Source organism: Corynebacterium sp. HMSC074E01 (assembly GCF_001808885.1).
In the GTDB taxonomy this organism is placed as follows: Bacteria; Actinomycetota; Actinomycetes; order Mycobacteriales; family Mycobacteriaceae; genus Corynebacterium.
In genome coordinates this window covers 56,713-112,015 of sequence record NZ_KV794821.1, presented here as the reverse complement: position 1 = coordinate 112,015, position 55,303 = coordinate 56,713, and the positions used below count along the sequence as shown (strand labels likewise).

Annotated in this window: 56 protein-coding genes, 4 tRNA genes and 1 pseudogene (2 of these 61 running past the window's edge); 37 read left to right on the top strand and 24 right to left on the bottom strand. The window is 60.8% G+C overall.

The annotated features are described in order from the left end of the window. Together HMPREF2537_RS01640 and bioB are read right to left on the bottom strand one after the other, a co-directional pair. Positions 1-136, bottom strand: the 5' portion of a protein-coding gene (locus HMPREF2537_RS01640) for a biotin synthase auxiliary protein BsaP (protein WP_070525011.1). The gene continues 119 nt to the left of window position 1, outside the view; 136 of the gene's 255 nt are visible here — the first part of the coding sequence; the start codon lies at positions 134-136; its stop codon lies beyond the left edge, outside the window. Next, positions 136-1,116 carry a biotin synthase BioB gene (bioB, locus tag HMPREF2537_RS01635; protein ID WP_070525009.1) on the bottom strand — a complete coding sequence of 327 codons (981 nt, stop codon included), beginning with the start codon at positions 1,114-1,116 and terminating at the stop codon, positions 136-138. Before bioB ends, HMPREF2537_RS01640 begins: the two co-directional genes overlap by 1 nt. Positions 1,117-1,194: 78 nt before the next feature. On the opposite strand from bioB, the gene HMPREF2537_RS01630 reads away from it, so the two are divergent. Both HMPREF2537_RS01630 and HMPREF2537_RS01625 read left to right on the top strand, forming a co-directional pair. Further along, a complete protein-coding gene (locus HMPREF2537_RS01630; protein WP_070525007.1) occupies positions 1,195-2,511 on the top strand; it encodes a M20/M25/M40 family metallo-hydrolase in 1,317 nt (438 codons plus the stop codon). A 41-nt stretch (positions 2,512-2,552) separates the two neighbouring features. Beyond that, a complete protein-coding gene (locus HMPREF2537_RS01625) occupies positions 2,553-3,065 on the top strand; it encodes a hypothetical protein (RefSeq protein ID WP_246817238.1) in 513 nt (170 codons plus the stop codon). 4 nt (positions 3,066-3,069) lie between these two features. Here HMPREF2537_RS01625 and HMPREF2537_RS01620 read toward each other — a convergent pair whose 3' ends face one another. Together HMPREF2537_RS01620 and HMPREF2537_RS01615 are read right to left on the bottom strand one after the other, a co-directional pair. Beyond that, the gene (locus tag HMPREF2537_RS01620) at positions 3,070-3,366 is read right to left on the bottom strand and encodes a CHY zinc finger protein (protein WP_070525004.1); all 297 of its coding nucleotides are present in this window, start codon (positions 3,364-3,366) and stop codon (positions 3,070-3,072) included. After that, the gene (locus HMPREF2537_RS01615; protein WP_070525003.1) at positions 3,366-4,193 is read right to left on the bottom strand and encodes an esterase/lipase family protein; all 828 of its coding nucleotides are present in this window, start codon (positions 4,191-4,193) and stop codon (positions 3,366-3,368) included. The genes HMPREF2537_RS01620 and HMPREF2537_RS01615 overlap by 1 nt, the downstream gene beginning before the upstream one ends. A 182-nt stretch (positions 4,194-4,375) precedes the next feature. Between HMPREF2537_RS01615 and HMPREF2537_RS01610 the strand changes: the two genes are divergently transcribed. Next, the gene (locus HMPREF2537_RS01610) at positions 4,376-4,822 is read left to right on the top strand and encodes a hypothetical protein (protein WP_246818765.1); all 447 of its coding nucleotides are present in this window, start codon (positions 4,376-4,378) and stop codon (positions 4,820-4,822) included. Between the two features lie 2 nt (positions 4,823-4,824). Here the strand turns inward: HMPREF2537_RS01610 and HMPREF2537_RS01605 are convergent, their stop codons facing one another. Then, entirely contained in the window at positions 4,825-5,238 is a 414-nt protein-coding gene (locus tag HMPREF2537_RS01605) for a hypothetical protein (RefSeq protein ID WP_070524999.1), read from the bottom strand. Between the two features lie 48 nt (positions 5,239-5,286). After that, positions 5,287-6,003: an ASCH domain-containing protein gene (locus HMPREF2537_RS01600; protein WP_070524997.1), complete on the bottom strand. Its 717-nt coding sequence runs from the start codon at positions 6,001-6,003 to the stop codon at positions 5,287-5,289. Between the two features lie 263 nt (positions 6,004-6,266). Between HMPREF2537_RS01600 and HMPREF2537_RS12955 the strand changes: the two genes are divergently transcribed. Further along, entirely contained in the window at positions 6,267-6,545 is a 279-nt protein-coding gene (locus HMPREF2537_RS12955) for a hypothetical protein (RefSeq protein WP_246818764.1), read from the top strand. A 245-nt stretch (positions 6,546-6,790) separates the two neighbouring features. Here the strand turns inward: HMPREF2537_RS12955 and HMPREF2537_RS01590 are convergent, their stop codons facing one another. Next, the gene (locus tag HMPREF2537_RS01590; protein WP_070524996.1) at positions 6,791-8,272 is read right to left on the bottom strand and encodes a multicopper oxidase family protein; all 1,482 of its coding nucleotides are present in this window, start codon (positions 8,270-8,272) and stop codon (positions 6,791-6,793) included. Positions 8,273-8,343: 71 nt separating this feature from the next. Further along, positions 8,344-8,919 carry a CueP family metal-binding protein gene (locus tag HMPREF2537_RS01585; RefSeq protein WP_070520399.1) on the bottom strand — a complete coding sequence of 192 codons (576 nt, stop codon included), beginning with the start codon at positions 8,917-8,919 and terminating at the stop codon, positions 8,344-8,346. A gap of 403 nt (positions 8,920-9,322) precedes the next feature. Between HMPREF2537_RS01585 and HMPREF2537_RS01580 the strand changes: the two genes are divergently transcribed. The 6 genes and pseudogenes from HMPREF2537_RS01580 to HMPREF2537_RS12600 form a co-directional block, all read left to right on the top strand. Then, entirely contained in the window at positions 9,323-10,045 is a 723-nt protein-coding gene (locus tag HMPREF2537_RS01580; protein WP_143342287.1) for a response regulator transcription factor, read from the top strand. Further along, the gene (locus HMPREF2537_RS01575; protein WP_070524994.1) at positions 10,042-11,169 is read left to right on the top strand and encodes a sensor histidine kinase; all 1,128 of its coding nucleotides are present in this window, start codon (positions 10,042-10,044) and stop codon (positions 11,167-11,169) included. The genes HMPREF2537_RS01580 and HMPREF2537_RS01575 overlap by 4 nt, the downstream gene beginning before the upstream one ends. A 144-nt stretch (positions 11,170-11,313) precedes the next feature. After that, complete coding sequence (locus tag HMPREF2537_RS01570; RefSeq protein WP_019193801.1) at positions 11,314-11,640, top strand: heavy-metal-associated domain-containing protein; 327 nt, start codon at positions 11,314-11,316, stop codon at positions 11,638-11,640. A gap of 51 nt (positions 11,641-11,691) precedes the next feature. Further along, positions 11,692-13,926: a copper-translocating P-type ATPase gene (locus HMPREF2537_RS01565; RefSeq protein ID WP_070524992.1), complete on the top strand. Its 2,235-nt coding sequence runs from the start codon at positions 11,692-11,694 to the stop codon at positions 13,924-13,926. A gap of 47 nt (positions 13,927-13,973) precedes the next feature. Then, positions 13,974-14,588: a YdhK family protein gene (locus HMPREF2537_RS01560; protein WP_049151221.1), complete on the top strand. Its 615-nt coding sequence runs from the start codon at positions 13,974-13,976 to the stop codon at positions 14,586-14,588. A 267-nt stretch (positions 14,589-14,855) separates the two neighbouring features. Further along, positions 14,856-15,144: pseudogene (locus tag HMPREF2537_RS12600) on the top strand (IS6 family transposase); the annotation flags it as partial. Positions 15,145-15,530: 386 nt separating this feature from the next. Here the strand turns inward: HMPREF2537_RS12600 and HMPREF2537_RS01555 are convergent. Then, entirely contained in the window at positions 15,531-16,541 is a 1,011-nt protein-coding gene (locus tag HMPREF2537_RS01555) for a helix-turn-helix transcriptional regulator (protein WP_210383605.1), read from the bottom strand. Between the two features lie 73 nt (positions 16,542-16,614). On the opposite strand from HMPREF2537_RS01555, the gene HMPREF2537_RS01550 reads away from it, so the two are divergent. Then, positions 16,615-16,980, top strand: coding sequence for a VOC family protein (locus tag HMPREF2537_RS01550; RefSeq protein ID WP_046648644.1), 366 nt, complete (start codon positions 16,615-16,617; stop codon positions 16,978-16,980). 524 nt (positions 16,981-17,504) lie between these two features. Here the strand turns inward: HMPREF2537_RS01550 and HMPREF2537_RS01545 are convergent. Further along, positions 17,505-17,589, bottom strand: a tRNA-Leu gene (locus tag HMPREF2537_RS01545). Between the two features lie 190 nt (positions 17,590-17,779). Between HMPREF2537_RS01545 and HMPREF2537_RS01540 the strand changes: the two genes are divergently transcribed. From HMPREF2537_RS01540 to HMPREF2537_RS01490, 11 genes are all read left to right on the top strand, one after another. Next, positions 17,780-18,604, top strand: a complete 825-nt coding sequence (locus HMPREF2537_RS01540; protein ID WP_070444456.1) for a DUF3662 and FHA domain-containing protein — start codon at positions 17,780-17,782, stop codon at positions 18,602-18,604. Positions 18,605-18,648: 44 nt separating this feature from the next. Next, entirely contained in the window at positions 18,649-19,101 is a 453-nt protein-coding gene (locus HMPREF2537_RS01535) for an FHA domain-containing protein FhaB/FipA (protein WP_010188187.1), read from the top strand. Then, positions 19,098-20,432 carry a PP2C family protein-serine/threonine phosphatase gene (locus tag HMPREF2537_RS01530; RefSeq protein WP_070524990.1) on the top strand — a complete coding sequence of 445 codons (1,335 nt, stop codon included), beginning with the start codon at positions 19,098-19,100 and terminating at the stop codon, positions 20,430-20,432. Before HMPREF2537_RS01535 ends, HMPREF2537_RS01530 begins: the two co-directional genes overlap by 4 nt. Beyond that, on the top strand, positions 20,433-21,785 hold the full coding sequence (locus HMPREF2537_RS01525) for an FtsW/RodA/SpoVE family cell cycle protein (RefSeq protein WP_070524988.1): 1,353 nt from the start codon (positions 20,433-20,435) through the stop codon (positions 21,783-21,785). Then, complete coding sequence (locus HMPREF2537_RS01520; protein WP_070524986.1) at positions 21,782-23,212, top strand: penicillin-binding transpeptidase domain-containing protein; 1,431 nt, start codon at positions 21,782-21,784, stop codon at positions 23,210-23,212. Before HMPREF2537_RS01525 ends, HMPREF2537_RS01520 begins: the two co-directional genes overlap by 4 nt. After that, the gene (locus HMPREF2537_RS01515) at positions 23,212-24,624 is read left to right on the top strand and encodes a serine/threonine-protein kinase (protein WP_070524984.1); all 1,413 of its coding nucleotides are present in this window, start codon (positions 23,212-23,214) and stop codon (positions 24,622-24,624) included. Before HMPREF2537_RS01520 ends, HMPREF2537_RS01515 begins: the two co-directional genes overlap by 1 nt. A gap of 6 nt (positions 24,625-24,630) precedes the next feature. Beyond that, positions 24,631-26,571, top strand: a complete 1,941-nt coding sequence (pknB, locus tag HMPREF2537_RS01510) for a Stk1 family PASTA domain-containing Ser/Thr kinase (protein WP_070524982.1) — start codon at positions 24,631-24,633, stop codon at positions 26,569-26,571. Between the two features lie 68 nt (positions 26,572-26,639). Further along, complete coding sequence (gene crgA / locus HMPREF2537_RS01505; RefSeq protein ID WP_010188168.1) at positions 26,640-26,915, top strand: cell division protein CrgA; 276 nt, start codon at positions 26,640-26,642, stop codon at positions 26,913-26,915. A 15-nt stretch (positions 26,916-26,930) separates the two neighbouring features. Then, positions 26,931-28,007, top strand: coding sequence for a sensor histidine kinase (locus HMPREF2537_RS01500; RefSeq protein ID WP_070524980.1), 1,077 nt, complete (start codon positions 26,931-26,933; stop codon positions 28,005-28,007). A gap of 51 nt (positions 28,008-28,058) precedes the next feature. Beyond that, positions 28,059-28,274: a hypothetical protein gene (locus tag HMPREF2537_RS01495; RefSeq protein WP_070524978.1), complete on the top strand. Its 216-nt coding sequence runs from the start codon at positions 28,059-28,061 to the stop codon at positions 28,272-28,274. A 9-nt stretch (positions 28,275-28,283) separates the two neighbouring features. After that, positions 28,284-28,937 carry a response regulator gene (locus HMPREF2537_RS01490; RefSeq protein WP_070524976.1) on the top strand — a complete coding sequence of 218 codons (654 nt, stop codon included), beginning with the start codon at positions 28,284-28,286 and terminating at the stop codon, positions 28,935-28,937. Between the two features lie 471 nt (positions 28,938-29,408). Here HMPREF2537_RS01490 and HMPREF2537_RS01485 read toward each other — a convergent pair whose 3' ends face one another. Beyond that, positions 29,409-30,053 carry a rhomboid family intramembrane serine protease gene (locus HMPREF2537_RS01485; protein WP_070524974.1) on the bottom strand — a complete coding sequence of 215 codons (645 nt, stop codon included), beginning with the start codon at positions 30,051-30,053 and terminating at the stop codon, positions 29,409-29,411. A gap of 70 nt (positions 30,054-30,123) precedes the next feature. Further along, positions 30,124-30,654 (bottom strand): peptidylprolyl isomerase, encoded by a 531-nt coding sequence (locus HMPREF2537_RS01480; RefSeq protein WP_070524972.1) that lies wholly within the window; start codon positions 30,652-30,654, stop codon positions 30,124-30,126. Between the two features lie 69 nt (positions 30,655-30,723). Between HMPREF2537_RS01480 and HMPREF2537_RS01475 the strand changes: the two genes are divergently transcribed. Next, the gene (locus tag HMPREF2537_RS01475) at positions 30,724-31,374 is read left to right on the top strand and encodes an HAD family hydrolase (protein ID WP_070524970.1); all 651 of its coding nucleotides are present in this window, start codon (positions 30,724-30,726) and stop codon (positions 31,372-31,374) included. 4 nt (positions 31,375-31,378) lie between these two features. On the opposite strand, the gene metE is transcribed toward HMPREF2537_RS01475, so the two are convergent. Both metE and HMPREF2537_RS01465 read right to left on the bottom strand, forming a co-directional pair. After that, complete coding sequence (gene metE, locus HMPREF2537_RS01470; protein WP_070524968.1) at positions 31,379-33,643, bottom strand: 5-methyltetrahydropteroyltriglutamate--homocysteine S-methyltransferase; 2,265 nt, start codon at positions 33,641-33,643, stop codon at positions 31,379-31,381. Continuing rightward, the gene (locus HMPREF2537_RS01465) at positions 33,640-34,563 is read right to left on the bottom strand and encodes a methylenetetrahydrofolate reductase (protein ID WP_070524966.1); all 924 of its coding nucleotides are present in this window, start codon (positions 34,561-34,563) and stop codon (positions 33,640-33,642) included. Before HMPREF2537_RS01465 ends, metE begins: the two co-directional genes overlap by 4 nt. Before the next feature lie 362 nt (positions 34,564-34,925). Here HMPREF2537_RS01465 and HMPREF2537_RS01460 point away from each other — a divergent pair, with 362 nt between their 5' ends. From HMPREF2537_RS01460 to HMPREF2537_RS01440, 5 genes are all read left to right on the top strand, one after another. Next, positions 34,926-35,801: a hypothetical protein gene (locus HMPREF2537_RS01460; RefSeq protein ID WP_070524964.1), complete on the top strand. Its 876-nt coding sequence runs from the start codon at positions 34,926-34,928 to the stop codon at positions 35,799-35,801. Between the two features lie 167 nt (positions 35,802-35,968). Then, positions 35,969-36,172 (top strand): hypothetical protein, encoded by a 204-nt coding sequence (locus HMPREF2537_RS01455; RefSeq protein WP_070523292.1) that lies wholly within the window; start codon positions 35,969-35,971, stop codon positions 36,170-36,172. A 72-nt stretch (positions 36,173-36,244) separates the two neighbouring features. Next, on the top strand, positions 36,245-37,819 hold the full coding sequence (locus HMPREF2537_RS01450) for an ABC transporter transmembrane domain-containing protein (protein ID WP_070524962.1): 1,575 nt from the start codon (positions 36,245-36,247) through the stop codon (positions 37,817-37,819). After that, positions 37,816-39,609: an ABC transporter ATP-binding protein gene (locus HMPREF2537_RS01445; RefSeq protein WP_070524960.1), complete on the top strand. Its 1,794-nt coding sequence runs from the start codon at positions 37,816-37,818 to the stop codon at positions 39,607-39,609. Before HMPREF2537_RS01450 ends, HMPREF2537_RS01445 begins: the two co-directional genes overlap by 4 nt. Positions 39,610-39,632: 23 nt before the next feature. Next, the gene (locus HMPREF2537_RS01440) at positions 39,633-40,124 is read left to right on the top strand and encodes a GNAT family N-acetyltransferase (RefSeq protein WP_070524958.1); all 492 of its coding nucleotides are present in this window, start codon (positions 39,633-39,635) and stop codon (positions 40,122-40,124) included. A 44-nt stretch (positions 40,125-40,168) separates the two neighbouring features. On the opposite strand, the gene HMPREF2537_RS01435 is transcribed toward HMPREF2537_RS01440, so the two are convergent. Beyond that, a tRNA-Ala gene (locus tag HMPREF2537_RS01435) sits at positions 40,169-40,241 on the bottom strand. A gap of 170 nt (positions 40,242-40,411) precedes the next feature. Between HMPREF2537_RS01435 and HMPREF2537_RS01430 the strand changes: the two genes are divergently transcribed. Then, a complete protein-coding gene (locus HMPREF2537_RS01430; protein ID WP_070524956.1) occupies positions 40,412-41,299 on the top strand; it encodes a polysaccharide deacetylase family protein in 888 nt (295 codons plus the stop codon). Positions 41,300-41,480: 181 nt separating this feature from the next. On the opposite strand, the gene HMPREF2537_RS01425 is transcribed toward HMPREF2537_RS01430, so the two are convergent. The 4 genes from HMPREF2537_RS01425 to gyrA form a co-directional block, all read right to left on the bottom strand. Beyond that, positions 41,481-41,553: transfer RNA gene (locus tag HMPREF2537_RS01425), tRNA-Ala, on the bottom strand. Positions 41,554-41,562: 9 nt separating this feature from the next. Then, positions 41,563-41,639: transfer RNA gene (locus HMPREF2537_RS01420), tRNA-Ile, on the bottom strand. A gap of 87 nt (positions 41,640-41,726) precedes the next feature. After that, entirely contained in the window at positions 41,727-42,074 is a 348-nt protein-coding gene (locus HMPREF2537_RS01415; protein ID WP_070524954.1) for a DUF3566 domain-containing protein, read from the bottom strand. Positions 42,075-42,077: 3 nt separating this feature from the next. After that, a complete protein-coding gene (gyrA, locus tag HMPREF2537_RS01410; protein WP_070524952.1) occupies positions 42,078-44,666 on the bottom strand; it encodes a DNA gyrase subunit A in 2,589 nt (862 codons plus the stop codon). A 79-nt stretch (positions 44,667-44,745) separates the two neighbouring features. On the opposite strand from gyrA, the gene HMPREF2537_RS01405 reads away from it, so the two are divergent. From HMPREF2537_RS01405 to HMPREF2537_RS01390, 4 genes are read left to right on the top strand one after another with little or no spacing between them, the layout of a single operon-like run. Continuing rightward, positions 44,746-44,967: a CopG family transcriptional regulator gene (locus HMPREF2537_RS01405; RefSeq protein WP_070525256.1), complete on the top strand. Its 222-nt coding sequence runs from the start codon at positions 44,746-44,748 to the stop codon at positions 44,965-44,967. Beyond that, complete coding sequence (locus tag HMPREF2537_RS01400) at positions 44,964-45,224, top strand: cell filamentation protein Fic (protein ID WP_070524950.1); 261 nt, start codon at positions 44,964-44,966, stop codon at positions 45,222-45,224. The genes HMPREF2537_RS01405 and HMPREF2537_RS01400 overlap by 4 nt, the downstream gene beginning before the upstream one ends. Before the next feature lie 50 nt (positions 45,225-45,274). Further along, a complete protein-coding gene (locus HMPREF2537_RS01395) occupies positions 45,275-45,721 on the top strand; it encodes a hypothetical protein (protein ID WP_070524948.1) in 447 nt (148 codons plus the stop codon). Between the two features lie 10 nt (positions 45,722-45,731). Further along, complete coding sequence (locus HMPREF2537_RS01390) at positions 45,732-46,178, top strand: DUF6918 family protein (protein WP_070524946.1); 447 nt, start codon at positions 45,732-45,734, stop codon at positions 46,176-46,178. A 73-nt stretch (positions 46,179-46,251) separates the two neighbouring features. Here HMPREF2537_RS01390 and gyrB read toward each other — a convergent pair whose 3' ends face one another. The 5 genes from gyrB to dnaA all read right to left on the bottom strand — a co-directional run bounded on the left by gyrB (position 46,252) and on the right by dnaA (position 53,538). Further along, on the bottom strand, positions 46,252-48,297 hold the full coding sequence (gene gyrB / locus HMPREF2537_RS01385; protein ID WP_070524944.1) for a DNA topoisomerase (ATP-hydrolyzing) subunit B: 2,046 nt from the start codon (positions 48,295-48,297) through the stop codon (positions 46,252-46,254). Between the two features lie 130 nt (positions 48,298-48,427). Continuing rightward, complete coding sequence (locus HMPREF2537_RS01380) at positions 48,428-48,976, bottom strand: DciA family protein (RefSeq protein WP_010188103.1); 549 nt, start codon at positions 48,974-48,976, stop codon at positions 48,428-48,430. Next, positions 48,963-50,141, bottom strand: coding sequence for a DNA replication/repair protein RecF (gene recF, locus HMPREF2537_RS01375; RefSeq protein WP_010188101.1), 1,179 nt, complete (start codon positions 50,139-50,141; stop codon positions 48,963-48,965). The genes HMPREF2537_RS01380 and recF overlap by 14 nt, the downstream gene beginning before the upstream one ends. A 5-nt stretch (positions 50,142-50,146) precedes the next feature. Then, positions 50,147-51,328: a DNA polymerase III subunit beta gene (gene dnaN / locus HMPREF2537_RS01370; protein WP_070524942.1), complete on the bottom strand. Its 1,182-nt coding sequence runs from the start codon at positions 51,326-51,328 to the stop codon at positions 50,147-50,149. 578 nt (positions 51,329-51,906) lie between these two features. After that, entirely contained in the window at positions 51,907-53,538 is a 1,632-nt protein-coding gene (dnaA, locus tag HMPREF2537_RS01365; protein ID WP_070444522.1) for a chromosomal replication initiator protein DnaA, read from the bottom strand. A 798-nt stretch (positions 53,539-54,336) separates the two neighbouring features. Here dnaA and rpmH point away from each other — a divergent pair. The 4 genes in view from rpmH to yidC are tightly spaced (at most 9 nt apart) and all read left to right on the top strand, a layout consistent with a single transcriptional unit that may run on beyond the window. Continuing rightward, positions 54,337-54,480, top strand: coding sequence for a 50S ribosomal protein L34 (gene rpmH, locus HMPREF2537_RS01360; RefSeq protein WP_003847033.1), 144 nt, complete (start codon positions 54,337-54,339; stop codon positions 54,478-54,480). 3 nt (positions 54,481-54,483) lie between these two features. Next, positions 54,484-54,852, top strand: a complete 369-nt coding sequence (gene rnpA / locus HMPREF2537_RS01355; RefSeq protein ID WP_070444524.1) for a ribonuclease P protein component — start codon at positions 54,484-54,486, stop codon at positions 54,850-54,852. Next, positions 54,840-55,118, top strand: a complete 279-nt coding sequence (gene yidD, locus HMPREF2537_RS01350; protein WP_070444526.1) for a membrane protein insertion efficiency factor YidD — start codon at positions 54,840-54,842, stop codon at positions 55,116-55,118. Before rnpA ends, yidD begins: the two co-directional genes overlap by 13 nt. A gap of 9 nt (positions 55,119-55,127) precedes the next feature. Continuing rightward, on the top strand, positions 55,128-55,303 hold the 5' portion of the coding sequence (gene yidC / locus HMPREF2537_RS01345; RefSeq protein ID WP_070524940.1) for a membrane protein insertase YidC. 811 nt of this gene lie beyond the right edge of the window; only the first 176 of its 987 coding nucleotides appear in the window; its start codon is at positions 55,128-55,130; the stop codon falls past the right edge of the window.

Below are 55,303 nucleotides of genomic sequence, written 5' to 3'. Positions count from 1 at the left end.
AGCGCGGGACGTCCAGGCCGGCCGCGGCCGCCGGGTGCAAGGTGAATTCCTCGCTCAGTGGTTTCCCAGTGTTGGGGTGGAACAGCGGCTCCTCGCCGGCGAGGACGGCAGCGGCCAGCTCCGTCGAATTGCTCATCAGAGCGCCTTGATGGGCAGGTCGATGCGGCCGAGCATGTCGACATCCTTCTCAATCTGCTTGCCCAGAGTGGTCAGGTAGTTGCCGGCGATGATGGCGTTGATGCCGCCGAGAAGGCCCTTTTCGGTACCGTCGTCACCCAGGGAGAGCTCGCGGCCGCCCGCAAAGCGGAGGGTTACAGACGGCATGGCCAGGCGGAAGGCAGCCACTGCGCGCAGTGCCTCACCGAGCGGGACCAGCGGGTAGTCCGCGAATGGTGTGCCCGGGCGCGGGTCAAGGAAGTTCATCGGCACCTCGCAGGGCTCGATCTGGGCCAGCTGGTAGGCGAACTCGGCGCGGTCTTCTAGTGATTCGCCCATTCCGATGATGCCGCCGGAGCAGACTTCCATGCCGACTGCACGGACGTTCTCGAGGGTCTCTTTGCGCTCCTCCCAGGTATGCGTGGTGACCACGTTGGGGAAAAAGGACTTGGAGGTCTCCAGGTTGTGGTTGTAGCGCTGGGCGCCCATGTCCTTGAGGCGCTGGGCTTGCTCGCGGGTGAGAGTACCGAGGGACAAGGAGATTTCGATATCGACTTCATCGAGGATGGCCGGGATGGCCTCGGCAACCTGGGACAGGAGGTTCCCATCTGGTGCTTTGACCGCAGCCACGATGCAGAACTCCGTGGCGCCGGTCTTGGCGGTCTTCTTGGCGGCCTCCACCAGCTCCGGGATGTTGAGGCGCGCGGCGCGTACTGGGGACTCGAAAAGCCCCGACTGCGAGCAGAAGTGGCAATCCTCCGGGCAGCCGCCGGTCTTAATGGAGATGATGCCTTCCACGGACACGTCCGGGCCGCACCACTTCAGGCGGGTCTTGTGGGCGATGTCCGCGATCTCTTCCAGCTGCTCATCCGGGATCTGGAGAACCTGCAAGAGTTCTTCTTCGTTGAGGCCGATGCCCTGCTCCAGGGCCTTCTCGCGTGCGATGTCTACGATGCTCATGCGGGAAACATTACTTGAACACCGTTCAAGTTGTGGTAAATCTGCCGGTTTCATGTAGTCCGGACTAACCTCTAGGCCATGGATTCCACGCTCTACGACGACACCCTTGCACTGCTTCAGGAGCTTATTCGCAATGCCTGCGTGAATGACCTCACTCCGGATTCCGGCCACGAGGTCCGCAATGCCGACACGTTGGAGCGGTTTTTCGCAGGCACCCCGGTGGAGGTTCAACGCTATGAATCGCACCCCGGCCGCGTGACCATCGTGGTGACCGTTCCGGGTGACCCGGACAAGGAGCCGCTCACGCTCATGGGCCACACGGACGTCGTGCCCGTCGACCAGCCCAAGTGGACCAAGCCACCCTTCGACGCCGTCATCGAGGATGGCAAGCTCTACGGCCGCGGCGCGGTGGACATGCTCTTTATTACGGCGACGATGGCGGCGGTGACTCGCGATGTGGCTCAGCGCGGCAACCCCGGCGGCACCCTGGCGTTTGTGGGTATGGCGGACGAGGAGGCCCGCGGCGGTTTGGGCTCCATCTGGATGGATAAGCACCACCCGGAGGCCTACTCGGTGCGCAACTGTCTCTCGGAGACCGGCGGCAGCCACCTGCCCGGCGCGCTCGGCTTCAACGTCGGTGAGAAGGGCGCGGGCCAGCGCCGCCTGCACGTGCACGGCGATGCCGGCCATGGCTCGACGCCGTTTGGGAAGGACTTTGCCATCGTCAAGATTGGTGAAGTTGCTCGCTGCATCGCCGTCGCCGAGCCACCAGTGGCCACGGATGAGGTGTGGCAGGGATTCGTCAAGACCTTCCGCTTCGATCCCGCAACGGAGGCAGCGCTTCTCGACGGCTCCGCTGACGCCGCCGACTACGAAAAGTTCGGTAATTTGTCTGCCTACGCCCACGCCTTCTCGCACACGACGATTGCTCAAACGGTCCTGCGCGCAGGTGGTGCCATCAACGTGCTGCCCTCCCACGCCTACCTAGAGATGGACATCCGCCCCTTCCCCGGCCAGACCCAGGAGGAGCTTGATGATTTCCTACGTGAAGCGCTCGGCGATATGGCCGAGGAGGTAGAAATCGAGCACCTTATTACTGAGGACGCCACACAGTCCTCGACTGATACTGAGCTGTGGCGCTGCATTGAAGAGACCGCCCACGAATTCTTCCCGGATAAGGAAGTGCTGCCAGTGCTGGCGACGGGTGGTTCCGACCTGCGCGTGGCTCGTCGCCGCGGCGGCAATGCCTACGGTTTTGCACTGCATGCGGAGGATCGGGACATGGCCAGCGCAAACTCGCAGCTGCACAGCCACGATGAGCACCTCTACCTGGAAGACTTGGATTTGACTGTGAAGGCGTATTTTTCGCTGGTAAATCGTTTCCTGGCGCGTTAGGACTTGCGCAAACGTGTAAAAGCTGTGGCACAATGTGGCGCATGAGAAATAAGCTTGTCCTCTGCTCCGTTGCTGCTGCCATCGGCCTGTCCGCCCCTACCGCATCCGCCGACATGGTGGATGACTACCTGGCCAAGGTCCCTGCCGGCCAGATTTCCTGTGAGCAGGCCACCAAGTACTACACCAATCCGTCTGACTACAACAGCAAGAAGTCCCAGGCGCTGGCTGCTGCTAACTTCCACCCGCGTGGCGGCGAGATCCGCGACGCCGTCGCCCGCGCCGACGAGGCCATCGCGCGCTGCGGCCTGAACGGTGGCGGCAACACTGCTAACAATGGTGGTGCCCCAGCTAATAACACCGCCCCAGCTAACAACAATGCCCCTGCTAACAACGGTGGTGGCGCCCCGGCCAATAACGGCAATAATGCCCCAGCAAACAACGCTTTTCCGACCTTCCCGGTGACCATCGGCAACTTCACCTTCAACGTCCCGGACATTCTGGCGTACCTTAAGACCCTCGTCGAGGGCACCCCGCTGGCCCAGCTTTTGCCGTAGGCAGCTAGCTGAAATACGTCCCCGCGTGCAGCGCACAGCCTGAATTGAAGGCGTGCCCGCACGCGGGGCATTTATATGCCGAGTATTCGGCGTAGGTCATTGTTCGGCCGCAGGCCCCGCACATGACGCACAGCTCGTCCTTCGGCATGGGCCCGAAGTCATGGTCTGTCAGCTCCGCATGACACAGCGAACACGCGAACCATCCGCCGCAGGTGTGGCACTTGTTCGCAATGACGTCGACAAGCGTGTGCCAGTGACGGCACCGACCCTCCGCGTCGATGGCGCCGTGAATCTGTGTCATTAGCGCGTCAGCCCCCATATGATCTGCTCGTGCACGCGCGGATCATGGGGCAGCTGCCCGTGCTCGACGGGGGCAGATTCCACGTTGACCACGTCCGCGCCCGGAACAGCGCTGAGCTCAGAGGTCTGATTCGGTGTCACCGTATTGTCCGCCGGCGAGTAGATGGACGTGTAGGTGACACCAGGCGCGGTATCCGGAAACTGGTTGAGATTCTCCATAAAATCCGAGCCCTCCAACTGCTCGATGCCAGCGCTGGTGCCGAGGAAATCAACCACATCGGGCGCGATTCTTGCGGCCGTCTTGAGGGGTGTTGCTCTGTCACCCCACGTCGTCCCGTGGAAGTTCGCACCAATAGTAACCACGCGATCTACTTCTTCCGCTGAACCGTAGAGCTGCGTGAAAGTCTTGGTGTGTAGGCCACCTTGGGAGAAACCAACGAGGTTTACTTTGTTTGCTCCGGTCACCTCACGGATGTGTTCGATATGCCCGGCGATCTCGCGCCCTGAAGAATCTAGATCCGCAATCCCCTTCATGTAGTCGTAGGCATTCTGGTACGCGATGTCCTCGGCGCCGTAATCGAAGGCCCACACGCACATGCCTTGGTCCTTGAGCTTCGGGATGAGATCGTTCCACTCAGCCGAGTTTGCCGAAGTACCGTGCAATAAAACAACGGGTTCAGTGACGGAACCCGTGGGCTTACAGTCAGGATCATTGATGCCGAGATCCTGCGCGGCGGAGGTCTCCATGGTCTGGGCATGAGCCGGGACAGGGGCGGCAGTGCCGAGGAGGATTGCAAGGAAAGCGCGCTGTAAAAAGCCGTTTTTCATGAGGCACTATCCTATCCCCCGAGCCTGGCCAGCTACTGTGTGATTCCTGTGCGCAACTAGGGTGCCCGTCACTACCATAGAGGTAGATAAACAAAGGACCTGAAATGAAGCGACTTCTCCCTCTTGCCGCTGCACTTTTTATACTCAGCGGCTGTTCCTCACTCGACGTTGAATCCACTCCTATGAGTGAGACGCCACCAAGCACAAGCACCAGCGTTACTGAAGACGCCCCACGCCCCACCCTCCCCGCAGCGGAGGACAGCGCCGAGGACGTCGACGTGGATCAGCCGCAAGAAGAAGTCATCGGCTTCACCGAGGCCCCCGATGCTGCGCAACCTACTCCGATGGAGAAAACCATCGAATCCTGCGGTGACGTCTCGCTACACGAAACCGGAACGACATTCTTCAGCGATGGAACCTCTGGCTGGACACAGCAGTGCGCCGACGAAATGATGGCTGCGAATCCCCCAGTGCAAGAAGCCGCCGCTGTGTATGAAGCACCCGCCGTTGAAGAGAACTACGTTCACCCCGGCGCGTATTGCAACGGCGGAAGCGGGGTATCAAAGAGAGGTGTCCCGATGACGTGCGCCCCGGCATCGGACGGCAGGATGCGCTGGCAAAGCGCGTAACCTCATTCCGGCAGTTGAGGGCCTTTACCCTTCTTCCACAACGCAAAGGCGATGCCTCTGCGGATCAGTGCTGAAAGCCCTACGGGCAGGCAGCACAGGAAGGGCAAAGCGATGAGCATCTGTCCGATCCAGCCGAAAAGACCAAGCACCCCGATAACGACGAAAACGGCATCCAGGCGGAAATCTGTAATTTCCTTCCGCTGCATGGGCAGGGAAATAAGGTAGGCAATTCCCAGAAACACGAGTGCGGGAAGAACCACAAAGACCGCAAGGAAGCCACTTTCAGCATCAGTTCCTTGCGTATCGACGAAAAAGACGGCCACCAGCAGCCCAACAAACACGAACTCCACAAACGGTAACCGCAGCACTGGGAAATCTATAAGCCGCGGTGGCTGGGCGGAAGCGGGGCCGAACATACCGACAGTCTAGGTAAAACCATGTCCACGTGGGCTTCGCCAAAGCTTTTAGGCCTTGCGGAGCGTGAACTCAACAACGTCGACTTCGTCATCCCCAGCTAATCCGGGATAGTGGGTATCAAGCGCTTCGTGGAGCTCAGCAAGAGAACCAAAGCCATCCCTTCGGGCTTGTTCCTCCGTCAAGGACCTCCGCTGGGTAGAGACGACAGATGTGACCTCTGCGGGAATGGTGACAACCTCTCCGGATTCTTTCTCGAAGACAATCTGGGCGCTTCCTTCGTGGAAGGGGTCATCCACCCGAATTGTTTGTTGCTTTTCTCCGCTTCGAATTGATTTCTCGTAGCCTTCCCACATATAGATGCGTTGCTCTTTGTCCATGTCACGCCAGTTATATGCGAATGGTAAGAGCTCTTCCACGGTGAGTGCTTCAAGCCCATTGCTTCCGCGCACGATGCACCGGATAGACGGATCAGTATCAAATAGCACTTGGCGGCACTTTCCACAGGGCGAAAGCACCTGGCCAGTCGGACCATGGACGGCGACTACCGCTCGGATAGGATCCTCGGGATGACTAGCAGCGTGGTTAGCTAAGGCAGAGATTTCACCACAGGGGCCACCGAGAAAATGGTATGCGTTCAAACCGAGCACGTGTTTGCCGGATTCAGTCAGGAGGGCTGCGGCTACGGTGTGATCTTCCTCGTCGTGGAAGCGCTGCGCATGGGTCGTGACTACGGTCAGTAATTCTCGGAGTTCATTAGTAATCATCCTTCAAAGGTAGCTGTTACTGCCACAACTCCTAAGCCCAAGGGATCACAAATCTGTCACTGTCATTCACGGTAAATAAGGGCGAAAAACTTCGAATTTCTGGCCGCTATAATTCCCCGAAGATATCAATAACCCCGGCGATTTACTCCTACTTTCGTAGTGCAGGGATCGTTCCGGGGTTTTCAAAGCGCACATTATCATATCCATATGGATATCCAAGCCCAGCCCAAGTACAGCTGTCCCAGTGGTTTTCATCTGCGCGAATGAGCAGGTACGCCGATCATCCATCACCAGAAACGCTCTACCTTTGGAATACTCACCTCACGAAAACCTATCTTGCTGACATCGAACACCTGGAAGTACTCCTCCGAAATAGCATTCACAATGCCCTAACCGGAAGGTACGGCGAGCGATGGTTTGACGACGATCGAATCCCTTTCAACGATGCAGCGAAGAAGAATATCCGCAAAGCAAAGAAACGGGCCGGGGAGAAGGATACACCACCAGGAAAAATCATCGCTGAACTCAGCTTCGACTTCTGACGCTTCCTCCTAAGTAGTCACTATCAGGCGAGTGTCTGGCCTCAGGTTAAAAAAGCGTTGAAGAGAACACCTGACAGTAGACAGCAGTTTGAAGATCTTGACTCCGTTGATAACGCCATCCAGATGGTGGCACGCTTTATTGATCCACATGCCGAAGCATGGATCAAGGACAATTCCCGAGCCCCCGATATACGGGCACAACGACCTTAGCTGTATACCGCAGGACAAAGCGGAAAAGAGCCGGGTTACTCGTAGCGAAGCGAGCTGAACATCCCGGTTTCCATGTGATAGGCGTTATGGCAGTGAAATGCCCACTCACCGGGGTTGTCAGCGATCAGGTCGGCGATCATGGTTTCACCGTGGCGGAGAAGGACGGTGTCCTTGCGTAGCCCGCCGCTGCCGGGCAGCGCCCACGTGTGGCCGTGGATGTGCATGGGATGGGGCATCATGGTCCTGTTGCGCATGACCATCCGCAGGCGCTGGCCCGCCTGCACGGTCGCGGAGGAGGATTGGCCGTCGGTGAGAATGCTCCATTCATACGGCATCATCTGCCCGCCCAGGTCGATGCTGACTTCTCGGTCTGGTGTGTCCTCGGGCAGGAGTGCACGGTCTGCTGGCTTCAGGGAGGACAGAAGCAGTCCGGTGGACGACAACTCGGGGAAGTCGACATCGGGGTGAGGGGCCTGGCCGCCGGCGGTACGGATGACGGCGAAGGCGCGGTCGTCTTTACCCACCGCCAAAGCCGTGAGCGGGAAGATGCCGTCGCCGAGGATGACCTCGACGTCGACACGCTCGCCCATCGACAGGTAGATCGATTCGGTCTCCCGGGGCTGGACGGGGAAGCCGTCGGTGTGGGTGACGGTCATGCGGTGACCACCGAGGGCCACCTTGAATATGGTGTCACCGCCGGAGTTGATAAACCGCAGGCGGGCCTTGTCACCCGGGCGAGCCTCGAAGGTCCGGTGAGCACGGGGGATACGTCCGTTGATGAGGTAGTGCGGATACATCACATCGCCGGCATCCCCGCCCAGTACCCGGTCCGGGGTGCCGTGCATCATATGGCCGTGGCCTCCCATCCCCTTCTTCCCGTTATGGTCGCCCGAGCCCATTCCGGTGAGCTTGTCGAGCTCATCGTCGGGAGTGCCCTGAATGCCATCGACCCAGTCGTCGAGCACGATGGTCCACTCGACGTCCTGGTCCTCAGCGTCTTGCGGGTCACGGACGATCAGTGGGGCGTGGAGGCCGCGATCAAGCTGCAGGCCGGAGTGGGAATGGTAGAAGTAGGTGCCACCGTGGGGGACTTCAAAAACATAGGAGAAAGACTCGCCAGGTTCAATGGGGTCCTGGGTCATGCCGGGCACACCGTCGGCTGCGTTGTGGAGTGCGATGCCATGCCAGTGGATGGAGGTGCTCTCAGGCAGTTCATTGGTGATATCGACCTGGAGGACGTCGCCGGCGGTGGCCTCAATGGCCGTATCCCCGGTCTCAGAGACGTATCCCCACGTCTTGGCTTCGATGCCGCCGATATCCAGAGAGAGGGGCCGGGCGGTCAGTGTCCGGCGCACCGTCGGCTCACCGAGCGCAGTGGGGGTGGGAGTGGGGCGAAGAGAGGAACCTGGTGCCGAGGCAGCGGGTCCAGGGTCGCTGGTGCAGGCGGCCACGGCCCCGGTGCCGGCGAGGACGAGCCCGCCGAGCAGAAACTGTCGTCGGGGAAACGCGTTCATCATGATTTAACCTTCCTTGGTGCTAGATTTCAGTGACACGGGAGACAGGTGCAGGTGAGGACCCTGCTGAGCCATCACGTCAGGCGCAGGTCTGTGACGCAGGTGGCACCGTCGTCGGCGGTGGAAAACTCCGTGGTGCCGGTACGCCCCTGGTAGCTGACCTCAATCAGGCCGGTGGCATCATCGGGAAGCCAGAAGCCAATAAACCCGTTGTCGAAGGTGGTTGTCGCCTCGTCCACCAGCACCTCACCGGTCGCCTCATCGGTGATCGTGACCTGGATATCCTCATTGTCGAGTTCCCCCAGGCAGGTCGTCAGGCTGTGGTAGAAGCAGTCGTGGGTGGAGGTGAGATAGGGTGCGATCGAGACATACGTCTGATTGTCGGGAAGATCGACCACGACTTCCTGGTCATCGCTCGAGAGCAGCAGTTCATCGGCACGCACTGAGGCGATCAGATCCGTGGGACGCTCCGTGACCTTCTGCCGGTCGAGGTGATCAATGATCTCCACCGCGTCCATGCCGGCCAGGCCATGGGTAGTCAGGAATGTATCCTGGGACACCGTCCCGTCGGCGGTGGGTTCCGGGTCGGCGGCCGAACACCCCGTGAGGGCGAGGGCAAGGGCGGCGGCTGCGATCGCTGCTCGTTTCACGTCAATCTCCTTGGATCGTGGTAAGACCGTGAGAAGACACCGCCTCAAGGTCGATGCCATACCTTTATCTAGCACGGGTGCCTGACGGACTAGAAATCAAAACCCCTGCTCACAGCCTTATAACAGGGCGAAAAGGGGGCGAATTCGGTGGGCTGGGTCACCACCGGGACACCACCCCACAGCCGTGGGCGATGTCCTTCTACCCGCCCCGGGTATGCGGTGCAGGCAGTGAAATCCCTGGTGGCGCCTGCTGAACCGACCAGGGGAGGCGATGCCGCCGGCCCGGGGTGGGGCGCAGGGGTGACGGCGGTCGAAGGGTGATGTTTGAAGATTTGATGAAGATTTCCCCGCTGGGCACTGAGCGAGGGTGATATTCCCCCTGGCCGGAGCGATACTGGGGTCCATGGCTAACCGCACACCGACCACCGCCACGCCCCCGGGGCGGGTGCTGGTCGTCGATGATGAACAACCCCTGGCTCAGATGGTGGCCTCCTACCTCATCCGGGCCGGCTTCGATACCCGCCAGGCGCACACCGGCACTCAGGCCGTGGACGAGACCCGTCGCTTTTCCCCCGATGTTGTGGTGCTGGATCTGGGGCTGCCCGAACTCGACGGCCTGGAGGTGTGCCGACGGATCCGCACCTTCTCGGACTGCTACATCCTCATGCTCACCGCGCGTGGCAGCGAGGACGACAAGATCAGCGGTTTGACCCTAGGGGCGGATGACTACATCACCAAACCTTTTAGCATCCGGGAACTGGTGACCCGGGTGCATGCGGTGCTACGCCGCCCGCGCACCAGCACCACCCCACCGCAGGTGACCACCCCCTTGATCGTTGGTGACCTCATCCTTGACCCCATCGCCCATCAGGTGCGGGTAGGGGAGACGACCGTGGAGCTCACCCGGACGGAGTTCGAGCTGCTGGTTGCCCTGGCCCTGCGCCCCGGCCAGGTGCTGACCCGCCACGACCTGGTCACCGAGGTCTGGGACACCACCTGGGTCGGTGATGAACGCATCGTCGATGTCCACATCGGCAACTTGCGTCGCAAGCTCGGCACCGACACCCAGGGCCGGGGGTTTATCGACACCGTGCGTGGCGTGGGCTACCGGGTGGGGCAACCATGAATCACGGACCCGGCCTGACCTTCCGCTTCCTGGCCGCCCAGGTGTTGGTCGTGGTGATTAGCCTACTGGTGGCCGCGGCCGTGGCCACGATGGTGGGTCCGACCCTGTTCCATGATCATATGTTGATGACCGGCCAGGAGGACCCCTCGCTGGAGCTGTTCCATGCCGAGCAGGCCTACCGGGGCGCCAACCTGATCACCCTGGCCGTCGCCCTGCCCACCGCCTTGATCAGCGCCCTGCTGGCCAGCCTGTGGTTATCGCGTCGTCTGCGCACCCCCCTGCAGGATCTCACCCGCGCCGCTACCAGCCTGACGGCCGGCAACTCCCGTATCCGCGTGCCCGCCGGAAAAGCAGGCCCCGAGGTCACCACCCTGGCGCATGCCTTCAACACCATGGCCGACCGGCTGGAACACACCGAACAGGTCCGCCGCCAGATGCTCTCTGATCTGGCCCACGAAATGGGCACCCCCTTATCGGTGCTCACGGTCTACCTCGATGGTCTCCAGGACGGGGTCGTGGACTGGAATAATGCCACCCACACGATCATGGCTGACCAACTCACCCGCCTGACCCGGTTGATGGAAGACATCGACGATGTCTCCCGGGCCCAGGAACACCGGATCGATTTGGACCTGGCGGAGGAAGGGCTCGGGGATCTGCTCCATACCGCCGCTGCCGCCGCGGGGGAAGCTTATGCTGACAAAGGCGTCGATTTACAGGTCGAGACCATTACGGACACCGCCCGGGTGCTCGTGGACCGGCAACGTTTCGGCCAGGTGATGAGCAATCTCCTGTCGAACGCGCTACGGCACACCCCGGCCGGCGGGCAGGTCCGGATCAGCGTCCACCGACAGAGGGCGTCCACCGCGCTCATCCACGTCGCCGATGACGGCGAGGGCATCCCACCTGACCAGCTCGGACACATCTTCGAACGCTTCTACCGGGGGGATGCCGCCCGTAGCCGGGACAACGGCGGGGCCGGTATCGGTCTGACCATCTCCAAGGCATTGATCGAGGCCCACGGCGGCACTCTCACCGCCACCTCCCCCGGACCCGGTCGCGGAGCGGTGTTTGCCCTCCGCCTCCCGCTGTCCCCTCCCGACAGTGAGGAGGCTGCTCGGTGACCACACCCTGCCCCGCGTGAGGGCCGTGCCCTTCACCCCTTTGAAAATATACCCCGGGGGGGTATACGCTAGGGAATATACCCCAGGGGGGTATCCGCTAGAGAGCGGCATCGCCGCACCCCACCGAACCGAAGGAGCTTTCCCATGATCACCTCCCCGCCCCGCCTCTTGCCGATGGCCTCCCACGGCTGCAGCTGTTGCGGACCTGCCTCACGTGCCGACACTGCCTCCATCCCTGCCGCCAGCGACTCGTCAGCAGGAGGGTCCTCCCCTAGCTACCAGGTCACCGGCCTGACCTGCGGGCACTGCGCGAAAAGCGTGACCCAGGCCCTTCAGGCCCTCCCCCAGGTCGACGACGTCCAGATTGATCTCGCTGCTGGTGGTGTTTCCACCGTCACGGTCACCGGTGCCGTACCTCCGGAGATGGTTCGCCGGGCCATCGAGGAGGCCGGCTACACCGTCTTATCCTGATCAGTTTTACCCATCATCTCGACCCCGACCGGGTTGAGCGAAAGGAACGTCATGAGCACTCCCCACCATTCGGGTGATCACCATGGTGATCACCCCGCTCCGGAAACAGACCACACCCACCACCCGGATCATGCCAGCCACGAACACCACGCACATGCCGACACCCACGGCCAGGCGATGCCCCACGATCACCCGCACTCCGCCCTGGACGAAGACCACCACGTTCATGGTCACGGCGAACACGCCGGACACAGCACCGCAATGTTTCGGGACCGCTTCTGGTGGTCGCTGATTCTGTCCATTCCCGTCGTTATTTTCAGCCCCATGGTCGCCCAGCTGCTCGGCTACCAACTCCCGGCATTCCCCGGATCCACCTGGATCCCCCCGGTGCTGGGCACGATCATCTTCGTCTACGGCGGAACGCCTTTCCTCAAGGGCGGATGGAGAGAATTGAAATCCCACCAACCCGGGATGATGCTCCTGATCGCCATGGCCATCACCGTGGCGTTTGTCGCCTCCTGGGTCACCACTCGGGGGCTGGGCGGTTTTGAGCTGGACTTCTGGTGGGAGCTGGCCCTGCTGGTGACCATCATGCTGCTGGGCCACTGGCTGGAGATGTCCGCTCTCGGGGCCGCGTCCTCCGCGCTTGACGCGCTGGCTGCCCTGCTGCCGGATGAGGCCGAGAAAGTCATCGACGGAACCACCCGCACCGTGGCCATCTCCGACCTGGTCGTCGACGACGTCGTGCTGGTGAGGGCCGGTGCCCGGGTGCCGGCCGACGGAACCATCCTCGACGGAGCCGCCGAATTCGATGAGGCGATGATCACCGGCGAATCCCGTCCCGTCTTCCGCGACACCGGTGACAAGGTGGTCGCCGGTACCGTGGCCACCGACAACACCGTCCGCATCCGGGTGGAGGCTACCGGCGGGGACACCGCCTTGGCTGGGATCCAACGCATGGTTGCCGACGCCCAGGAGTCCTCCTCCCGGGCCCAGGCCCTGGCGGATCGGGCGGCGGCGTTGTTGTTCTGGTTCGCGCTGATCTCCGCTCTGATCACCGCGGTGGTGTGGACCATCATCGGCAGCCCGGACGATGTCGTGGTGCGCACGGTCACGGTGCTGGTCATCGCCTGCCCGCATGCCCTGGGCCTGGCGATTCCGCTGGTCATTGCGATCTCCAGCGAGCGGGCCGCGAAATCCGGGGTGCTCATCAAGGACCGGATGGCGCTCGAGCGGATGCGCACCATCGACGTGGTGCTCTTCGACAAAACCGGCACCCTGACCGAGGGTGCGCACGCGGTAACCGGTGTCGCGGCAGCTGCCGGCGTCACCGAGGGCGAGCTGCTGGCCCTGGCCGCCGCCGCGGAGGCCGACAGCGAGCACCCCGTGGCCCGCGCCATCGTGGCGGCTGCGGCCGCCCATCCCGAGGCCTCCGGTCGGCAAATCCGTGCAACTGGTTTCAACGCCGCCTCCGGCCGGGGGGTCCGGGCCACTGTCGATGGCGCTGAGATCCTCGTGGGCGGGCCGAACATGCTGCGCGAGTTCAACCTCACCACCCCGGCCGAGCTCACCGACGCCACCAGTGCCTGGACCGAGCGTGGGGCCGGTGTGCTCCATATTGTCCGCGACGGTCAGATCATCGGTGCGGTGGCCGTCGAGGACAAGATCCGCCCCGAATCCCGCGCCGCCGTGAAAGCCCTCCAGGACCGCGGGGTGAAGGTCGCGATGATCACCGGCGACGCCCAGCAGGTGGCCCACGCCGTCGGTCAGGACTTAGGCATTGATGAGGTCTTCGCCGAGGTCCTGCCCCAGGACAAAGACACCAAGGTCACGCAGTTGCAGGACCGGGGTTTGAGCGTGGCCATGGTCGGTGACGGTGTCAATGACGCCCCCGCTCTGACCCGCGCGGAAGTCGGTATCGCCATCGGTGCCGGCACGGATGTGGCCATGGAATCTGCCGGGGTGGTCCTAGCCAGTGATGACCCGCGGGCAGTGCTGTCGATGATTGAGCTGTCCCAGGCCAGCTATCGCAAGATGATCCAGAACCTGATCTGGGCCTCTGGCTACAACATCCTCGCCGTGCCGTTGGCCGCCGGAGTGCTCGCCTCGATCGGGTTCGTGCTGTCCCCGGCCGTGGGCGCGATCTTGATGTCTGCCTCGACCATCGTGGTGGCCCTGAACGCCCAGCTGTTGCGCCGCATTGATCTGGATCCGGCTCACCTGGCTCCGACCGACGGGAAGGAGGAACACAGTGGGTCGATATCCCCCGTAACCGTTACTGACTGACCTTGTCTCTCGACCCCTAACTCACACCACCTTTGAAAGGAACGCTCATGAAACGCAGCATTACCCTCGCCGCCTTGGTACTGACCTCCACCCTGGCGCTGACCGCCTGCAGCGACGCCACCGACAACTCCGACGATGCCGACACCACCAGCACCACGACGGCAACCGCAGAGACCAACGAGACCCATCAGGAAGACACCACCACTGCCGACGAAGAGCACGGCGGGCACGACCACCCTGCCGACGGCGGGGCACCGCCGGCAGGCATTGAAGAGGCCGAGGATCCCACGTACCCGGTGGGCACCGAGGTCATCCTCACCGCTGACCACATGCCCGGCATGGACGGGGCCACAGCCACCATTTCCGGGGCGTTTGACACCACGACCTATTCGGTCAGCTACACCCCCACCGAGGGTGGGGCCCCGGTTACCGACCACCGCTGGGTCGTCCATGAGGAGCTCGTCGATCCGGGTCAGGCCCCCCTGCCCGACGGGGCAAGCGTTGTCCTGGATGCCGAGCACATGTCCGGCATGAAGGGTGCTGAGGCCACCATCGATTACTCCACCGAGGAGACGGTCTACATGGTTGATCTCACCGTCGACGGGATGACGATGACCAACCACAAGTGGGTCACCGAGAGCGAGATCCAACCCGCCGAATAGTCCACCTACCCTGAACCGCGAGACCAGACAAGGCACCCGCTCCAGAGTCGGTCATCAATCGCTGCCGACCATGCCGAAGCAAACCAGCCACACACGGAACCTGCACGCCCACAGGGCCCACGCTGAGGTAGGCCTTCTGTGTCACTGCTTCTCTTAGTCAGGGAAATATGCCCTGGAATGACCCTGGTGACAGGAGTTCATTCCAGGGCTTTCGGTGCTGTTGCAAAGTTGGGGCAGTAGGAAGAGCGACGTGAAAAAATCACAGCCATGGGTATCTTCTCCGGTCGTCATTTCCCCCGTGACATCATTCTGTGGGCAGTGCGGTGGTACTGCCGCTAGGGGTGAGCTACCGAGACTTGGAGGAAATGATGACTTCAGCGGGGTGTGCCGGTTGATCAACCACGATCTACCGCTGGGTCCAGAAATACGCCCCTGAGCTGGACAAGCAAACACGGTGGTACCGACAGGTACCTGACTGGCAGGCCAGTTCCTGGCGGGTGGTGAGACCTATATCCGGATCGGCGGCAGGTGGTGCTACCTCTATCGGGCGATCACTATGGCCGAAATATTTTGCGTACCTCAACCTCTAAGTCGTGCTCACCTGAATTCTCATGAGTGACATGTAAACCTGCTCTCACACCCTTGGTAGATCACACAGAATCGTCATGGTAAAGACCCTCAATGTGAAGTGGGAAGATTGTAGACCGGCTAAGATGCCCGCACTACGCTGCGGCTTCACCAGTGGTAAGAGGCCCTCGCCCGCCTTGAAGGCGCTCTGAACCTCCAAAGCCCTTACTCCACCACCCTGCGAGTGAAGCGAAAGCCATCGTTACTTACTTTTCTCCAATCATAAGATCCACGAGAGCTCCTAGATTGTTAGCGCACCTCTTACCGTTTTCAGCAGGCCTGTTACGACGGCATCCCAGTGCCCATCTTCGGTCTCTACGATTCAGGATTTGTGGTCCCACTATGTCGTTTCGCAAGTTCATTAGCTAGATCAGCAGTGATTTTTACTGCTTCCGGGGGATCAGTGACCCAGATGTGGTCCCCAAACTGAAGCAATTGCCTTACCCCCTGAATATCCGCATATCCCACCACGATACGGACAAAGTTTTCGTCCACGGGTTCATAATGGATAAGCCGTGATCCCAAAATACGAGATGCCATATCAAGCCGAGTCGCTCGAAGAAGTGCGGTGATTCGAACTGGCATGTCTTCTTCTAATTGCTCAACGAGCTGCGCCCACACCCTTGCCAAACTTTGCCCTGGACGAAGCTGAGCAGCTTGACCTAAAACTCGAAAGGTTTCTAAACGCGAGACTGCCAACATCCTTGGTTCCCCATCGATATCGACGACCAAGTACCAACTTCTACCCTTGTGTACAAGCCCATAAGGATCAGCCACAGCACGTTGTTGCTTCTTGTCCCCGCTTCGGCGATAGGACACCTCAATTCGAGCTTCTTTCCGTACAGCCTCTAGCAACTCTTCTAAGTCGTTTTGGGTTTCATTGCTAAACCAGCCACTGGAATCAAGTAGGACCTTTTCTTCCAAATTATGAGTATCGGACGCTTTAGAGAATGAGACTGCGTTCATTTTCTTCTGCAGCAGGGCGATGTCTTGGCCAAACCCCAAGTGTGCGAGTGAATCTGCCCCGACGCCAAGAATCCTCATCAGCTGAATCTCAGTCGGATCCAATCGAGAAGCGTTCAATCGAGCGCGCCTATCGAGCACAATCCCACCATGCATACCTTGCTCCGTATAAACAGGTATTCCTGCGGCCGAGAGTGCATCAACGTCACGCAGTATTGTGCGCTGGGAAACCTCGAAATGCGAAGCCAGCTCGGCAGACGTAGCACGGCCTCGGGTTTGCAATAGCAAGAGCATAGACAACAAGCGCGCCGATCTCATGCCGTAATTATCACTGGAACCACAATATTTTCCGGAATATGACACTCCTTGTCAGGTTTGTTTGCTCCAATGCACTGCGTCCACGTAAACAACACCACTCACCGAAAGGAGAATGGCGATGCCAACCCCCAATCTTTTCCTAACCTATGTCTCCGATACAGAGATCTCGACTGCCTTCTACAGCGACTTATTCGATATGCAGCCATCGTTCATCAGTCCTCGATATGTAGCATTCGAGATTTCAAAGGATGTCCTGTTTGCTGTGTGGACCGGCCATAACACCCACATGGAGAAACAGACACCGCGAACGAGCGAAATAGGTTTGATGCTGGATGGACCGGCAAGCCGCATCGATGAGACATACCGTCTATGGAAATCGAAAGGAATCCAAATTGTGCAGCCACCCTACGATGATGTCTTCGGCCGCACCTTCGTTGTTGCCGACCCTGATGGAAACCTTATCCGCGTCAGCCCAGTCGATTAACTCCTAGATCAGGATTCAACGACTAGGAAATCCTCCAACACCCGGGAAACACCTCAGTTGGAGGATTCCAAGTGACCCTAAGTAGGATCTCAAGTCAAGGATGGTTTAGGCACACCAGCTTTCCCGTACAACGAACCCCTAAAACTGCTTGGCCTATGGGCGCAGCAGAGATCCACCGAAAGTAATGGCCCGGTCCCAAATCGAACTACGAGATCGAGATCATGCAATAAAACTATTATCCTCTCGACCCTGCCAACCAAACCTAAGCAAACATCAAGCCTCGGACTGACTGCCTACACAATAAACCGAAACTCAAAAGAAGGGTGTCAGATCAAGATGACTTGTTGACACCATCGAAAACAAAATTCGAAAGACGTGTCGACCGGCTCGGGCGGGATTTAGGATGTAAATCCCCACACTTTTAATCCTCGACCGCCAAAATTCAGAAAAACAAAGAAACCGAAGGTCACGAACCCTTTCGAGTTTGTTACCTCCGGTGTCGCAGTTTGTTCAACTGCTCAGCGTGCCCGGGGCGGGACTTGAACCCGCACGTCCTATAAGGACACTGGCACCTGAAGCCAGCGCGTCTGCCAATTCCGCCACCCGGGCAGGGTATTGATGTCTTGGCGACTAGCTAACTCTAGCACGCAGCCCCAGCGAATCTACAAATCCGCTGGCAAACCTGAACTTTCCAGGGAACTTTGCCGCGCGCGTCTACGTTAAGTCAAGGAAAGCACCTTATACTGATCGCTGCTATATCTCTCCCTGAAAACATCCCGAAAGGAGGACGGCCCTTCCTATGGCATTGCTAGATAAGCTCGCCAAGCTGGATTCTTCCCTGCAACGCGGACTGGACAACGGCATGGCCTTTGTCTTCGGCGGAAAAGTCGTCCCCGCTGAGATTGAGGAGCTTCTCAAGCAGGAGGCGCAGGACAATTTGTCCCGCGGTGATGATGGCAAGCTGTATAGCCCCAACGTCATGACCGTCGGCGTATCCTCCAAAGATATCGAGAACCTCTCCCAAGACCGGGGTGTTCCCAAGGATCTAGCTGATCAGCTCACCCGCTTCATCCGTAACAGTGGCTGGTCCCTCGCCGGGCCGGTCATCGTACGCATCGCGGAGGAGTCGGGACTGCGGACTGGGCAGTTGCGCGTGTCCTCCTTTTTGGATCACGAGCCCACCGAAGAAACCGGATTTGATGCGATTTTCCACCACGACCATGGTCAGGAGGACTCTATGACCCAGCCGCACAACGCCGATGAGGCCGCAACCACCGCCTTCATGGCCCCCACCCCGAACCAGCCGGCACCGCAGGGCCCCGCGGTGACGCTCATGCTGCAGGACGGTTCCTCCCGCGTCTACCACGTGCAGGAGGGCTCCAACATCCTGGGCCGCAGCAACGACGCGGACCTGCGCCTGCCCGATACCGGTGTCTCCCGCCAGCACGCGGAGATCACCTGGAACGGCCAGGACGCCGTGCTGGTGGACCTGCAATCCACGAACGGCACCACCGTGAACGACACCCCTATTGAGAACTGGCTGCTTGCCGACGGCGACGTGATCACCCTCGGCCACTCCCACATCGAGGTACGCATCACCGGCCTCGAGAACCAAGGCTATTAAACCACCCCGGCAACGATTATAGATTTTTAGCGTAAGGATTTTCCATGGATTCGATCGTGCTGCTCTCGCTGCGCATCGGCCTGCTGGTGTTGTTGTGGCTGTTTATCTTGGTCGCGCTCAACGCCATGCGCCGCGACGCCAACAAGGCTGCCGGCGTCTACCAAGCATCGTCCCCAGTGAAGGGATCCCAGAAGCGTCGCGAAGCGCCGCGTGAGATCGCCATCGTGGACGGGCCGCTGCGCGGTTCCCACATGGAACTGGGCACGCTCGAAGACTGTACGATGGGCCGCGCACAGGACTGTGACTTTGTCACTGGTGATGATTTCTCCTCCGGCCACCACGCTCGCCTGTTCCGCAGGGGCAGCGAGTGGTTCGTGGAGGACCTCGAATCCCGCAACGGCACCTTTGTTGGTGGCGTTCGCATTGACCAGCCAGAACGAGTCGGAGTCGGCTCCGATATCAAACTTGGCCGAACGACCGTGAGGTTGATGGCATGACTTTAAGCCTGACTTTTACTGCAGTGACGGACCGCGGATTGGTCCGCGAAAACAACGAGGATTCCGCCCACGCGGGCCCGCACCTGCTGGTGCTTGCCGACGGCATGGGTGGACACGCCGCCGGCGAGGTCGCCTCCACCACGATGGTGGAGCACATGGCCTCCCTCGAGCGTGATCCGGGCGATAATGACATGCTGGCCCTGCTCGGCGCGGCGGCGGAAGATGCTAATGCGGCGATCCGCGAGCACGTGGACGAGCACCCGGAGACCGAGGGCATGGGCACCACGCTGACCGCCCTGCTCTTTAACGGCTCCGAGTTCGGCGTGTGCCACGCGGGTGATTCCCGCGGCTACCGGCTGCGTGAGGGCAAGCTGACCCAGATCACCAAGGATGACACCTATGTACAGTCCCTGGTGGACGAGGGCAAGCTCGACCCAGAAGATGTATCTTCCCACCCACAAAAGTCGTTGATCCTCAAGGCCTACACGGGCCGCCCGGTAGAGCCGACGCTCTTCATGCTCGATGCTAAACCGGGCGACCGCCTCCTGCTGTGTTCGGACGGCCTGTCGGATCCGGTGACGGCCTCTACCATCGAGCAGGCGCTGAAGCAGGGCACGGTCGAAGAGGCCGCCACCACCCTGCGGGATTTAGCACTGCGCTCCGGCGGCCCGGACAACGTCACCATCGTGGTGGCAGAGGTTGTGGACGGTAAAAGCGATGACGTAGCCCCAATCACCGTCGGTGCCGTCCAAGGCGTCGTCCCGGAACCAACGCACCCCGATTCTTCCGCGAGCCGCGCCGCGAAGCTTATCTCGCCCCCAAAAGCGCAAGCCGCTGAGGAGAAGCCCCAGGACGAACCACAGCGGCGGCCACAGCGAAGCCGGATTGGGTGGAAGGTCATTGCGTGCCTTGCCATCATCATCGTGCTGGTCATCAGCGGCGGCCTCTGGATGAAAAGCTACCTGGGCAGCAACTACTACGTGACCGCCGATGAAGAAGGCGTCCTCACCATCCAAGAAGGCGCGGACTATGAGATCTTCGGCCGCCCGTTGCACCACACGTATCAGAATGCGTGCCTAAGCAAGGACAATGCGCTCAAGCTGGGGCACGGCGCCTGCGACGGTGATTTCGCACCGTTCACGCTGAAGGATTTGCCCGAATCCGAACGTGCTGCCGTGGGCAATCTGCCCTCCGGCTCCTATGACGAGGTGCAAACGCAGCTTTCGCAGCTTTCGGACAAGGCGCTCAAGCCCTGCCCGAAGGCGTCGAAGGACGAGAAAAACAAAGATGCCAAGAGCGAATCCAAAGGAAACTGCCGGGAGGTGAAGTAGATGAGTAAGTTCTTTTCCCGCGGCACCGAGTTCGGCCTGCTCGTGCTCGCCACCGTGGTCTTCGCCATCACCCTGGTCAGCCTAGAGTTGTCGCAGGGCAACGTGCTGACCCTCGATGTGCTCTACCTGATCGGCGGATTCATCGGCGTCTTCGCCGTCGCTCACTTGGTGCTCTGCTTCCTCGCGCCCTACGCGGATCAGCTCATGCTTCCCATCGTCGCGGTGCTCAACGGCACCGGGCTCATTCTGTTGCAGCGCCTCGACCTGGCGAATGACGGCGGGCTGGCGGTGCGGCAGGTGATGTGGACCATCGTCGGCCTCATCCTCTTCGCGCTGGTGCTCATTCTCCTACGCGATCACCGCTCGCTGACCAGGTACTCCTATATCTTGGGTGCGCTCGGCCTGATCCTTCTCGCCTTGCCCCTCGTGTGGCCGCAACCGCCGGGCGTGGACGCTCGCATCTGGCTGTGGCTGGGGCCGTTTTCCATCCAGCCGGGCGAGTTCTCCAAGATCTTGCTGATCCTGTTCTTCGCCATGCTGCTTACCCAGAAGCGCTCGCTGTTCACGGTGGCCGGCTACAAGTTCCTCGGCATTTCTCTGCCACGCCTGCGAGATCTGGCTCCCATCCTGGTGATCTGGGGCATCGCGATTATCATCATGGGCATTTCCAATGACTTCGGTCCCGCCCTGCTGCTGTTTAGCACCGTGCTCGGCATGCTCTTTATGGCTACCAACCGCGTGAGCTGGTTGCTCATCGGCGTCATCCTCGTGGGTGTCGGCGGCTTCAGCATCTACCAGGTGTCGGACAAGATCCAGCAGCGCTTCTCCAACTTCTTGGATCCGCTGGGCAATTATGACTCCACCGGTTACCAGCTTTCTCAAGCACTGTTCGGTATGTCCTCCGGCGGCATTACCGGATCCGGCTTGGGCCAGGGCCACCCGGACATGGTGCCGGTGGCACATTCGGACTTCATCCTGGCTGGTATCGGCGAGGAATTCGGTTTGGTGGGCCTGGCTGCGGTACTCATCCTCTTCGCCATGCTCGTCTCCCGCGGTTTCCGCACTGCGCTGACCTGCCGCGATACCTATGGCAAGTTGGTGGCCTCGGGCCTGGCGCTTACGCTCGCAGTCCAGGTCTTCGTCGTCACCGGCGGCATTTCCGCCCTGCTGCCCATGACGGGTCTGACCACGCCGTTCATGTCCGCCGGCGGCTCCTCGCTCATGGCCAACTACATGTTGCTGGCCGTGCTGCTGCGTATTTCCAACGCGGCTCGTCGCCCAGCGCGCGAGCTCACCTCGAACGCGCCGAGTGATACGTCCATGTTCCCCGCCATCCAGGAGGCCACCCGATGAATAGATCGATTCGCCTCGTCTCCCTCTTTGCCCTCATCCTTACCGCCGTGCTCCTGGTGAACCTCACCGTGGTGCAGGCGTTTTCGACGGATAAGTACGCCCACAACCCCAAGAACGTTCGCGGCTACCTAGAAATGCGCACTACCCCGCGCGGCCAGATCTTCGCCGGCGATACGGTCTTGGCGCAGTCCACCGCGGATGAGAACGGCAATTACTCGCGTTCCTACCCCACTGATTCCCCAGCCTTTGCCGATGTCACCGGTTACCTCTCGGAGCGCTTCGGCGCCTCCCAGCTGGAGGCCTCGCAGAATGACATCCTCAACGGCAAGGACGACTCGCTGTTGGCACACAACTGGCTCGATATGCTCTCCGGCAAGCCGCAGAAGGGTGCCAACGTGGAGGTCACCATCGACCCAGCGCTGCAGCAGGCAACCTACGACCAGCTGGCCGGCCCAGGCTACAAAGGCGCGGCCGTAGCCATCCAGCCCTCAACGGGCAAGATATTGGCCATGGCCTCCACGCCCAGCTTCAACGTCTCCGACCTCGTCGGGGACAACGCGGCCGAAACGTGGGATCAGCTGCAGAATCAAGAGGGCAATCCGCTCATCAACCATGCCACGCAAGACACCCTGCCCCCCGGGTCCATTTTTAAGATCATCACCACGGCCGCTGGCCTCAACAACGGCTTTAACCCGGACTCTACGCTGACCGGCGCGGCGTCCATCACGCTGCCGGATACGGTCACGGAGCTGACCAACGACGGCAACCGAGCCTGCGGCGGCGCAGAGAGCGTCACCCTACATACGGCCTTCGCGCTGTCCTGCAACACGGCTTTTGCGCAGATGTCAGAGAGCATCGGCGCCGATGAGCTGCGCAAGTATGCGGAGGGCTTCGGCGTGGGCGAGCAGTATTCATTGGGCGTCGGCAGTTCGGCCGGCACGCTCGGCGAGCTTGGCGACGGCGCCCAAGTCGCCCAATCCGCCATCGGTCAGCGCGACGTCACCATGTCCGCGCTCCAGGCGGCTATCATGGCCGGCACCATTGCCAACAAGGGCAAGCGCATGGAGCCCTACTTGGTCAACCGCATCACCGATGCCCAGATGAAGGAACTGCGCACCACCAAACCGCATCAGGCCGCCGAGGCCGTCGACGAAGAAACAGCCAACACCATCAAGGACCTCATGTTCGCTTCCGAGCGCAGCACCTTCGGCTACGACGGAAACGGTTTTGCCTCGAAGACCGGCACCGCTGAGCACGGTGAGGGCCTCGCCCCGCACGCATGGTACGTGGCCTTCGACCCGGACAAGGACATCGCGGTGGGCGTCGTGGTCAAGGACGGCGGGCACCTTGGCCAGAATGCCTACGGCGGCCAGGTCTCCGCGCCCATCGGCCGCGCCATCCTGCGCGCATACGGAGGTGAGCAGTAGTGAACAGCGCTGATAATAAGGAACACCTACAAGCACTCATCGGTGAGGACTACCAGCTGCAGTGGATCGTCGGCCACGGCGGTATGTCCACCGTGTGGCTGGCGGATGACGTCCATAATGACCGCGAGGTAGCCATCAAGGTCCTGCGGCCGGAATTCTCCGATAACAACGAATTCCTCTCGCGCTTCCGCAACGAGGCCAAGGCCGCAGAGTCCATTGATTCCGAAAACGTCGTGGCCACCTACGACTACCGCGAGCTTGAGGACAACGGCCGCACCTTCTGTTTCATGGCCTTGGAGTACATCCGCGGCGAATCCTTGGCGGACCTGCTGGCACGCGAAGGCGCACTCCCGGAAACGCTGGCGCTCGACGTCATGGAACAGGCCTCCCACGGCCTGTCCGTCATCCACCACATGGGGCTCGTGCACCGCGATATTAAGCCGGGCAACCTCATGATTACCCAGAACGGCCAGGTCAAGATCACTGACTTTGGCATCGCCAAAGCCGCCGCAGCCGTGCCTCTCACGCGCACTGGCATGGTGGTCGGCACCGCCCAGTACGTCTCGCCGGAGCAGGCCCAAGGTTACGAAGTCGGCCCAGCTTCGGACGTGTACTCACTCGGTGTGGTGGGCTATGAGATGCTCGCCGGCAATCGCCCCTTCAGCGGTGATTCCTCGGTATCGGTAGCGCTGGCGCATATTAGTCAGGCACCGGAGCCCTTGTCGACGTCGATAAGCGCGCCCACGCGCGAACTGATCGGCATGGCCCTGCGCAAGGACCCGGGCACCCGCTTCGCCGACGGCAACGAGTTCACCAACGCGATTGCTGCCGTGCGCCAAGGCCAGCGCCCGCCGCAGCCGAAGTCCGCGGCACTCGCGCCTATCGCAGCCGAACCCTCGCCTTCCGCCTCCACGGAGATGCTGGCCAACATGGCGCACCCCACCACGGTGCGTCCGGCCGTTTCCACACCGCAGTCTGAAGAGCGCCCTGCCAAGCAGGGGGGCTTCGGCACTGGGCTGCTCATCGCCGTGGCCATCGCCGCCCTCGTGGCTATTGGCTTCATGGCCTATAGGCTGTGGGGGAACACGACACCGACCCCACCGCCCACACCAACGGAGGTCATTGTGACCGAAACGGTGGAGCCAGAGACGACGGTGGAAGAGGAACCGGAAAGCCCCGAGACCGTCGAGATCACCACCGTGGAAGAGGAACCTACTCAAGTCACCGTCACAACGACGCACTCTGTCATCCCCTCCCCTTCCATGACCACACACCACACGACCCATGAGGAACTGCCCACCCTCCCCGTGGAGGAGACGCAGCCACAGGTCAATGACAGCCCAACGCTCGAGCCCGAACTAGACTCACAGAACAACCCCACCGAAGATTCCGCACTACAGGGAGGCCAGTAACCCGCCATGGTCAGTGATCGGTACCACCTCCGCCAGTCCATCGGCTCCGGCGGCATGTCCGAGGTCTACGAGGCCGAAGACTCCGTCTTGGGGCGCACTGTTGCCATCAAGATGCTGCGCCCTGACATGGCGCGCGACGTTAACTTCCGTGAGCGTTTCCGCCGCGAGGCCCAAAACTCCGGCAAGCTCAACCACCCGAACATCGTTGCTGTCTTCGATACCGGTGAAAAGGACGTCGACGGCCTGATGGTGCCGTATATCGTCATGGAATACGTGCAGGGTCGTACCTTGCGCGACATTGTCCGAGAGGATGGCCCCATGTCGGTGGCGGAGGCCGCGCGCGTGCTCAAGCCAGTAGCGGAGGCCCTCCAATCCTCCCACGAGGCCGGGATCATCCACCGCGATATCAAGCCGGCCAACATCATGCTGACCAACACCGGCCAAGTGAAGGTCATGGACTTCGGCATCGCCCGCGCACTGGATGATTCCACGTCGGCGATGACGCAGACCTCTGCTGTCATCGGTACCGCGCAGTATCTTTCCCCGGAACAGGCCCGTGGCAAGCCTGCCGACGCACGCTCCGACGTCTACGCTCTGGGCTGCGTCATGTATGAAACGGTCACTGGACGCACCCCGTTTGAGGGCGAGACTCCCTTCGCTGTGGCCTACCAGCACGTGCAAGAGGATCCAACGCCCCCCTCAGAGCTCATTGACGAAAAGCTCACGGAGCGAGAGCGTCTTGGCGTCGACGCCGTCGTGCTCACGGCAATGGCCAAGCACCCGGCGGATCGCTATCAATCCGCCTGGGAGATGGGCGATGACCTTGATCGTTTAGCACAGGGCCAACTCCCGGAAGCGGCACGCTCCCACGTCAACGATGAGGATCATCCCACCACAATGGTGGCACCCGTGGCCGCACAACACCGTGCGCCGGTGGCCTCCACCCGCCCTTCGGAGGATGAGGAGTCAGGCTCCGGCTTGAAGTGGCTGGCGGCCTTGCTCGCCGCTTCTCTCGTCGCCATTATTGGCTACTTTGCCTGGGATTTCTGGGATAGCTCCCGTCAAGAAGCCCGTGAACGCGAACAGGAACAGCATGAAGCAGCTCAGCGCGCGAACATGGTCACTGTCCCGAAGGTGGCCAACCGCCCGCGCAATGAAGCGGTCGAGGAGCTGGAAAAGCTTGGCCTGCTGGTAACCGTCAACGAAGAACCCAGCCCCGATGTGCCGCGCGGCAAGGTGATCCGCGTCAACCCGGCGGAGGGCTCGGAGCTGCAGAAGAATTCTTCGGTCACGCTGACAGTATCTTCTGGCAAGGAGGTCACCGAGGTCCCGGATCTCACCGGCATGAAGCTGGATGAAGCTACCACTGCGCTGGAGGAAGCCGGCTTGGAGCTGAATACCGACGTGGAACAGGTGAATGATGAGGCCCCCGCGGGCGAGATCATTTCCCAGAACCCAGCGGGCGGCGCGCAGCTATCCAAGGGTTCGAAAGTACGCGTCACGGTGTCCAAGGGCCAGAAGGAAGTCAGCGTCCCCGACGTCAGCGGCATGGATCGTGACCGCGCGGTGGACATGCTGTCCTCCATGGACTTTGACGTCACCGTGAATTCGGTGGATTCGGAGCTGCCGGAGAACCAGGTGCTCAGGGTTGTCGAGCAGGGCCAGAAGCTACCCAAGGGCAGCCAGGTCACCCTGGAAGTCTCCAACGCGATGCTCATCCAGGCACCGGATATTACGCATTCCTCGCAGCAGGAAGCCGAATCCGCGCTGCGCGCCAAGGGCTGGTCCGGTTCCCTCGACGTGGGCGAACGCATCCCGACGTCTAATCCGATCGACAGCAACAAGATCGGATGGGCGTCGGCAAGCCGCGGCGATGTCATCCGTAAGGATGAAACCATCCACGTCCGGTTCTGGGAGTTTGACCCGGCAGCATTGCTACCGCAATAGCTCTCAAAGGCGCAGCTGCTAAGGTATCTCACAGATTAACCACCCCTATTCTTCGTGAAGGTGTAACAATGCCAAAGTCCAAGATCACGACGGAGGGCTCCGCACTCCCGCAGTCCTCCAGCTCTGCAACTAACCGCACCCCGGTCAAGATCAACTCTGAGGGAACTCCGAAGTGGTACATCGCCATCATGCTGGGCCTCATGCTCCTCGGCCTGCTCTGGCTGGTGGTCAACTACCTTGCAGGTGAGTCCATTCCGTTCATGCAAGAGCTGGGACCGTGGAATTACGGCATCGGCTTCGGTCTGGCCATCATCGGTCTGTTGATGACGATGGGCTGGCGTTAGTTTTCATCGCTGCCGATGAGCTCCTCGAGGTTCTATAGCATCGCTGGCGTTGGCTGCATCATTTTGGTGATGCTCACCGTCACGGTGGATAAAAACTTCCTCACTCCCGGCGCACTCGTGCTCGCCGGCCTCGGCGTAACCCTAACGCCACTGGCCATCCGCCGCCCACTTGCGTCGGCCTGCGGGTACGGTGCGCTTTTTGCGCTCGCTGTCTGGTTTTCCGACTGGCGGTCTTTCTTACTCCTGGCGTGGAGCCCCGTTATCGTCGGCATCGTGGCCTTTCGCACGCGCTGGCTGTGGGCGGTTCCCCCAGCGGTGGCCTACACCTACCTCATCACGACGGATCCATCGAAGAATTATCTTCCGGATTTCGATCCGCTGAACCTGTCGACACCGCTCATCTTGTATGCAGTGGCCATCGTCATTGGAGCCGCGCTGCGCAAAACCCGGGACCAGCGTCTTGCCGCTGAGCAACGCGCCGCCGAGCAACGCGAGGCGCTGATGACCGCACTGCACGATTCGGTAGCTGCGACGCTCACCTCCGTGGTCATGCGCTCTGAAACCTTGGCATTGACCCAAACGGATCCCTCTGCGGCTGACTCCGCGGAAGCGATTGCTAACGACGCCCGCCGGGCCATGGGCGAAGTCCGCGACCTGCTACGCGTGATGAAGAATGAGAGCTTGACTCAGGGAGTTAAGTCCTTGGAAGAAGACCTCGACACCATGGTTAGCTTCCTTAGCAGCCACGGCTTCCACTGCGAAGCACAGATCAATGTGGGCAAGAACGGTGAGCTTGCTCTGCCGGAAAAGCTATCGCTCGTGTTCTCTGAGCTCGCCATCAACATCCTCAAGTACGCTCGCCCTGAATCCCGTGTAAGCATCGAGGCCACTGGCAGCTCCAAGTCCATCGACCTCGTGATCACTTCCGAGATTGCGGCGCAACAATCACGCCAATACATGACGACGAGTCTGGGCGTGGGGGAAATCGCCCGCCGCGTTCGCCGCATGCACGGCGTCTTCGGCAGTGGAAAAGAAGGAGAGCTCTGGGTCACACGCCTTTCTCTTCCCGCTACCCACCTAAGAAAAATATAGTAAACTTGCCCGGTAACTCGCCGATTTTTAGATTCCACAAGGTTAGTAGACATGCGTTCTTCCCTCGCCGTTGCCGCTGCAGCTCTCGCGCTGTTTTCCGCACCACTCGCCAGCGCTGATGAGACTCCTGTTGAAGCTACCGCTAACACCACCGCTACTGAGAGCACTGAGTCCACGGGATTCACCTTCTACAAGTCTTTCGCGGGCGAATTCACCGACCACTTCCGATGCTCCAACAATCCCCAGCTCTGGTGGTGCCGCGGCTAAACTGTTCCCATGAGCATTCGGGTTTTCCTCGTTGACGATGATGAGCTCGTTCGCTCGACGCTCCGCGTCTATTTCCAGACCACCGAGGACATCATGGTGGTCGGTGAGGCAACCAACGGCGCGGATTGCTTAGCGCAGATTGAGGAAGTCAATCCGGACCTCGTCCTCGCCGATATTCACATGCCACACATGGACGGCATTACGCTGCTCAAGCACCTTAACTCCGGGCCGAATCCCCCAACGTTTTTGGCGGTGACCGCCTTCGACTCGGATGACACGATGCTGAAGATCCTGCGGGCGGGCGGCGCAGGCTATATCTTGAAGAACCAGCGCCCGCGCTCGATCATCGAGGCGGTTCGCGCCGCCGTGGAGGGCGGCACCGTCGTGGCGCCCGCCGCCATGCACCGTTTAGTCGACTACATCGGTGAGCCTGCCACCCCACGCGATCCCGTCGCCGCCGCCATTGAGAACCACGAGCTTCACGACGCCGAAATAGCCGTCCTCAAACTCCTCCTCGCCGGCAACTCCAATTCAGAGATCGCTGCCGCCACCGGCTATTCCGAGTCCGCCGTGAAGAAGCACGTCTCGCGCCTCATCACCATCTTCGGCGCCAGCACGCGCCTGAACTTGGTGACCAAGATTCTGGGTGGCGCTGGCTCCTAAGCCCGACTTCACCCTGGCGACAGGACTCCTTTTCTTAAAACGCTTACGGCTATGAACCCTTGCAAAAGGCATCTGGCAAAAGGCATCCTTGGATCTAAAAACGCCATCCGCCCTGCGTAAATGGCGTTTTCAGCCGTGAAAACGCCTTATGACTGATGCCTTTTGCTAGACGTCTTTTGCCAAACTCCACACAACCTGAGCGCTGTTAACACCTTGGGTACAACGTTATCCACAGGGTGGGGATAACTCTGTGGAAATCGAATTCCACAGCTTTTCTCCACACCCTGTGGATAAGTGTTTTCACGCTTCCCACAGACCGCACAAAAACTTCGAACACAATCTAATACGCTGCTGATCTGCGGTTATCTTGGCCCACACGTTCGGTAAATTACAAAAATGTAGTTATCCACAGTGTGGATAACTTATGTGGAATTCTTTCGCACAGAGGTTTTGGTGGATAACACGCCCAAGTTATCCCCAAAGCCCAGCTCGCAGCGCCGCTAACACGGCTACCACGACAGCAATAAGCCATATCCCCAGCCAACGCAGCCACGCCCGTTGGCGAAAGAGGAATGGTGCCAACAGCAGTCCTGTCAGCAAACCGCCCAAGTGCCCCCACACGGAGACGTTCTCCGCCACAAAGCTGTAGACAACGTTTGCTACGACCAAGGCGATGGGCGCTCGCAGGTCTAAACCGCGGCTGCGGTACACGCCGATGAGTAGTCCCATGAGCGCAAAGAGGGCGCCGGAGGCGCCCACCGTGGGTGTGCCGAAGTCCATCCACAGCACTGCGGCGGAAGAGCCAACAATGGAGATGAGATAGGCCGCCACATACAGCGCGCTGCCCAGGGCGCGTTCTACTTCCCTGCCCACAAAGAACAGCATCACCATGTTGACCAAGAGGTGCCCGGCGTCGAGGTGCATAAAGCCCGCGGTAATGACAGTTGCGGGGTGCTCGGACACTTCAGGGCCCCACAGCGTCCAGTCTTGGGCCAGCAAGCTGCGATAGTAGGGCGTAGAGAGGGTCTTGGCCTGGATGGCCGTGACCAACCATGCCCCAATGCACAGCACCATGAGCACCATGGTGACTGGCGCCGAACGAAAATAATTTTTCACGCAGACTCCTAAAACAACGAGCCCGCCACCACATCACGTGGCAGCGGGCTCAGATGAAAAGCTAAAACGCTTAGGCGATCTCGATGGACTCGATGACAACGTCCTCAGCCGGACGGTCCATGCGGTCGGTGGAGACCTTAGCAATCTTGGACACAACTTCCTGGGAAGCCTGGTCGGTGACCTCACCGAAGATGGTGTGGTGGTTGTTCAGGTGCGGGGTCGGCGCCACGGTGATGAAGAACTGGGAGCCGTTGGTGCCCGGGCCGGCATTCGCCATGGCCAGCAGGAACGGGCGATCAAACTGGAGCTCCGGGTGGAACTCATCCTGGAACTGGTAGCCGGGGCCGCCACGGCCGGTGCCGGTGGGGTCACCGCCCTGGATCATGAACTGGTCGATAACGCGGTGGAAGATAGCGCCATCGTAGAACGGGCCAGACTGCTCACCCTTGGCGTTCTGGGTGGTGTAGTCCTTCTCGCCCTTAGCCAGGCCGATGAAGTTCTCAACGGTTACCGGTGCGTGGTTACCGAACAGGTCGATAACAATGTCACCGTAGTTGGTGTGCATCGTTGCAGTTGCGGTCTTCTGAGTCATGCCAGCCATTGTATGGAAATTTCCACCATTTCGTTGTTCCGCCGCGACGCTGTCAGCGATCTGCGTAGGGTTGCAAGCATGATTCGCGCCGTTCTCTTCGATCTCGATGACACCCTCATGGACCACACCGCCGCGATGCATGCGGCCGTGGAGGAGTGGCTGCCGGGCGGTCATTACGAGCGCTTCGCGGAGATCGAAAAGAAGTGGTTCGCCGCCTACGAGCGCGGCGAGGTCACCCACCAAGGCCAGCGCGTGGAGCGCTGCCGCGAATTCTTGGGCCGCCCGGAGATGACGGAGCAGGAGGCGCTGGCGGAATATGCCAAGTATTTGGCCGCGTATGAAAAGCACTGGCAGGCGCTTGGCGACGCCCTCCCCGCCCTCCAGCACGTCCTATCCCTGGGCCTCAAGGTCGGCATTCTGACGAACGGTGCGCGGGACATGCAGGAGGCAAAACTACGGGCGGGCGGGCTCGACCTGCCAGACGTCGAGCTCTTTCCCACCGTAGAAATGGCTAAGCCAAAACCGCACCGAGAGGCCTACCTCGAGGCTTGTCGGCGCCTAGAGGTAGAGCCTGGCTCCACGCTCATGATTGGTGATTCGGTGGCTAATGACGTCGAGGGTGCACGTGCAGCGGGGCTCAAGGCACTGCACTTCGATAGGGGCGGAAACGGAGACATCGCCGCGCTCAGTGAGCTGACGGCGATGGACGGTTTAAATCCAAAGATTTAAACCCCTAGAGGCTGGCGCGGACCTCGTCGCGGGCGAGGACCATATTGCGCAGGGAGGCCTCGGTCTCCTCGTAGCCGCGGGTCTTCAGGCCGCAGTCCGGGTTGACCCACAGACGTTCGACCGGCACGTTCTTGAGTGCCGCGCGGATGAGCTCGGCCATCTCCGCCACGGACGGGATGCGCGGCGAGTGGATGTCGTAGATGCCGGGGCCGATCTCAGAGTGGAACTTCTCATCGATGTCCTCGAGCAGCTCCATGCGGGAGCGGGCAGCTTCGATGGAGGTGACGTCGGCGTCCAGGCCGGCGACAGCGTCGATGATCTGGCCAAACTCCGAGTAACACAGGTGCGTGTGGATCTGGGTGGTCGGCTTGGCCTCGAGTGCTACGAGGCGGAAGGAACGCACCGCCCAGTCGAGGTAGGCCTTGCGGTCCTGCTCGCGCAGCGGCAGCAGCTCGCGCAGGGCGGGCTCGTCGATCTGGATGATGTCGATGCCGGCCTCCTCGAGGTCGCGGACTTCGTCGGCCAGCGCCACGCCGAGCTGATCAGCGGAGACAGACTGGTGAACATCATCGCGCACGAAGGACCAGGCCAGGATGGTCACCGGACCGGTGAGCATGCCCTTGACGTGCTTCTCGGACAGGGACTGCGCGAACTTCGCCCACTCAGTGGTCATGGCCTTCGGGCGGGAGATGTCACCAACCACGATTGGCGGACGGGTGCAACGGGAGCCGTAGGACTGGACCCAGCCGTTCTCGGTGACGACAAAGCCGTCGAGAAGCTCGGCGAAGTACTGCACCATGTCGTTGCGCTCCGGCTCACCGTGGACCAGAACGTCCAAACCTAGGCGCTCCTGCAGCTCGATGACGGACTTCACCTCGTTGCGCAGTGCCTCGGTGTAGTCGGCATCGGAGAGCTCGCCCTTGCGGTGTGCGGCGCGGGCGGCGCGAATCTCAGCAGTCTGTGGGAAGGATCCGATGGTGGTGGTGGGCAGCTGCGGCAGACCGAGGGCTTCCTGCGCCTTGTTGCGCTCGGCGAACTCCGGCTGGCGCTGAACCTGGCCCTCCGGCAGCTGCGCGGTGCGATCCTGTACTGTCTGGTCGTGGGTGCGAGAGGACTCGGCACGGGTGCGCACGGCGCGGTCGGCCTGTGCATAAGCCTCCGGGGCATCCAGCGGACCGGCGGCGAGTGCTACGACCTCGCGGATCTTCTCGTCGGCAAAGGCGAACCAGGTGGCGACGTCCACCGGCAGGGAGGTCTCCGCCTCCACAGTGTGCGGCACGTGCTGCAGGGACACGGAGGTGGTTACAGAAACGCCTTCGCCGAGGGTCTCGAGCTTCTCGCGCAGGTCGCGGAGGTTGGCGGCCCAGACATTGCGGCCGTCGACCAGGCCGGCGGAGAGGTGGGTGGCGCCGGCGAGCTTGGCCACGCGCTCGAGGTAGGAGTTGTCCAGAGCCAGTGTGCCCACGGAGAGATCCACCTGGACTGCTTCCGGCTGAAGCTCGGTGATGACGTCGAGGCCAGCGTTGAGAGAACCATAGGGCGTGGTCAGGTAAACCTGCGGGCGCTTCTCCGCGCCCAGGATGCGGCCATAGGCGCTCTTGAGTGCGGCGGCGAGGGTGGCGTCGTCAGCCGCGGCGAGGTCGGCTACTAGAGCCGGCTCGGCGAGCTGGATCCATTCGACGCTGGCGTCGTGAAGCTCAGCCAATACGGTGAGGTAGGAGTCCACGAGCTCATTAAGGTGGTCGAGCGGCTGCTTAGTGGCGCCCTCGGCCTGCTTGGACAGCGCCAGCAGGGTCACTGGGCCAACGAGGACCGGACGCACGGTGTGGCCAGCGGCGCGGGCCTCCTCGACGATCTTCAGCACGCGCTGCGGGCGGGCGCTAAAGGTCTGGTCATCGGTAATCTCAGGAACGATGTAGTGGTAGTTGGTGTCGAACCACTTAGTCATCTCCAGCGGCGCCGTGTCCTTGTTTCCGCGGGCCAGGGTGAACTCATCATCGAGGCTCTCGCCCTGAGCAGCGCCTACGGTCAACGCGGTCTCGAGGACGTGGTCGTAGTAGGCAACGTCGGCCGGGATGGCGTAGTCCTCAGTGAGGCCCAGCTCCTTGAGGCGGGCGTAGGTGTCGAGGCGCAGGGAGTGCGCGGCGGATTCGAAGGTCTCGCCGTCGATCTTGCCGGACCAGTAGGACTCCAGCGCGCGCTTGAGCTCGCGGTGGGCACCGACGCGTGGGTAGCCCTCAATCGTGGCCTTGGGGAAGGGTGCGGTCATGGGATGACTCCAATTCGATGTAGCAGGTCAGTCGTAATGTCTGGATTGTTGTGCGTGTAGATGTGCAACCCGTCGGCGCCGGCGTTCATCACCGACTTCGCCAGCTTGGCTGTAATCTGCATGCCGATTTCTTTCTCTTCCTCGGGAGAGGTCGCTGCCGCGAGTTGGTCAAGCACCTTGGTCGGCCCGTCCAACCCGGACAGCTGGCACATTCGCTCCACCCGAGCGCGGCTGGTCATCGGCATGATCCCGGGAATGAGCGGAATGCGCACACCCGCCAACCGGGCGCGCTGGGCGAAGCGGACGTAATCCTCCGCGTCGAAGAAAAGCTGGGTGATGGCGAAGTCTGCGCCGAGACGCTGCTTGGCCAAAAGGACGTCGATGTCCTCGTCCAGCGTGGCGGACTCAGCGTGGCCGTTGGGATAGCAGGCCACACCAACCGCCAAGCGGCCAGCTGCCAAACGCGCCACGCGGTCCGATTCCCAGCGGCGAATGAGCCGGACCAGGGAATCAGCGTGCGGCAGGTGGCCTTCGGGCATGCCGTCCTCCGGCAGGTCGCCGCGGAGCGCGAGGAGGCCGCGCACGCCGGCGTCGACCAGCGTGTCGATCCAGCCAACGAGCTCTTCCTCTGTGCCGGCGGTGCAGGCCAGGTGGGCCAGGGGGCGCATCGCCGTATCGCGCGAGATCTTCTCAATGAAGGCCGCGGTTCCCTCCAGCCACCCAGAGCGCTGGGAGCTGGTGACGGCGATGTAATCAGGGTTATACGCGGCGAGCGTGGCGAGCAAGCGGTCAATCTTTGCAGCGTCTGCATCGTGACGCGGCGGGATCACCTCGAAGGAGAGAGCGGTGCGCTTAAGCTCCTTGGGCGTATCTTCGCTGATTTGGTCTAGTGGTGCGGATGCGGAAAGTCGCGGGGACATGCTCACCTCCTCTGCAGGTTATCGTTGTTTGTCTTCGGTGTTGATGTCCCAAAACGTACCAAGCTGTCCATTTCGGACGAAAGGCTTTTTACATTGGTAATACCTTTAGAACTCAGTCAGCTGCACCGTTAGCCCATAGCGCTAGTGAATAAAAACCCGGCCAATCCGTACAAAGCTGTCTATTTTCTTTGGACAGCTCGCGGCCTGGCATATCTGGTGGCGGGACCTGCGCGCCACCACTACGCTGAAAGGGAGTATCCAGCGCTAACGCGGGCACACCCGGTTCGGCGCCGACAATCACTCCATAAACAGTTGTCCAACTCAAATCACCTCAGTATTGACGTAAAGGAGCACCTGAGCCCATGAACCCCGCCGCCCTGTCCACAGCCATCAGCGCCACCTCCGCCCTGGTGGAGCGCCTCAAGGAACGCCGCGATGAGAAGGCCCGTGAGGCCTACTCCGCCCTGGAGACCGCCGCCGCCCGCATGGAAGAGCGCGATGGCGAGTGGTTCTCGGAGGCCCGCCGCGAAGCGGGTGCCGTAACCAAGGCCGCGCATGCCCGCCTCGAGCGCACCCTCGAACAGCTCAAGGAGCGCAGCGAGGAAGCCACCGAGAAGCTCTCTGAGGCTGCATCAGAGGCCCAGGACAAGGCCTCCAAGCAGTGGAAAAAGACCCAGAAGCAGGCAGAAAAGAAGGCCTCCAAGGCCCGCAAGCAGGCTAAGAAGAAGGCTTCTAAGGCTGAGAAGAAGGCGCAGAAGCAGAGCGCCCAGCTGCAGAAGAAGGCCCGCCGCCTCAGCGGCAAGGACAAGAAGAAGGGCTCGAAGATCTGGCTGATCTCCGCGCTCGTTGCCGCCATTGCTGCCATCGGCGGTGGCATCTACTACTTCTTCGCCCAGAAGAAGGAGAAGGAATCCGCCGTTCCGCCGCGCGTTGAGGACTTCTCCTCCCCGTCCGCGCCGCAGGGCTCCACCTTGGTCTACACCTCCACCACTGAGGATGATGCCAAGAAGGAGTCCAACTTGGCTGAGGAGGGCGTCGTCGAGCGCGATGAAGAGCTGCTGGGCTCGCTGGATGAACAGCTGGCCAAGCACCGCGAGGAAGAAACCGCCATCCAGGACGCCGTCGAGACCGAGATCGAGGTCAGCAACGCCGACAAGAAGGATGCCGACACCTCCCGCATCACCGATGATCACGAGTCCGAAGGCAAGCACCGCCTCCAGACCGAGGACGAGAACTAACCCCCCATCCTTGGGGGTGCGCATTTCGTTGCCTTGATCTCACTGCGTTGCCCCCGCGCGCCCGACCTGCTTGAATTGAAGGCTAATTGGCATCGATCCTCAAAGATCGGTGCCCGCGCGCTGTTTTGCGCGGGAAGCCCTACCAACAGCAGGCAAGGAGATCAGGCATGAGCTTTGAGTCGCTCGTAGTCAAGCTCAAGAGCGGGGAGACCTTTTATTTCCCCGCAGGTGCCGTGAGCGGCGATCCGTCCACCCGCGTGGATAACCTGCGCTTTGCCATTGAAAACGGCACGCAGTTTAACTCCGTCGATGATTATGGAGTCGACCGCGAGTTCAACGGCTATGACGTGGAGAACTACCACCTGGCTTAAGTTCCCCCAGTGATTCATTGATCGTAATCTGAATCACTCCCTTATGCGTTGTGCGCTATAGGATGAGTTCTTATGACTCACTACCCCCGCATGAGGACGTGGTCGTGGTACCTCCCCGATGAGCCCCCTTCCGGGGAGGTCTCCCTCACCGAGACCACCGATTTCTCCCGGCCCGGCGCCGCCACGTGGCGTCTGCTCGGCGCCCAGCGCACCGGCGTTATCGGCATCTTCGTTGCCACCCTCATCAACGCGCCGCTGGGCGCGTTGGTCTCCGTCATCATCGGCCAGACCACGCAGTATGCCTTCTCCGAGCCCTCCTGGCGCACCGTAGCGCTGCCGCTTGCGGCCACGGCGATCCTCCTCTTCATCGCCTATATCTGCGAGGCCACGGCAGATGCCTTTACTGATCTGAGTCAGGCCCGCACCACGCATACACTGCGGCTGAACTTGCTGGATAAGCTGCTGGGTGCCTCCACCGCAGGGATAAGCCCCGGCCGGCTGCTCAACACGATGGATGAGGATTCGCACTACATCGGCCAGCTCAAGCAGATCCTCAACTTCCCACTGGTCATGGTGGGCTACCTCTTGGGCGCGGTGGTCAGCCTGGCCCCGATTTCCTGGCAGGTCTCGGCTGTGCTGCTGGTTGGCGCACTCGCCACCGCGCTGGCCTCCTGGGCCACCACGAAGCCGCTGACAAGGATCGCCGCGCGCCGCCGCCAGTTGGAGAACACCGCGCTTTCACTCGCCACGGACTTTGCTCAAGGCTCCCGGGTGATCAAGGGCCTCGGCGCCAAGAACATCGCGCGCCAACGTTTTTCCGACGCCGCCCAGGATTCCTTGGGCGCCATGCTCCGCGAGGCCAAACTTTCCTCCCTCATGGCCTGGCTGCGCCAGATGGTTCCCGCGTCCTTTGCCGTGGGCATTCTTGCCTGGACCTCCTGGGAAACCTTCGAGGGCCGCATCGCCCCCGGCGGGATGATGGCGATCACCATGCTCGTCCCGCCCGCGCTCACAGCATTAGGTGTGTCTCTCGGCCTGCTCACGGAGAACTGGGCGCGGGCTCGGGCCTCCGTGGAGCGCGTCGGCGAGCTGCTCGGCCAGCTTTCTACCAACACCACCGAAACCGCCGGCACCCCCGTCGATCTCTCCCCCGGATTGCACGTGTGGATGCCCACCACCACTGAGGGGCGCAACACCGTGGACTCCTGGGTGCGCTACCTTCATGAGCACGGCGCATTGTGCCCGCCGCACCGCATCTCCGTGCTGGAGGGGACCCTGCAGGACAACGTCGATCCGCTGCGCAGTGCTAGCGCTACGCAGCTTCACGCCGCCCTCCACGCCTCCGCCTGCGAGGATATTGTTATCCGTCTTGGTGGTCTTGGTCCCAACGGCGAGCTGCCCACCGCGCCCATCGGTGAGGCCGGCCTCAACCTCTCCGGTGGCCAGCGCCAGCGCGTCGCGCTTGCCCGCGCACTCTCTGTGGACCCGGAAGTTCTCGTGCTGGACAACCCCACGACGGGACTGGATTCGTTGACCTTGGCGGACGTCGCCAAGCGCGTGCGTGAGCTGCGCGCCGGCAAGATCACCGTGCTCATTACATCCGCCTCCACGTGGGCCGCCAACGCGGATGAGGTGGTGGAGCTATGAGCCAGCAGGATCGCGCGGATGCCCTTGCACCTGCCTCCCCGCGGGAGTGTCTCCGTTTTCTGAAAACCCTGCCCAGTGCGCCCAGCCGGCTTGGCATCGCCCTTTTCTTCGGCCTGTTTACCGTTACGGTCATCATGATGAACCTGGTCTCCCAGGTGCTTGGCCGCGTCGTGGACATCATCCAAGGCGTGGAGCTACCCGTCCTCGGCACTGGGCGCGCAGCCATGGTGGGCGCGCTCATCGTTATCGCGGTGGGCTTCCTCGTGGAGGTCACCGGCCGCACAGTGGGCCGCTACCTGGTTACCTCCACTACCCGCCGTCTCTCGGTGGATCTGCGCACCTCAGCGCTGGACTCTACCCTCGGCGCTCCCGTTCCTGCCGTCATGGAACTGGGCACCGGCAACATCATCACGCGCCTGTCCAAGGACATCGACACCGTGGTCATGACCATCTCCATGATGGGTGACCGCCTCGTGCTCACGCTCTTCATGCTGCCGCTGACCGCGCTCATGATGATCTTCATCCACCCCGCTTATGCGCTGCTCTTCATCGCGGTGAGTTGTCTGCTCTACCCCTTCATCCGCGGCACCATGCGGGATATCCCCGCCGTGGCCAACGAGGTGTCCTCGGTGGAGGCCTACCGCAACAACGTCCTGCTAGACACGATTCGCGCCCTGGAGACCCTCCGTCAGTTCTCCCTGAAGGACTGGGCGCATACACGCATGAAGCGCTATTCCTGGGACACGGTACAGGCCTGGGGTGACAAGGTTCCGCTGATCAACCGCATCCTGGGCCAGGGCGCCCTGGCCTTCGCGGTGTTGCTCTTGGGTTCGGTCCTCATGTCCGTGCCCATGGTGATGTGGGAGTGGCTGACCCCCGGTGAGGCCACCGCCGCGGTGCTGCTAGTGATGCGTCTAGAGATCCACGTGTTCAACATCCTCTTCTTCGCTGGCGAGATCCAGCATTCCGTGACCTCCCTCGGCCGCGCGGTGGCCCTGGCCACCTTGGACAACAGCGCTGGTACGAAGGCGCTTAAGGACACTCCCCGGCTAAACGACGCCCCCACTATCACCATCGAGCACCTTTCCTACGCCTACCCCGGCGGGGCACGCGTGCTTGACGACGTCTCCCTAACCCTCTCCGCCGGCACCACCACCGCCCTGGTGGGTACCTCCGGTGCGGGTAAGTCCACGCTCGCCGCCCTCGTGGCGGGCCTGCAGTACCCATCGGCGGGGAGCATCAGCCTCGATGGCATCGATACCGCCACCGTGCCGAACACGTGGATTACAGAGCACGTAGCGCTCATTACCCAAGAAGTGCATCTTTTTTCTGGTTCGCTGCGCGAGGACCTACTCCTGGCCAAACCCAACGCCAGCGATGAGGAGCTGTGGCAGGCGCTCAACACCGTGGGCTTGGATGAGCATTCGCGGTGGCTGCCTCAGGGCCTCGATACGAAGATTGGCGCCGGCAACGAGGAGATCGGTGCGGAGGCCGAGCAACAGCTTTCCCTGGCTCGCATGATCCTGCGCCAGCCGCCGGTGCTCATCATGGATGAGGCCACCTCTGAAGCCGGCTCCGAGCACGCGGAAGTGCTCGAACACGCTGCTAGAGCAGTCACGAGGGGCCGCACCGCGCTCGTCGTTGCCCACCGCCTGGACCAGGCCCGGGAGGCCGACCGCATTATTGTGATGGAACAGGGTCGGATCGTCGAGGATGGCACCCACACCGAGCTCATCGATCGGGGCGGGCGCTATGCCTCAGCCTATGCCCAGTGGGAGCATGGGAAGTAGGTAGTTCGAAGCCGCCTTCTACCATGGGAGCTATGCATCTACTTTCCCTCACTGAAGCTGACCGCACTTACCTGGCACGTATCAATTTCCTCGCCGATACCTTTGGCAATGAGCACAAGGAACTCCCCGCGGGTTTCGAGGAAGGCTTTGACTACTACCTCGGCGGTTGGGAGCCTTCCCGCGGAGGTTTCATCGCCTGGGAAGGCCACGTCCCCGCCGGTGGCGTGTGGCTGAACTGGGGTACAGCGCAGCGCCATGGTTTCGGCCACGTTGCCGAGGGCATTCCGGAGCTCGCGCTAGCCGTAGAACCTCGCTTCCGCAGCCAAGGAGTGGGCACCATGCTTATCGACGCCGCCACCGAACTCGCCCGCGAGATGGGCGCCCCGGGTATCTCGCTCTCGGTGGCTAAAGATAACGACCGCGCCCACCGCCTTTATCTGCACCTTGGCTTTGAGCCAGTGGGCGAAAGCGATGATCACATCATTCTGGTCAAGCGCTTTAAGGCTGCTGAATAAGTCAACCATCAAAGTTAAAGGGCGCTCACTGTGTGAGCGCCCTGTGGAGCATAGGGGAATCGAACCCCTGACCTTTGCATTGCGAACGCAACGCTCTACCAACTGAGCTAATGCCCCAATACCTGTAGAGCGTACTCCTCCCAGTAGAAGCAGCGAAATCACCCCTAGGACGGGTCCAGCAAAACCTCAGAAGTCAACTTCTTTCACTCTAGTTGCGTGTCATTAGGGATAATGCACCTTCACCGGGCAGACAATAAGGGGTCTGAAAAAGTCTGTGGAAGGTTGTCATGCGCCGAAAAAGTGTTCTTGTCCGCTCCCTCATCGCCCTTGCCGCAGCCACGGCACTACCTAGCACGGCTGCCGCTGCGGAGCTTCCCGCACTCCCCCAGCCGGTGATTCAGCAGCCACAGCTACCGCAGCTCCCCGACGTCCAGAAGGACCTTAAGCAACTGGAGCGGGACGCCTACGACGCACTTCCCAAGGAGCTTCAAAACAGTCCTGTCTTTGCCGGCTCCTCGCGGCCGGCTGCGAAGCCCGCGCCGACCGGCAAACGGCAGTCGCAGTCGGTTGCTGATTCCACCTGCTCCAACTGCGTGGCTATCACCTATGACGATGGCCCCGGCGAGTTGACCGCTCAGCTCCTCGACACCCTGAAGGCCAAGGACGCCCAGGCCAGCTTCATGGTCTTAGCCCCCAGTGCCTCCACGCACCCGGAACTGCTGCACCGCATGAAGGCTGAGGGCCACACCGTGGGAAACCACACCGCAACCCACCGTGAGCTCAACAAGCTCTCCCCCAGCGACGTAGACGGCGAGATCAAGGCCGGTGCCGCGGCCATCAAGGCAGCGACGGGTGAGAACCCGCGGTGGATGCGTCCCCCGTACGGTGCCACCAACGGCACTGTGGAGGCCGCTGCGAAGGCTAATGGCCAGGCGCAAGCCCTGTGGTCCGTCGACACCGTGGATTGGAAGGACCGCAATTCTGAGCACGTCTGCGAGGCCGCGGTCAGCGGGGCGCAGCCCGGCTCCATCGTCCTCATGCACGACATTCACGCCACAACCGTAGGCGCCGCGGACTGCGTCATCGACGGTCTGCGCGCGAAAGGCCTAGAGCCGGTCAGCCTCGACCGCCTCATCCCCAATCCGCAGGCGGGAAGGCAGTACCTCACCCGCTAGCGCAGAGCGGCACGTGCTGGGGCCACGCTAAAGGCACCATGTGAAGACCTCCGGCGCGAAACCCCCAGGTGAATGGTTAAGGAGATCTGCATAAGGTGCCTCTAGTCTGGTCCTAGATCCCCTGAGCGGACAAATGCGAAAGGCGCCCAGCGTTTCCGCCGGGCGCCTTCCACTTATGCTGTGGAGCATAGGAGAATCGAACTCCTGACCTTCTGCTTGCAAAGCAGATGCTCTACCAATTGAGCTAATGCCCCATTGTTCCGTGGTGGGCCTAGCTGGAATCGAACCAGCGACCTCATCGTTATCAGCGATGCGCTCTAACCGACTGAGCTATAGGCCCTTGACCGGAACGAATAGTTACTCTACATAGGACCGGCGATCTATTACAAATCGCCTGGTCATATGTAGTTTTTCTCGGTGATATTCGCTAGTTACTCGGTTCGTCTTGGAGGCGAATCTTGAATCCGCCGAAGACGTCCACGATGGCGTTGTAGATCACCGCCATGATGGGCGCCAGGATGGTCATCAGCACAGCGATGATGGCACCAAACAGTGCGGCCGCAGAGACGACCAACCCGAAGGAGACCTCAAAGCCGCCGCCGACACCGCCGACGAGGCTATTGAAGGAATCCCAGATGCCCGCCTGGTCAAGGCCGACGTACAACAAGCACACGGCGATGAGCCAGGCCACGAGGCCGACGAGGGACATGGCCAAGCCAACGCGGAACGCCGACATGGGCGAAATCCGGGCGAGGTGAAGCTCTCGTCCAATCATGGGTTACTCCTCGTCCTTATCGGCATCCTTGCTGTCAGCTTCGTCCTGCTGGGAGTCTTCCCCAAGCTTGAGGTGCTCAGGTTTGACGTCCTCCACGGACTTCTCGCCCTTGGCTACTGCCTGGGCGTCTTCCTCGCCATCGTCCTCCACGTTGCGGTCGATGGCCAGCAGTTCGACGTCGTCAGCCAGATTGACCAAGCGCACGCCCATGGTGGCACGGGAGCTCGGGCGAATCTGGTTGACCTCAGTGCGGACAACGCCGCCAGCAGAGGTAATGGCGAAGATCTCGTCGTCTTCATCAACGGAGATGGCCGCAATGAGCTTGCCGCGCTTCGGTGTGTACTTGAAGGTCATCACGCCGAGGCCACCGCGGCCCTGCGGGGTGTACTCCTCAATCGCGGTGCGCTTGCCGTAGCCGCCAGAGGTGGTCACCAAGAGGAACTGACCGTCGCTGACCACAGACATGGACAGCAGCTGATCATCGCCGCGGAAACGCATGCCCTTCACGCCGGCAGTAGCGCGGCCCATCGGACGCAGCTGGTCATCGTCCGCGGTGAAACGGATGGCCTGACCCTGTTCAGAGGTGAGCAGGATGTCATCGCCCTCGTTGACCAGCTGGGCGCCGATCAGCGCATCGCCCTCGTTGAGGTTGATAGCGATGAGACCAGCGGAACGTGCAGATTCGTAGTCGGTGAGGCGGGACTTCTTTACGCGGCCCTGCTGGGTAGCAAGGACGAGGTAAGGAGCGTCCTCGTAGGACTGAATCTGGATGACCTGGGCGATCTTCTCCTCCGGCTGGAACTCCAGCAGGTTGGCCACGTGCTGGCCGCGGGCGGTGCGGCCAGCCTCCGGAAGCTCGTAGGCCTTGAGGCGGTAGACGCGACCGAAGTTGGTGAAGAACAGGATCCAGTCGTGCGTGGAGCAGACGAAGAAGTTCTTGACAATATCGTCCTGCTTTAGTTCCGCGCCGCGCACGCCCTTGCCACCGCGCTTCTGTGCCTTGTAGGCATCCACCTTGGTGCGCTTGGCATAACCGGTAGCGGTGATGGTGACAACGACGTTCTCGCGGGCGATGAGGTCCTCATCGCTAACGTCGCCGGAAGCGGCAACGATCTGGGTGCGGCGCTCATCACCGTACTTTTCGACGATCTCCTCCAGCTCATCGTGGACGATCTGACGCTGGCGCTCCTCGCGGGCCAGGATGTCCTTGAGGTCCGCGATGATCTCCTCGATCTCAGCCAACTCATCGATGATCTTCTGGCGCTCCAGGGCAGCAAGGCGGCGCAGGCGCATGGCCAGGATGGCATCGGCCTGGATCTCGTCGACGCCGAGAAGCTGCATCAGACCTTCGCGGGCCTCCTCCACCGTCGGGGAACGACGGATGAGCGCGATGACCTCATCGAGCATGTCGAGCGCCTTGACCAGACCGCGCAGAATGTGGGCGCGCTTCTCAGCCTCATCAAGGCGGAACTGGGTACGGCGGACGATGACCTCAATCTGGTGGGCCACGTAGTAGCTCAGCATCTGATCCAGACGCAGGGTACGCGGCACGCCATCGACGATGGAGAGCATGTTGGCGCCGAAGGAGGTCTGCAGCTGGGAGTGCTTGTACAGGTTGTTGAGGACAACGCGGGCCACAGCATCACGCTTGAGGGTGACCACGATGCGCATACCTACGCGGTCGGAGGACTCGTCCTCGATCTTGGCGATTCCCGCGATCTTGCCGTTGACCACGGACTCCGCGATGTTGGAGATCATGTTATCCGGGTTGACCTGGTAGGGCAGCTCAGTGATAACGATGGTCTGGCGGTTGCCCACCTCCTCGATGGAGGTGACGCCGCGCATGCGGATGGAGCCGCGGCCGGTGGTGTAGGCATCCTTGATGCCCTGATCGCCCACGATGAGGCCCGCAGTCGGGAAATCCGGACCCTTGACGCGCTCCATGCAGGCAGCCAAGGCTTCTTCCTCAGAAGCATTCGGGTTATCAAGCAACCAGTAAATAGCCTCCGCCAACTCGTTAAGGTTGTGCGGCGGGATATTGGTGGCCATACCGACGGCGATACCGCCGGAGCCGTTCATCAACAGGTTCGGAACGCGGGAGGGCAGGATAGTCGGCTCCTGCGTCTTGCCGTCGTAGTTCGGCGCAAAGTCAACGGTGTTTTCGCGGATATCACGCACCATCTCCATCGCCAGCGGCGTCATACGGCACTCGGTATAACGCATAGCTGCCGGGCCGTCATTACCGCGGGAGCCGAAGTTACCTTGGCCGTCGACCAGCGGGTAACGCATGTTCCATGGCTGGGCCAGGCGCACGAGGGTGTCGTAAATAGCGGAGTCACCGTGCGGGTGGAACTGGCCCATCGTGTCCGAGACCGGGCGGGCGGACTTTACGTAGCCGCGATCCGGGCGGTAGCCGGAGTCATACATGGCGTAGAGGATGCGGCGGTGGACAGGCTTAAGACCGTCACGCACCTCCGGCAGGGCGCGGCCGACAATGACGGACATGGCGTAGTCGATGTAGCTCGACTCCATCTCCTCATTGATGTCAATTGGTTGGATGCGATCGAAAAGATCACCGTTGTTATCACTCATAACGCCCTATCCTACCGTTCAGGGCCGTATAAAGCCGTTTGTGGCACAGCAGTGGTATCACAGTGATACCATTCGCGCTATGGCTATGACACTGCGCCTGACCCCAGAACAAGACCATGCGCTGACCTTGTTGGCTTCCGCGCAAGGCACCTCCAAACACGAAGCGGTGGTGCGAGCCGTAGTTGCGGCGGCCGCACGAACCCTCTCGGATGCTGCCGTGCAGGACACCGCGCGCCGGCTGCTGCCTGGGCGTGCGGAATTGGAGGCAGAGATCCGCCAAGCCCGGGGTGGGAGTCAGTGAACATAGAGCAATTGCTCCTCATAGCGCGGGAGTTCTGCCAGGCCCATCGGGTGCGGGTTACCGATTTTGCCGCCTTGGCCGCTGCAGCGGCCGCGAGTACGGCCACCGTCGAGGGAATTGCCGTCCATGGCAGCCGCACGGCGGCGGCTGAATCACTAGAAAAGATCTTACGCGCAGTCCCCGCGCTCAGCGGAAAGAATGAAGAATTCGCGCGATTTTGCGCCGAGGTCTATCTTTCTGTTGCAGAAGTTATGTAAGTTAAACATGATAAAGAAGTCTCTATTCCCTTGTAGGAAGGAATCCCCCTATGCCCTCGAAGTCTTTGAAGAAGTTCCTCGCCGCCGGTGTCGTGGCTACCACCCTCGCCACCGCCGCAACGCCAGCTGCGAGCGCTAAGACCGCCGACAATGACTGGCAGAACAACCTCAACCCCGACTTCGAGCAGGGCGAAGCCGGCTCCTCCCTCACCGGCTCCACCCCGATCGACATGACGCTCATCATCGGCGGTAGCATCGCCGCCGCAGCGGCACTGCTCAAACTAGTGGTGGATAACGTCCCGGCACTGCGCGCCCAGGTAGACGAGTTTGCCGCCCAGATCGGGATGGCCGGCTCCTCCGGTTCTTCTGAGAACAGCCGCCTCTACGAAGGTGGCCTCGACTTCGACCTCGAGCGCCTGGCCCGCACCAACGGCTTCCCGGAGATTGCTGACCAGCTCGCCGCGCTCAAGGCAGGCTCCACCGCACCGGCACAGTAAGCTCGCCTGTATGACAAACCTCACCCAGCTTCTCCAATCCCCTACCCGCAACGCCGTAGTGGCGGACTTGGCCACGGCCGCCGATGACACCGTCTCTTCGCTCTCCGGCATTTCCGGAATGGCCTTCAAAGGCGCTTTAGGCGCCGCCAAGAAGGCAGATTCTAAGGTCTTGTCCAAGGGAATCAACCACATGCTTCCGGAGTTGCTCAACAGCCTGGATTCCTACTGGAAGGAATTCGAAGGCTCTGAGCAGTCTGATTTCGGCACTTACCTGGACGGACGCAGCGCTGAGGTTACAGAGGTCATCATGAACACTGCGGACAAAGCCGCTGAGGACGTTAAGGCCCCTGGTATCGCTCGCACCTACAAGTCACTTCGCGGCAAGGCCTCCTCCATCTTGGAGCCCAACGTGGCGATCATCGGCCGTGTTCTGCAGCGCCACATGGGCACTGTCTAAGAGCGCGCGCTTGACGACGAAAAAAGCCAGCACCTCAGTTGAGGTGCTGGCTTTTGCGGGTTTTACCTAGCGCTTAGACGTCAAGGAAGCGCACGTCCTTCGCACGGCGGGTAATGAAGGAGCGACGAGCAGACACATCATCACCCATGAGGATGGAGAAGAGCTCATCGGCGCGCTGCGCATCCTCCAGATCCACGCGGCGAAGCACGCGGGTGGTCGGATCCAGGGTGGTCTCCCACAGCTCAGCGGCGTTCATCTCACCCAGACCCTTGTAGCGCTGGATGCCGTCATCCTTATTGATCTTGCGTCCCTGCTCCAAGCCCTCGGCGAGCTGCTCGTCGCGCTCCGCATCAGAGAAGGCGTAGCCCGGCTGGCCCTTGCCCCACTTCAGCTTGTACAGCGGCGGGTTAGCCAGGAAGACGTGGCCATCCTCCACCAACTGCGGCATGAAACGGAAGAGCAGAGTCAACAGAAGCGTGGCGATGTGCTGGCCGTCAACGTCGGCGTCGGCCATAAGCACGATCTTGTCGTAGCGCAGCTTGGAAATATCGAATTCTTCGTGGATGCCCGTGCCCAAGGCAGTAATGATGGCCTGGACCTCAGCGTTCTTCAAAACCTTGTCCATGCGGGCCTTTTCCACGTTGAGGATCTTGCCGCGCAGCGGCAGGATGGCCTGGAACATGGAATCGCGGCCGCCCTTGGCGGAACCACCTGCGGAGTCACCCTCCACGATATAAAGCTCAGTGCGCTTCGAGTCCTTGGAACGGCAATCCGCCAACTTACCCGGAAGGCCACCGAGGTCACCGGCGGACTTGCGGCGTACCAACTCGCGAGCCTTTCGCGCAGCCACTCGGGCGTGCGCGGAGGACACGGCCTTATTGATGATGACCTTGGCCTCAGCCGGGTTGGCATCGAACCAATCGTTGAGGTGCTCATTAACGGAGCGCTGGACAAATCCTCGAATCTCCGAGTTACCCAGCTTCGTCTTAGTCTGGCCTTCGAACTGCGGATCCCCAACCTTGACGGAAATGACGGCGGCCAGGCCTTCGCGGCAGTCTTCGCCGGAAAGATTGCCATCCTTTTCCTTGAGGAGCTTGTGCTCCTTGGCGTAGCGGTTCATCAGGGAGGTCAGCGCCGCGCGGAAGCCTTCCTCGTGCGTGCCGCCTTCATGAGTGTTAATGGTGTTGGCGAAGGTGTGGACGGACTGCTTGTAGCCCTGGTTCCACTGCAGCGCGATTTCCACCTCATGGTCCTCACCCTTAACGTCGAAAGCAACGATGGTGGGGTGGATGGCGGTCTTGTTCTTGTTGAGGTGCTCAACATAATCCTGCAGACCGTTTGGGTAGTGGTAGGTGACTTCCTTCTTCTTGGAAGTCTTCTCCTCGCTACCTTCGCCGTCCTTTTCAGACTTTTCCTTCTCATCGAGGGAGCTCAGGCTCACGGCGGAGTCGCCGGCTTCGGCGATCTCCTCCAGTTCGGCCTGTTCCTTGGAGATGGCGCGCTCATCGCGCAGCACGATGGTCAGGCCCTTGTTCAGGAAGGCCATCTCCTGCAGGCGGCGAGCGATCGTGTCGTAATTAAATTCGACGGTCTCGAAGATCTCCGGGTCCGGCCAGAAGCGGATGGTGGTTCCGGTACCGCGAGCATTATCGCCTTCAACGAGTTCATCCGGGATGGCGTTGTTGAAGTTCTGGTACCAGTGCTTGCCGTCGCGCTTGATATCCGCCTCCACACGGGTGGACAAAGCATTGACCACGGAGATACCCACGCCGTGGAGGCCGCCGGAAACGGCATAAGATTCTGAGTCGAACTTACCGCCAGCGTGCAGCTGGGTCATGACCACCTGGACGGTGGGAACACCGGAGGCGTGCATTTCCACCGGGATACCACGACCGTTATCGATGACCTCAATGCCGCCATCCTCGCGGAGGGTGACGATGACCTTGTCGGCATAACCTGCCATCGCCTCATCGACGGAGTTATCAACGATCTCCCAAATCAGGTGGTGCAGGCCACGGGCACCGGTGGAGCCGATGTACATACCGGGGCGCTTACGGACAGCCTCGAGGCCCTCCAGAATTGTGATTGACCCCGCATCATATGCGTGTTGTTCAGCCACGGATTCGTGTTCTCCTTTTGGCTAGAGCTAAATCTAAGACTTTAGCCATTCTACACTGTGTCCCCCCACGCAAGGGCACTGCACGCCCGTGAGAGACCCAAATTTGCGTGAATTTCGCGGTCGCCCAAAATCAGCCGTACGTATCTTGCGAACCTTGCGGCTTGACCCATTGGCGGCCCTCATAGTTGCGGTGCTGCTTGGGGCCCTGAATGTGCAGCTTAACCACCACGTCCGGGCCGAGGCGATCAGCAATCTTCTGCAAAATGGGCCGCTGCAAGTAACGCAGCTCGGTGGCCCAGCTAGAAGAATCACACGCCACGTAGACAACCTGCTCCTTGATGGTGAGCGGTTGCGTGTGCGCGGCGATGCGCTCGCCGACGAGGTTTTCCCAATTGCCCATGACCCAACCATGAGCTAATTCGTGTTCCCAGCCGCGTTTGCCAATCTCTCGTTGGATCTGTGCGCCGAGGCTAGGGATCTCGAGGCTGCGGCGTCTGCGACGGCCATCAGGACCGCTCGGCCTACCACGCTGATAGGGCTTTGGCTGCTTCTCGGAAGATGTCGGGGCCACGTTCATTTTGGGCGCCGGTTTATTGAGCTTCGGCGGATTCTTGGAGTTGCTTCGTGTGCGCTCGAAGAGCGCCTTGACCGGATCGAAGTCCTGCTCAGTCATCTTCATCACCGCCCGCTGTATACGGAGCGATCTCAGAAATCCGGCCTTCGTCGGTATCCCGGACCGTGACCGTAAAACGTTCGATGGGCTGCAAGTTTCCGGGCAAATCCTCATCCACCGCCGCAGTGATCAGCACCTGTTCCGCGCCCGCCGCGAGGCGGACGAGTTTCTCGCGGCGCTTGGCATCCAGCTCAGCGAAAACATCATCGAGGATGAGGATCGGATCAGTGCCGTCTTGGCGCAGCAGGTTGAACTCCGCCAGCCGCAGAGAGATGGCATACGACCAGGTCTCGCCGTGGCTAGCAAAGCCCTTGGCGGGGCTCGTGCCAAGGTTAAGCACCAGATCGTCGCGGTGCGGTCCGACGAGTGAGATGCCGCGTTCGATCTCTCGTTGGCGCTTCGTGGCCAGCTCGGTGAGCATCATGGCCTCGATGACCTCGCGGTCTGAGATGTCCACGGTGGACTTGTAGTCAATGGCGGCCGGACGCGATTCCGGGGCGAGCCCGGCATAGGCGGCGGGGATGAGCTCGCGGAGTTCGTCGACAAGCGCAAGGCGTGCCTGAATCACCTGCGCACCGAGGGAAGACAGCTGCGTATCCCACACGTCGAGAGTCGCCAGCGCCGAGGCACCATCACTGTCGCTGTAGCCGCGACGCAAGCTTGGCGACGCCGATTTCAACAACGCATTCCGCTGCTTGAGCACCTTGTCATAATCAGCCTTCACACCAGCCAAACGCGGCGTGCGTGAGGCAATGATGTCATCCAGATACTGGCGGCGCGCTGCCGGTTCACCGCGCACGAGGGACAAATCCTCCGGGGAAAACAACACAGTTTTCACCACGCCAAGGAGCTCACGCGGGGATTTCAGGCGCGTGCGGTTGATCTGCGCCTGGTTGGCCGCGTGGGGTTTGATCAGTAGGTGCGCAGTGAGCTCTCTGCCCTGGTTCACCGCGGTGGCGGAGATACGAGCATTGTGCGCGCCCTGGCGCACAAGGGGGGCATCGTGGGCAACACGGTGTGAGGATAGATGCGCGGTATACCCGATGGCCTCGACAATGTTGGTCTTGCCGAAACCGTTGCGGCCGACAAACAAGGTAATTCCCGGTTTCAGCCTGAGGGTGAGCTCGGGCCAGGAGCGGAAGTCCCTGACATCGAGATCGCGAATATACATATGGCCTAGCCTGGCAAGCGCACCGGCATCAAGAGGTAGGTGAAATCAGTCTCCGGGGTGGGGAAAGAGCCGTCTTCGTTGGCTGCCGGCAGCTCTTCCGGTTCCGGAATCATGATTGCCGGGCGCGAAGGTTCGGTGAAGCCGAAGACCACGCGATCTGTGTGAACCACTGCCAAACCATCCTTGAGGTAGGACGGGTTGAAGGCAATGACAAAATCCTCACGGCCGTTGAAAGCGCACGGCAAGGTCTCACTTGCGCGACCAGAGTCCGCACCGGCCGCCAAGGTCACCTCACCTTCGCTGAATTCCATGCGGATCTGAGCGTTGCGATCCGTCAACAGCGAGACGCGGCGAATGGCTTCCTGGAGCGGAGCAACCTCAATGCTGGCCATGGCGCTGTGGGTCTTGGGCAGCAAGGGAGCAACGTTAGGGAAATCGGCGTCCAGCATACGTGTCGTGGTCTCGCGGTTATCCGCATGCAGGCCAAACAGGCCTTCTGCAGCGATGTTCTCACCCGTGCCCACGGCGATTTCAACCGGGATGTTGAGGTGCGTGTCCAGGGAGCGGCCGGTCTCCTGCAGAGTCTTGGCCGGGACAAGGAGCTTGGCCTGGACATCAGGAGATACCGGCTCCCACTCGAAGGTGCGCATGGCCAGGCGGAAACGGTCCGTCGCCGTCATTTCCACGTGGGAACCATTGATGTCGATGTGCACACCGGTGAGCATCGGCAGGGTGTCATCCTTGCCGGCGGCCGCAACGACCTGGCTGATGGCCTCCACGAAGAGCTGCGGGTTAATGGTGCCGGTGACCTCCGGCAGGACAGGGAGCTGGGGGTAATCATCCAGCGGAATGAGCGGCAGCTCGAAACGGGAGGAACCACAGATCAACAAAACCTTGTTGTCTTCCTGCGTCATCTCGATTTCCTTGTTGGGCAAGGAAGCAACGATGTCAGAGAGCAACTTACCGGCCACGGCGATGCGTCCCGGCTCATCCACCATGCCAGCGATACGCACGCGGGTGGAGACTTCGTAGTCGAAGCCGGTGAATTCCAAACCATTGTCATCCGCGGTGATCAGCATGGCGCGCAGTACCGGTTGGGTGACCTTCGAGGGAAGGCTGCGCGCGACCCACGCTACGGCGTTGGCGAGGTCATCTTTGGCAACGCGAAATGACACGGACTGCTCCATGATGGTGAGACGCTCCTCTAGTTGCGGATGGAAGATTCTTGCAAGCTCACTCCAACTTACAGGATCGGTGCCGAAGCACAGGATTTTGTCATTCACCTTCTCTGCTTTGCGATTCAGGCGTGCGGCCGAGCAGGGCGCCGACGAATCACACACATCCTTTTTCTTCTTAGTTAGGGAGAAAACAAAATAGGAGTAGTAATAAGCGCTGTGGGATCTGTGGACAACCCGCTAAAAGCCAAGCTCTGAGCCGCGAACCAATCTGTGAGTCAGCATGTGGGATCACTGTGATCAAATGACAAGAAATGTGAGTAACTGGGTCGGGGTCAAAGTTATCCACAATCCATCCCCAGATCTATCCCTGCTGATCACAGGGTTAACCACAAGGGCGATGTGCCCTCTGATCTGCTGTGGAAGAAGAAAATGTGACAAGGATCTACAAATTACAACAATGGAATTACACAGCTGTGAATAACGGTGTGGATAACTTTTTGGCGGATCGCAAAGACGCCCCTGCCCACACCCGCGGGGGAGGTTGCTGCGGGGAAGGTGGGAGGGGCGTCGCCAAGCGTTGCGTGGTGCTAACGCTGGTTGTGGTTCTTCACGCGCTGGGTCAGCGCCTGGATCTCGTCGTAGGTATTCCGGTTCTCAGTCATCTCCTTACGGATTTTGCGGTCCGCATAGATGACGGTGGTGTGGTCCTTGCCGCCGAACTGGTCACCAATCTTTGGCAGGGAGAGCTCAGTGAGTTCGCGACACAGATACATCGCTAGCTGACGGGCGTGAGCCACGGCGCGTTTCTTACCAGAACCGCGCAAGGTATCCACGTCGATGTTGAAGTAATCCGCGGTCACCTCGATGATGGCTGCCGCGGTGATTTGGCGATCTGCAGAATCCGGGGCCAGATCGTGCAGAGCAATCTCCGCCATCTCCAAACTGATCGGCTCATTGACCAGAGAGGAATAGGCAGAAACGCGGATGAGCGCACCTTCGAGCTCGCGGATCGAAGATTCAAAGCGAGAGGCGATGAGCTCCAGAACCGAGCGATCGACGTCTGTGCCGTCCGCGGAGGCCTTCTTCATGAGGATAGCGATGCGCGTCTCTAGGTCTGGCGGCTGAATATCCGTAATCAATCCGCCCTCGAAGCGCGTGCGGAGGCGATCTTCCAGTGTGGTCAGCTGCTTCGGTGGACGGTCGGAGGACAAAATGATCTGTTTGTTGGCCTGGTGCAGCGCATTGAAGGTGTGGAAGAACTCCTCCTGGGTGGACTCTTTGCCTTCTAGGAACTGGATGTCATCGACCATGAGGATGTCCAGGTTGCGGTAGCGGCGCTTGAAGGATTCCTGGCGGTCATCACGCAGGGAGTTGATGTAGTCGTTGGTGAATTCCTCCGAGGACACGTATTTCACGCGCAGTCCCGGGTGCAGGACCTGGGCGTAGTTGCCGGCTGCGTGCAGCAGGTGCGTTTTGCCGAGGCCGGAACCGCCCCAAATAAAGAGTGGGTTATAGGCGCGCGCGGGGTTTTCCGCGACGGCCACGGCGGCGCCGTTAGCAAAGCGGTTGGAGGAACCGATGACGAAGTTCTCAAAGGTGTGCTTCGGATTGAGAGACTTTTCTCGGTTCGGGTTGTGCGCTGGCTCCTCCCGCGGGATCCGTGCCCCGGCTGCTTCGGGGTAGCCACTGGGTGCGGTGCTTTGTTGCTCGCTGTAGTGTTGCGCCAATTCATCGAGGCTGGCTGGGGAATGCGCAGTCTCCCATGAGCGCGGCTGATGGTGGCTTGGTGTTTCTGGCTGGGAGGTTGGAGCGGGCGGCGTGGGCTGCTGGAAAGCCTGAGCCTGGTGCCCCATGCCGTGCTCGGGAGCCTCGGTTTGGATAGGGCGTTGAGGTGCGGGTGCTGGAGGCTCTTCCTGTGGTGCCGGCTGCGGGGGTGCCGCAATGGTCACGGCCAAAGAACAGGGGCGACCCATGTGCTGCGATAGAGCGCGGGTGATGTATTCCCCTAGTTCAGTTTCGATGACAGTTTTGGCGTTTTCGTGTGGCGCGGCGATCAACGCGTAGCCATCACCGATCATGATGGGCTCGACGAGTTGGAGGTTGAGGCGCTGGCTATGGGAGAAGTTAGGGACATCCGAGCTTGGTTGCTCGGACTGAGCCAGCAAATCACTGACCACAGCTTTCCAGCTGGCCCGGAGGGCTGCTTGCGGATCGGACACAACGCCTACCTTCTGTGTAGTTAGAGTTCACGCGGTGCTGCCGAAGAGGCGGCCACACCTATTTGATTCTGGGAAGAAGTGGCCTTGAGAACCAAATATTTACTGCGTGACTCTGGGTGAGAATCGGGGATGGACGGATGGATAAGAAAGAGATACGGAACGAGAAATCACAAGAAGTTTGTGATTTCCACCGGAGATTCCACACGATGTTTTAGCGCGTAACCTCGGTTTCCACAAAGTTATCCACAGGTGTGGATAGGTGGTTTATCCACAGCCTATCTTATGACTGTGGATAACTATGAATTGGCTCCTTAATGCAGTTTACCTGCGTAAACAGCAAAAGTCTCAAGTTATGATTGAGAGTTATCCACATCCTGTGGGTGACTGTGGAATTCGATTCCTCAGTTGTACCGCGTTATAGGGGCGCTGTCTAACGCGCTTTTATGCGCGCTCGACACGGTGGCGCCTAGCGCGGTGGGCGGACAGCGGGAGGGGGCGCTAGCCGCGCTGCATGTGGGCAAAAAGTGGCGTCCTAGCTGCGGATAAAAACATCCTTGTAATTTCGGGGACACCCAGTGTGTCGATTTGTTTCGCGCACTATCTGTCACGTAACCTGTGATGGTCTATCGCAACAGTGCATGGTGCACATGTTGCATGTGGGAATGCCTCGCCACGCCTCACGGCGCTTAAAGTGCGAAGCCTCATCCCCACGTACACCATTCATTAGTGGATGTTTAAGCCCACCGCCATCAGTGGCGCGAGGCTGTGCCATCCACCAACAACTTCAAGGAGTTAATCGTGGCAAAGGGTAAGCGTACCTTCCAGCCGAACAACCGTCGTCGCGCTCGCAAGCACGGCTTCCGTACCCGCATGAGCACCCGCGCCGGCCGCGCCATCGTCGCCGCTCGTCGCAAGAAGGGTCGCGCTAAGCTCACCGCTTAATTCATGCTTCCAGCCCAGCACAAGCTCACGTCCCCGAGGCAATTTCGGAGGACCATCAAGGGCGGGCGCCGGGCGGGCACGCGCACTGTCGTCGTGCATTTGCGCTTTAATGACGGTGAAGACGCCATCGCGGCCACTGGGCCGCGGTTCGGTCTCATCGTGTCGAAGGCCGTCGGGAATGCCGTGGTTCGCCACCGCACCTCCCGACGGCTTCGTCATGTGTGCATGTCCCTCATGCGCGATGGTGTCAAAGGGACAATGCTGCCCGCCAACGTTGACATCGTTATCCGCGCCTTGCCCGCCAGCGGTGATGCCACCAGTGAGCGCCTTGAGCGTGATATCCGCAAAGCGCTACGCACATGGGATATCTGAACTCCCAAGGTGAGGAGATTCCCGAAGCCCGCGGCTTCGGAAGAGTCCTAGTTCACGGGGTGCGCTTCTACCAAAAGCACTTGTCAGGCCTTAAGATGGTCTCCACCTGTCGTTTTGAACCGACGTGCAGTGCCTATGCCCTCGAAGCCATTTCCATCCATGGAGCCTTCAAGGGGACGGGCATGGCGCTTGCCAGGTTATGCAAGTGCGGTCCCTGGCACCCGGGCGGGTTTGATCCGGTACCGACCAAACAACAACTGAGGTAAACAACTCTCGTGCTTAATTTCATCTATTGGCCAATTTCAGCCGTCTTGTGGTTCTGGCATTGGCTCTTGAGCTTCGTTCTTGATTCCGCATGGGGCGGAACCTGGATCATTGCCATCGTTCTTCTGACGTGGACGCTTAAGGCCATCATGGTCAAGCCGACCATCACGCAGCTGCGCTCCTCCCG

Coding starts and splice junctions, on each gene's coding strand:
- bioB (WP_070525009.1), bottom strand. CDS start 1,116: ATGAGCATCGTAGACATCGCACGCGAGAAGGCCCTGGAGCAGGGCATC.
- HMPREF2537_RS01630 (WP_070525007.1), top strand. CDS start 1,195: ATGGATTCCACGCTCTACGACGACACCCTTGCACTGCTTCAGGAGCTT.
- HMPREF2537_RS01625 (WP_246817238.1), top strand. CDS start 2,553: ATGAGAAATAAGCTTGTCCTCTGCTCCGTTGCTGCTGCCATCGGCCTG.
- HMPREF2537_RS01620 (WP_070525004.1), bottom strand. CDS start 3,366: ATGACACAGATTCACGGCGCCATCGACGCGGAGGGTCGGTGCCGTCAC.
- HMPREF2537_RS01615 (WP_070525003.1), bottom strand. CDS start 4,193: ATGAAAAACGGCTTTTTACAGCGCGCTTTCCTTGCAATCCTCCTCGGC.
- HMPREF2537_RS01610 (WP_246818765.1), top strand. CDS start 4,376: ATGAGTGAGACGCCACCAAGCACAAGCACCAGCGTTACTGAAGACGCC.
- HMPREF2537_RS01605 (WP_070524999.1), bottom strand. CDS start 5,238: ATGTTCGGCCCCGCTTCCGCCCAGCCACCGCGGCTTATAGATTTCCCA.
- HMPREF2537_RS01600 (WP_070524997.1), bottom strand. CDS start 6,003: ATGATTACTAATGAACTCCGAGAATTACTGACCGTAGTCACGACCCAT.
- HMPREF2537_RS12955 (WP_246818764.1), top strand. CDS start 6,267: ATGAGCAGGTACGCCGATCATCCATCACCAGAAACGCTCTACCTTTGG.
- HMPREF2537_RS01590 (WP_070524996.1), bottom strand. CDS start 8,272: ATGATGAACGCGTTTCCCCGACGACAGTTTCTGCTCGGCGGGCTCGTC.
- HMPREF2537_RS01580 (WP_143342287.1), top strand. CDS start 9,323: ATGGCTAACCGCACACCGACCACCGCCACGCCCCCGGGGCGGGTGCTG.
- HMPREF2537_RS01575 (WP_070524994.1), top strand. CDS start 10,042: ATGAATCACGGACCCGGCCTGACCTTCCGCTTCCTGGCCGCCCAGGTG.
- HMPREF2537_RS01570 (WP_019193801.1), top strand. CDS start 11,314: ATGATCACCTCCCCGCCCCGCCTCTTGCCGATGGCCTCCCACGGCTGC.
- HMPREF2537_RS01565 (WP_070524992.1), top strand. CDS start 11,692: ATGAGCACTCCCCACCATTCGGGTGATCACCATGGTGATCACCCCGCT.
- HMPREF2537_RS01560 (WP_049151221.1), top strand. CDS start 13,974: ATGAAACGCAGCATTACCCTCGCCGCCTTGGTACTGACCTCCACCCTG.
- HMPREF2537_RS01550 (WP_046648644.1), top strand. CDS start 16,615: ATGCCAACCCCCAATCTTTTCCTAACCTATGTCTCCGATACAGAGATC.
- HMPREF2537_RS01540 (WP_070444456.1), top strand. CDS start 17,780: ATGGCATTGCTAGATAAGCTCGCCAAGCTGGATTCTTCCCTGCAACGC.
- HMPREF2537_RS01535 (WP_010188187.1), top strand. CDS start 18,649: ATGGATTCGATCGTGCTGCTCTCGCTGCGCATCGGCCTGCTGGTGTTG.
- HMPREF2537_RS01530 (WP_070524990.1), top strand. CDS start 19,098: ATGACTTTAAGCCTGACTTTTACTGCAGTGACGGACCGCGGATTGGTC.
- HMPREF2537_RS01525 (WP_070524988.1), top strand. CDS start 20,433: ATGAGTAAGTTCTTTTCCCGCGGCACCGAGTTCGGCCTGCTCGTGCTC.
- HMPREF2537_RS01520 (WP_070524986.1), top strand. CDS start 21,782: ATGAATAGATCGATTCGCCTCGTCTCCCTCTTTGCCCTCATCCTTACC.
- pknB (WP_070524982.1), top strand. CDS start 24,631: ATGGTCAGTGATCGGTACCACCTCCGCCAGTCCATCGGCTCCGGCGGC.
- crgA (WP_010188168.1), top strand. CDS start 26,640: ATGCCAAAGTCCAAGATCACGACGGAGGGCTCCGCACTCCCGCAGTCC.
- HMPREF2537_RS01500 (WP_070524980.1), top strand. CDS start 26,931: ATGAGCTCCTCGAGGTTCTATAGCATCGCTGGCGTTGGCTGCATCATT.
- HMPREF2537_RS01495 (WP_070524978.1), top strand. CDS start 28,059: ATGCGTTCTTCCCTCGCCGTTGCCGCTGCAGCTCTCGCGCTGTTTTCC.
- HMPREF2537_RS01490 (WP_070524976.1), top strand. CDS start 28,284: ATGAGCATTCGGGTTTTCCTCGTTGACGATGATGAGCTCGTTCGCTCG.
- HMPREF2537_RS01480 (WP_070524972.1), bottom strand. CDS start 30,654: ATGGCTGGCATGACTCAGAAGACCGCAACTGCAACGATGCACACCAAC.
- HMPREF2537_RS01475 (WP_070524970.1), top strand. CDS start 30,724: ATGATTCGCGCCGTTCTCTTCGATCTCGATGACACCCTCATGGACCAC.
- metE (WP_070524968.1), bottom strand. CDS start 33,643: ATGACCGCACCCTTCCCCAAGGCCACGATTGAGGGCTACCCACGCGTC.
- HMPREF2537_RS01465 (WP_070524966.1), bottom strand. CDS start 34,563: ATGTCCCCGCGACTTTCCGCATCCGCACCACTAGACCAAATCAGCGAA.
- HMPREF2537_RS01460 (WP_070524964.1), top strand. CDS start 34,926: ATGAACCCCGCCGCCCTGTCCACAGCCATCAGCGCCACCTCCGCCCTG.
- HMPREF2537_RS01455 (WP_070523292.1), top strand. CDS start 35,969: ATGAGCTTTGAGTCGCTCGTAGTCAAGCTCAAGAGCGGGGAGACCTTT.
- HMPREF2537_RS01450 (WP_070524962.1), top strand. CDS start 36,245: ATGACTCACTACCCCCGCATGAGGACGTGGTCGTGGTACCTCCCCGAT.
- HMPREF2537_RS01445 (WP_070524960.1), top strand. CDS start 37,816: ATGAGCCAGCAGGATCGCGCGGATGCCCTTGCACCTGCCTCCCCGCGG.
- HMPREF2537_RS01440 (WP_070524958.1), top strand. CDS start 39,633: ATGGGAGCTATGCATCTACTTTCCCTCACTGAAGCTGACCGCACTTAC.
- HMPREF2537_RS01430 (WP_070524956.1), top strand. CDS start 40,412: ATGCGCCGAAAAAGTGTTCTTGTCCGCTCCCTCATCGCCCTTGCCGCA.
- HMPREF2537_RS01415 (WP_070524954.1), bottom strand. CDS start 42,074: ATGATTGGACGAGAGCTTCACCTCGCCCGGATTTCGCCCATGTCGGCG.
- gyrA (WP_070524952.1), bottom strand. CDS start 44,666: ATGAGTGATAACAACGGTGATCTTTTCGATCGCATCCAACCAATTGAC.
- HMPREF2537_RS01405 (WP_070525256.1), top strand. CDS start 44,746: ATGGCTATGACACTGCGCCTGACCCCAGAACAAGACCATGCGCTGACC.
- HMPREF2537_RS01395 (WP_070524948.1), top strand. CDS start 45,275: ATGCCCTCGAAGTCTTTGAAGAAGTTCCTCGCCGCCGGTGTCGTGGCT.
- HMPREF2537_RS01390 (WP_070524946.1), top strand. CDS start 45,732: ATGACAAACCTCACCCAGCTTCTCCAATCCCCTACCCGCAACGCCGTA.
- HMPREF2537_RS01380 (WP_010188103.1), bottom strand. CDS start 48,976: ATGAAGATGACTGAGCAGGACTTCGATCCGGTCAAGGCGCTCTTCGAG.
- recF (WP_010188101.1), bottom strand. CDS start 50,141: ATGTATATTCGCGATCTCGATGTCAGGGACTTCCGCTCCTGGCCCGAG.
- dnaN (WP_070524942.1), bottom strand. CDS start 51,328: ATGGAGCAGTCCGTGTCATTTCGCGTTGCCAAAGATGACCTCGCCAAC.
- rnpA (WP_070444524.1), top strand. CDS start 54,484: ATGCTTCCAGCCCAGCACAAGCTCACGTCCCCGAGGCAATTTCGGAGG.
- yidD (WP_070444526.1), top strand. CDS start 54,840: ATGGGATATCTGAACTCCCAAGGTGAGGAGATTCCCGAAGCCCGCGGC.